Annotated in this window: 57 protein-coding genes, 1 tRNA gene, 1 other RNA gene and 1 pseudogene (1 of these 60 running past the window's edge); 48 read left to right on the top strand and 12 right to left on the bottom strand. The window is 32.6% G+C overall.

All coding sequences use genetic code 11. From position 1 onward, the window contains the following. From HMPREF2663_RS03960 to HMPREF2663_RS03950, 3 genes are all read left to right on the top strand, one after another. Positions 1-320, top strand: partial view of an EMYY motif lipoprotein gene (locus HMPREF2663_RS03960; RefSeq protein WP_070845835.1) — the 3' portion only. 571 nt of this gene lie to the left of the window's left edge; only the last 320 of its 891 coding nucleotides appear in the window; its start codon lies beyond the left edge, outside the window; it ends in the stop codon at positions 318-320. A 148-nt stretch (positions 321-468) separates the two neighbouring features. Continuing rightward, positions 469-789, top strand: a complete 321-nt coding sequence (gene ytxJ, locus HMPREF2663_RS03955) for a bacillithiol system redox-active protein YtxJ (RefSeq protein ID WP_001829675.1) — start codon at positions 469-471, stop codon at positions 787-789. A gap of 270 nt (positions 790-1059) precedes the next feature. After that, positions 1060-2190: a glycerate kinase gene (locus HMPREF2663_RS03950; protein ID WP_070592656.1), complete on the top strand. Its 1131-nt coding sequence runs from the start codon at positions 1060-1062 to the stop codon at positions 2188-2190. A 91-nt stretch (positions 2191-2281) separates the two neighbouring features. Here the strand turns inward: HMPREF2663_RS03950 and pepT are convergent, their stop codons facing one another. The 4 genes from pepT to HMPREF2663_RS03930 all read right to left on the bottom strand — a co-directional run bounded on the left by pepT (position 2282) and on the right by HMPREF2663_RS03930 (position 6078). After that, positions 2282-3520 (bottom strand): peptidase T, encoded by a 1239-nt coding sequence (pepT, locus tag HMPREF2663_RS03945; protein ID WP_002499906.1) that lies wholly within the window; start codon positions 3518-3520, stop codon positions 2282-2284. Between the two features lie 20 nt (positions 3521-3540). Beyond that, a complete protein-coding gene (locus HMPREF2663_RS03940) occupies positions 3541-4035 on the bottom strand; it encodes a threonine/serine exporter family protein (protein ID WP_002499907.1) in 495 nt (164 codons plus the stop codon). A 15-nt stretch (positions 4036-4050) separates the two neighbouring features. Next, the gene (locus tag HMPREF2663_RS03935) at positions 4051-4812 is read right to left on the bottom strand and encodes a threonine/serine exporter family protein (protein WP_002445935.1); all 762 of its coding nucleotides are present in this window, start codon (positions 4810-4812) and stop codon (positions 4051-4053) included. Positions 4813-5007: 195 nt separating this feature from the next. Continuing rightward, positions 5008-6078 carry a GGDEF domain-containing protein GdpS gene (locus tag HMPREF2663_RS03930; protein WP_002457594.1) on the bottom strand — a complete coding sequence of 357 codons (1071 nt, stop codon included), beginning with the start codon at positions 6076-6078 and terminating at the stop codon, positions 5008-5010. A 341-nt stretch (positions 6079-6419) separates the two neighbouring features. Here HMPREF2663_RS03930 and HMPREF2663_RS03925 point away from each other — a divergent pair, with 341 nt between their 5' ends. Beyond that, on the top strand, positions 6420-7499 hold the full coding sequence (locus HMPREF2663_RS03925; RefSeq protein ID WP_002457593.1) for a glycosyltransferase family 4 protein: 1080 nt from the start codon (positions 6420-6422) through the stop codon (positions 7497-7499). A 59-nt stretch (positions 7500-7558) separates the two neighbouring features. On the opposite strand, the gene HMPREF2663_RS03920 is transcribed toward HMPREF2663_RS03925, so the two are convergent. Next, positions 7559-8200, bottom strand: coding sequence for a YigZ family protein (locus HMPREF2663_RS03920; RefSeq protein ID WP_002445938.1), 642 nt, complete (start codon positions 8198-8200; stop codon positions 7559-7561). 144 nt (positions 8201-8344) lie between these two features. On the opposite strand from HMPREF2663_RS03920, the gene fakB1 reads away from it, so the two are divergent. From fakB1 to whiA, 19 genes are all read left to right on the top strand, one after another. Further along, complete coding sequence (gene fakB1, locus HMPREF2663_RS03915) at positions 8345-9211, top strand: fatty acid kinase binding subunit FakB1 (protein WP_002445939.1); 867 nt, start codon at positions 8345-8347, stop codon at positions 9209-9211. A 324-nt stretch (positions 9212-9535) separates the two neighbouring features. Beyond that, positions 9536-10618: a DEAD/DEAH box helicase family protein gene (locus HMPREF2663_RS03910; protein ID WP_070845833.1), complete on the top strand. Its 1083-nt coding sequence runs from the start codon at positions 9536-9538 to the stop codon at positions 10616-10618. Next, positions 10611-11285, top strand: coding sequence for a ComF family protein (locus HMPREF2663_RS03905; RefSeq protein ID WP_002486656.1), 675 nt, complete (start codon positions 10611-10613; stop codon positions 11283-11285). The genes HMPREF2663_RS03910 and HMPREF2663_RS03905 overlap by 8 nt, the downstream gene beginning before the upstream one ends. Positions 11286-11345: 60 nt before the next feature. Then, positions 11346-11915: a ribosome hibernation-promoting factor, HPF/YfiA family gene (gene hpf, locus HMPREF2663_RS03900; protein WP_002445942.1), complete on the top strand. Its 570-nt coding sequence runs from the start codon at positions 11346-11348 to the stop codon at positions 11913-11915. A gap of 667 nt (positions 11916-12582) precedes the next feature. Then, positions 12583-15117, top strand: a complete 2535-nt coding sequence (gene secA, locus HMPREF2663_RS03895) for a preprotein translocase subunit SecA (RefSeq protein WP_002476191.1) — start codon at positions 12583-12585, stop codon at positions 15115-15117. 195 nt (positions 15118-15312) lie between these two features. Next, positions 15313-16429, top strand: a protein-coding gene (gene prfB, locus HMPREF2663_RS03890) for a peptide chain release factor 2 (RefSeq protein ID WP_099606446.1) whose coding sequence is annotated in 2 segments (ribosomal slippage) — positions 15313-15384 and positions 15386-16429 — 1116 coding nt in all. Because the reading frame shifts where the segments join, the coding sequence is not laid out codon by codon here. A 346-nt stretch (positions 16430-16775) separates the two neighbouring features. After that, positions 16776-17576, top strand: a complete 801-nt coding sequence (locus HMPREF2663_RS03885) for a COG3942 and LysM peptidoglycan-binding domain-containing protein (protein WP_002445945.1) — start codon at positions 16776-16778, stop codon at positions 17574-17576. A 308-nt stretch (positions 17577-17884) separates the two neighbouring features. Then, positions 17885-18526, top strand: coding sequence for a YfbR-like 5'-deoxynucleotidase (locus tag HMPREF2663_RS03880; RefSeq protein WP_070592648.1), 642 nt, complete (start codon positions 17885-17887; stop codon positions 18524-18526). Between the two features lie 5 nt (positions 18527-18531). Beyond that, positions 18532-18765 carry a CsbA family protein gene (locus HMPREF2663_RS03875; RefSeq protein ID WP_002445947.1) on the top strand — a complete coding sequence of 78 codons (234 nt, stop codon included), beginning with the start codon at positions 18532-18534 and terminating at the stop codon, positions 18763-18765. A gap of 555 nt (positions 18766-19320) precedes the next feature. Next, the gene (gene uvrB, locus HMPREF2663_RS03870; protein WP_002445948.1) at positions 19321-21306 is read left to right on the top strand and encodes an excinuclease ABC subunit UvrB; all 1986 of its coding nucleotides are present in this window, start codon (positions 19321-19323) and stop codon (positions 21304-21306) included. 7 nt (positions 21307-21313) lie between these two features. Then, complete coding sequence (gene uvrA, locus HMPREF2663_RS03865) at positions 21314-24148, top strand: excinuclease ABC subunit UvrA (protein WP_070845831.1); 2835 nt, start codon at positions 21314-21316, stop codon at positions 24146-24148. 352 nt (positions 24149-24500) lie between these two features. Then, positions 24501-25433, top strand: a complete 933-nt coding sequence (hprK, locus tag HMPREF2663_RS03860; protein ID WP_002445950.1) for an HPr(Ser) kinase/phosphatase — start codon at positions 24501-24503, stop codon at positions 25431-25433. Between the two features lie 5 nt (positions 25434-25438). Further along, entirely contained in the window at positions 25439-26278 is an 840-nt protein-coding gene (gene lgt, locus HMPREF2663_RS03855) for a prolipoprotein diacylglyceryl transferase (protein WP_002445951.1), read from the top strand. Continuing rightward, on the top strand, positions 26275-26811 hold the full coding sequence (locus tag HMPREF2663_RS03850) for an acyltransferase (protein ID WP_002445952.1): 537 nt from the start codon (positions 26275-26277) through the stop codon (positions 26809-26811). Before lgt ends, HMPREF2663_RS03850 begins: the two co-directional genes overlap by 4 nt. Then, the gene (locus HMPREF2663_RS03845) at positions 26778-28217 is read left to right on the top strand and encodes a tetratricopeptide repeat protein (RefSeq protein WP_002476217.1); all 1440 of its coding nucleotides are present in this window, start codon (positions 26778-26780) and stop codon (positions 28215-28217) included. Before HMPREF2663_RS03850 ends, HMPREF2663_RS03845 begins: the two co-directional genes overlap by 34 nt. Before the next feature lie 64 nt (positions 28218-28281). Continuing rightward, a complete protein-coding gene (trxB, locus tag HMPREF2663_RS03840) occupies positions 28282-29214 on the top strand; it encodes a thioredoxin-disulfide reductase (RefSeq protein ID WP_070845829.1) in 933 nt (310 codons plus the stop codon). 175 nt (positions 29215-29389) lie between these two features. Further along, entirely contained in the window at positions 29390-30298 is a 909-nt protein-coding gene (rapZ, locus tag HMPREF2663_RS03835; RefSeq protein WP_070845827.1) for an RNase adapter RapZ, read from the top strand. Further along, positions 30298-31293 (top strand): gluconeogenesis factor YvcK family protein, encoded by a 996-nt coding sequence (gene yvcK / locus HMPREF2663_RS03830; RefSeq protein WP_002445956.1) that lies wholly within the window; start codon positions 30298-30300, stop codon positions 31291-31293. The genes rapZ and yvcK overlap by 1 nt, the downstream gene beginning before the upstream one ends. Positions 31294-31423: 130 nt before the next feature. Next, positions 31424-32368 carry a DNA-binding protein WhiA gene (gene whiA, locus HMPREF2663_RS03825; protein ID WP_002445957.1) on the top strand — a complete coding sequence of 315 codons (945 nt, stop codon included), beginning with the start codon at positions 31424-31426 and terminating at the stop codon, positions 32366-32368. A 67-nt stretch (positions 32369-32435) separates the two neighbouring features. Here whiA and HMPREF2663_RS03820 read toward each other — a convergent pair. Continuing rightward, a tRNA-Arg gene (locus HMPREF2663_RS03820) sits at positions 32436-32507 on the bottom strand. A gap of 188 nt (positions 32508-32695) precedes the next feature. On the opposite strand from HMPREF2663_RS03820, the gene clpP reads away from it, so the two are divergent. Beyond that, positions 32696-33280, top strand: coding sequence for an ATP-dependent Clp endopeptidase proteolytic subunit ClpP (clpP, locus tag HMPREF2663_RS03815; protein ID WP_001829659.1), 585 nt, complete (start codon positions 32696-32698; stop codon positions 33278-33280). A 152-nt stretch (positions 33281-33432) separates the two neighbouring features. On the opposite strand, the gene HMPREF2663_RS03810 is transcribed toward clpP, so the two are convergent. Together HMPREF2663_RS03810 and HMPREF2663_RS03805 are read right to left on the bottom strand one after the other, a co-directional pair. Continuing rightward, a complete protein-coding gene (locus tag HMPREF2663_RS03810; RefSeq protein ID WP_002476206.1) occupies positions 33433-33624 on the bottom strand; it encodes a hypothetical protein in 192 nt (63 codons plus the stop codon). Positions 33625-33654: 30 nt separating this feature from the next. After that, positions 33655-34554, bottom strand: a complete 900-nt coding sequence (locus HMPREF2663_RS03805; RefSeq protein ID WP_070845825.1) for a TIGR01777 family oxidoreductase — start codon at positions 34552-34554, stop codon at positions 33655-33657. Between the two features lie 865 nt (positions 34555-35419). On the opposite strand from HMPREF2663_RS03805, the gene HMPREF2663_RS03800 reads away from it, so the two are divergent. After that, the gene (locus HMPREF2663_RS03800; protein ID WP_002491243.1) at positions 35420-36031 is read left to right on the top strand and encodes a DUF4887 domain-containing protein; all 612 of its coding nucleotides are present in this window, start codon (positions 35420-35422) and stop codon (positions 36029-36031) included. Between the two features lie 172 nt (positions 36032-36203). Here the strand turns inward: HMPREF2663_RS03800 and HMPREF2663_RS03795 are convergent, their stop codons facing one another. Continuing rightward, positions 36204-36440, bottom strand: a complete 237-nt coding sequence (locus tag HMPREF2663_RS03795; protein WP_002476210.1) for a hypothetical protein — start codon at positions 36438-36440, stop codon at positions 36204-36206. A gap of 353 nt (positions 36441-36793) precedes the next feature. Between HMPREF2663_RS03795 and HMPREF2663_RS03790 the strand changes: the two genes are divergently transcribed. From HMPREF2663_RS03790 to ssrA, 12 genes are all read left to right on the top strand, one after another. After that, positions 36794-37807 (top strand): sugar-binding transcriptional regulator, encoded by a 1014-nt coding sequence (locus HMPREF2663_RS03790; protein WP_002476209.1) that lies wholly within the window; start codon positions 36794-36796, stop codon positions 37805-37807. A 51-nt stretch (positions 37808-37858) separates the two neighbouring features. Continuing rightward, a complete protein-coding gene (gene gap / locus HMPREF2663_RS03785) occupies positions 37859-38869 on the top strand; it encodes a type I glyceraldehyde-3-phosphate dehydrogenase (protein ID WP_001829667.1) in 1011 nt (336 codons plus the stop codon). 193 nt (positions 38870-39062) lie between these two features. Then, positions 39063-40253, top strand: a complete 1191-nt coding sequence (pgk, locus tag HMPREF2663_RS03780) for a phosphoglycerate kinase (protein ID WP_002445963.1) — start codon at positions 39063-39065, stop codon at positions 40251-40253. Positions 40254-40383: 130 nt separating this feature from the next. Then, positions 40384-41145 (top strand): triose-phosphate isomerase, encoded by a 762-nt coding sequence (tpiA, locus tag HMPREF2663_RS03775; RefSeq protein WP_002476189.1) that lies wholly within the window; start codon positions 40384-40386, stop codon positions 41143-41145. Positions 41146-41147: 2 nt separating this feature from the next. Continuing rightward, positions 41148-42665 carry a 2,3-bisphosphoglycerate-independent phosphoglycerate mutase gene (gene gpmI, locus HMPREF2663_RS03770; protein ID WP_070845823.1) on the top strand — a complete coding sequence of 506 codons (1518 nt, stop codon included), beginning with the start codon at positions 41148-41150 and terminating at the stop codon, positions 42663-42665. Positions 42666-42803: 138 nt separating this feature from the next. Further along, on the top strand, positions 42804-44108 hold the full coding sequence (gene eno / locus HMPREF2663_RS03765; RefSeq protein WP_001829595.1) for a surface-displayed alpha-enolase: 1305 nt from the start codon (positions 42804-42806) through the stop codon (positions 44106-44108). A 165-nt stretch (positions 44109-44273) separates the two neighbouring features. Beyond that, a complete protein-coding gene (locus HMPREF2663_RS03760) occupies positions 44274-44732 on the top strand; it encodes a hypothetical protein (RefSeq protein ID WP_002445967.1) in 459 nt (152 codons plus the stop codon). A 68-nt stretch (positions 44733-44800) separates the two neighbouring features. Beyond that, positions 44801-45034 (top strand): preprotein translocase subunit SecG, encoded by a 234-nt coding sequence (gene secG / locus HMPREF2663_RS03755; protein WP_001829669.1) that lies wholly within the window; start codon positions 44801-44803, stop codon positions 45032-45034. A gap of 299 nt (positions 45035-45333) precedes the next feature. Beyond that, positions 45334-46074 (top strand): alpha/beta hydrolase, encoded by a 741-nt coding sequence (locus HMPREF2663_RS03750; protein ID WP_002457574.1) that lies wholly within the window; start codon positions 45334-45336, stop codon positions 46072-46074. 34 nt (positions 46075-46108) lie between these two features. After that, positions 46109-48487 carry a ribonuclease R gene (rnr, locus tag HMPREF2663_RS03745; RefSeq protein WP_070845821.1) on the top strand — a complete coding sequence of 793 codons (2379 nt, stop codon included), beginning with the start codon at positions 46109-46111 and terminating at the stop codon, positions 48485-48487. Between the two features lie 24 nt (positions 48488-48511). Next, on the top strand, positions 48512-48982 hold the full coding sequence (gene smpB / locus HMPREF2663_RS03740) for an SsrA-binding protein SmpB (protein ID WP_001829588.1): 471 nt from the start codon (positions 48512-48514) through the stop codon (positions 48980-48982). 105 nt (positions 48983-49087) lie between these two features. After that, positions 49088-49449, top strand: a transfer-messenger RNA (tmRNA) gene (gene ssrA / locus HMPREF2663_RS03735). 95 nt (positions 49450-49544) lie between these two features. Here the strand turns inward: ssrA and HMPREF2663_RS03730 are convergent. From HMPREF2663_RS03730 to HMPREF2663_RS03720, 3 genes are read right to left on the bottom strand one after another with little or no spacing between them, the layout of a single operon-like run. Continuing rightward, a complete protein-coding gene (locus tag HMPREF2663_RS03730; RefSeq protein ID WP_070845819.1) occupies positions 49545-49775 on the bottom strand; it encodes a hypothetical protein in 231 nt (76 codons plus the stop codon). 11 nt (positions 49776-49786) lie between these two features. Continuing rightward, positions 49787-50893 carry a site-specific integrase gene (locus HMPREF2663_RS03725; protein WP_070845853.1) on the bottom strand — a complete coding sequence of 369 codons (1107 nt, stop codon included), beginning with the start codon at positions 50891-50893 and terminating at the stop codon, positions 49787-49789. Positions 50894-50913: 20 nt separating this feature from the next. Then, positions 50914-51798 (bottom strand): helix-turn-helix domain-containing protein, encoded by an 885-nt coding sequence (locus HMPREF2663_RS03720; RefSeq protein ID WP_070845817.1) that lies wholly within the window; start codon positions 51796-51798, stop codon positions 50914-50916. Between the two features lie 104 nt (positions 51799-51902). Between HMPREF2663_RS03720 and HMPREF2663_RS03715 the strand changes: the two genes are divergently transcribed. From HMPREF2663_RS03715 to HMPREF2663_RS13190, 11 genes and pseudogenes are all read left to right on the top strand, one after another. After that, a complete protein-coding gene (locus tag HMPREF2663_RS03715) occupies positions 51903-52106 on the top strand; it encodes a helix-turn-helix transcriptional regulator (protein ID WP_070845815.1) in 204 nt (67 codons plus the stop codon). A gap of 39 nt (positions 52107-52145) precedes the next feature. Further along, positions 52146-52367, top strand: a complete 222-nt coding sequence (locus HMPREF2663_RS03710) for a helix-turn-helix transcriptional regulator (RefSeq protein ID WP_070845813.1) — start codon at positions 52146-52148, stop codon at positions 52365-52367. Positions 52368-52382: 15 nt separating this feature from the next. Further along, complete coding sequence (locus tag HMPREF2663_RS12855) at positions 52383-52538, top strand: hypothetical protein (protein ID WP_176746328.1); 156 nt, start codon at positions 52383-52385, stop codon at positions 52536-52538. 4 nt (positions 52539-52542) lie between these two features. Continuing rightward, positions 52543-52752: a TscA family type II toxin-antitoxin system antitoxin gene (locus HMPREF2663_RS03705; protein WP_070845811.1), complete on the top strand. Its 210-nt coding sequence runs from the start codon at positions 52543-52545 to the stop codon at positions 52750-52752. Positions 52753-52756: 4 nt separating this feature from the next. Next, positions 52757-53098, top strand: coding sequence for a hypothetical protein (locus HMPREF2663_RS03700; protein ID WP_070845805.1), 342 nt, complete (start codon positions 52757-52759; stop codon positions 53096-53098). Between the two features lie 86 nt (positions 53099-53184). Then, a complete protein-coding gene (locus tag HMPREF2663_RS03695; RefSeq protein WP_070845803.1) occupies positions 53185-54066 on the top strand; it encodes a primase alpha helix C-terminal domain-containing protein in 882 nt (293 codons plus the stop codon). A gap of 4 nt (positions 54067-54070) precedes the next feature. Further along, positions 54071-55570, top strand: coding sequence for a DNA primase family protein (locus tag HMPREF2663_RS03690; RefSeq protein ID WP_070845802.1), 1500 nt, complete (start codon positions 54071-54073; stop codon positions 55568-55570). A gap of 324 nt (positions 55571-55894) precedes the next feature. Next, the gene (locus HMPREF2663_RS03685; RefSeq protein ID WP_083319970.1) at positions 55895-56212 is read left to right on the top strand and encodes a hypothetical protein; all 318 of its coding nucleotides are present in this window, start codon (positions 55895-55897) and stop codon (positions 56210-56212) included. Positions 56213-56216: 4 nt separating this feature from the next. Continuing rightward, positions 56217-56573, top strand: coding sequence for a hypothetical protein (locus HMPREF2663_RS03680; protein WP_070845800.1), 357 nt, complete (start codon positions 56217-56219; stop codon positions 56571-56573). Then, positions 56574-57215, top strand: coding sequence for a pathogenicity island protein (locus HMPREF2663_RS03675; RefSeq protein ID WP_070845798.1), 642 nt, complete (start codon positions 56574-56576; stop codon positions 57213-57215). Positions 57216-57547: 332 nt separating this feature from the next. Next, positions 57548-57671 (top strand): annotated as a pseudogene (locus HMPREF2663_RS13190) (pathogenicity island protein); the annotation flags it as partial.

Raw genomic sequence — 57671 nt, 5'->3', positions numbered from 1 at the left:
ATTTAAATTCTTCAAATAATGATTCTGACTCAGCGAAAGAAGCAATCAAAGATCATATTTCACCACTTATTGACAAACAAATTACGGATATTAATAAAACAAATATTTCTGATAATCATGTTGATAATGCTAGAAAAAATGCAATTGAGATGTATTATAGTTTGCAAAATTATTATGATACGAGAGTAGATACGATTAAAACTAGCGAAAAATTAGCTCAAATTGATGTTGATCGATTGCCAAAAGAGGGAAAAGATATATCAGAAATGGATAAATCGTTCAAAAGAGAATTTAAAAAAATAAAAGAAAGTATAAATTAAATGCTATCTGAATTTAAAAAATTGAAAATTTATGGTTAACATTACATAGCAGAGTGTGTATAATTGTACCCATTGATAAGATTTTAGGGATAAAAATTTCACGCATATGCTTAGTATGAAGTGATAAATATTTTTAGAGGTGAATAGAATGGCTATTAAGCTGAGTTCAATTGACCAGTTTGAACAAGTATTAGAAGAAAATAAATATGTTTTTGTATTAAAACACAGTGAAACTTGTCCAATTTCTGCAAATGCGTATGATCAATTTAATAAGTTTTTATATGAAAGAGACATAGATGGTTATTATCTAATCGTTCAACAAGAGCGTAAACTATCTGATTATATCGCAGAGAAAACAAACGTAAAACACGAATCACCACAAGCTTTTTATTTTGTAGATGGTGAAATGAAGTGGAATGCAGATCACGATGATATTAACGTTTCTCAACTTGCTCAAGCTGAGGAATAATTAGAAAAGAATGAAATGATGAAGCAGCTTGCCTTAAATGTCAATGTTAGACAGATACAGGCAAGCTATTCTTATGTTATGAAAATTTTAAAATAGTTATGTATAATGTGATAATAAGTATAATTAATGGACATAATAAAGAACATGCAGAAGATATGTTATTTCTTTAATGTCAAATCATTGTTACTTAGATTTATAGATTATTCTCATACATCCTTTAGTATGTTTAAAATAATTTTTGGAAAAGAGAAAAATAAGGTGGTTAAGACAATGAAAGTTTTAGTAGCCATGGACGAATTTAATGAAATTATTTCTAGTTACCAAGCTAATAGATATGTTGAAGAAGCGGTAGCAAGTCAAATTGAAGATGCAGATATCGTTCAAGTTCCACTATTTAACGGTCGTCACGAATTATTAGATTCAGTCTTTCTTTGGCAATCAGGAAATAAATATCGTGTGAGTGCGCATGATGCTGACATGAAAGAAACCGAAGCAATATATGGACAAACGGATAGTGGTATGACTATTATCGAAGGGCACTTATTTTTAAATGGCAAAAAACCTATTCAACATCGATCAAGTTACGGTTTGGGAGAGGTTATAAAAGCAGCATTGGACAATCATACAGAACATCTTGTTATCTCTTTAGGTGGAATAGGAAGTTTTGATGGCGGTGCAGGCATGTTGCAAGCATTGGGTGCAAGATTTTATGATGATGAAGCACAAATTGTCGATATGAGGAAAGGTGCAGATTTAATAAAATATATTAGACGTATTGATTTATCAGGTGTTCATCCACAATTAGCGAAGGTAAACATTCAATTAATGTCAGATTTCTCAAGTCGGTTGTATGGGAAAAAAAGTGAAATCATGCAAACATACGATTCATTAGATCTGTCTCAAAATGAAGCAGCCGAGATAGATAATTTAATTTGGTATTTTAGTGAATTATTTAAGAATGAATTGAAAATAGCAATGGGACCAATCGAGCGCGGTGGTGCTGGAGGTGGTATAGCAGCTGTATTAAATAGTCTCTATCAAGCTGAGATTTTAACAAGCCATGAATTAGTGAATCAAATCACACATTTAGAAAACTTAATTCAACAGGCAGATCTTATTATTTTCGGAGAAGGTTTGAAAGAAGAAGATCAAATTCTAGAGACTACAACAATACGTATAGCAGAACTTACCCAACAATACAACAAGCCAGCTATTGCAATTTGTGCTACAAATGATAAATTTGATTTGTTTGAATCGTTGAATGTTATAGCAATGTTTAATACATTTATTGATATGCCTGATTCATATACAGATTTTAAGATGGGTATTCAAATCAGACATTACACAGTACAAGCACTAAAATTATTGAAAACGCAAATAAACTTACCGCTTTCATCCTAATATTAAAAAAAGTTTTTATACACATTCAATTTAAAAGCCATTGACAGTAAGAGTAGCTTTTAGAGCTACATACTGACAATGGCTTTTTATGTTATTTATAAGATTGATGGCTGTTTGCTACTTCTTGAGCAATACCAACGACAACATGAACAGCTTTTTCCATTACATCGATAGAAGCGTATTCAAAAGGACCGTGGAAATTGCCACACCCCGTAAAAATATTAGGTGTAGGTAACCCCATAAAAGATAATTGTGATCCATCTGTACCGCCTCGAATAGGTTCAGTGTTAGGTACGATGTCTAAAGCGTCAAAGACACGTTTAGGTATATCTATGATGTGTTTCAAAGGTTTAATTTTTTCGGCCATGTTAAAATATTGGTCATGTACATCTACTTTAATTGGAAAATGATTATAATGAACATTAATATCATCACGAATTTCCATCATGCGTTTTTTACGTAGCTCAAACTGCTCTTTATCATGGTCGCGAATAATATATTGTAGAGTTGCTTTTTCAACATTACCTGTAAAATTCATTAAATGATAGAACCCTTCGTATCCTTCAGTTCTTTCAGGTACTTCATGTGAAGGAAGTAAACTATTAAACTGTTGACCTAAACTAATTGCATTAACCATGGCATTTTTAGCTGAACCTGGATGAACGTTAACACCGTGACAAGTGACAGTTACTTCTGCTGCATTGAAACTTTCGAATTGTAGTTCTCCTAATTGACTGCCATCCATTGTATATGCAAAATCTGCATTAAATCGACTAACATCAAATTGATGCGGGCCTCGTCCAATTTCTTCATCAGGTGTAAAGCCTACTCGAATTGTACCGTGTTTAATTTCAGGATGATCAATTAAATACTTTATCCCTTCCATTATTTCCACAACACCTGCTTTATCATCGGCGCCTAGTAGAGATGTACCATCTGTCACCATTAGTGTATGCCCCACAACTTTATTTAATTCAGGAAAAACATCAGGATCTAAGATACGCTGAGATTCACCAAGTTTGATAGGTTGCCCATTATAGGCTTCAATGATATGCGGATTTACATGAGAAGCATTGAAATCTGGTGAAGTGTCTACATGTGCTAAAAAACCGACAGTAGGTACATTATAATTAATATTGCTTTCGAGTGTAGCAAATAAGTAACCATGTTCATCCATGTCTGTTTTAAGCCCTAATGATTGAAGCTCTTCTTCCAATAGATTTAATAAATCCCACTGTTTATTCGTAGATGGTGTGGTCTTGGAATCAGGATTAGATTGTGTATCAATTTTTACATATCTCGTTAATCTTTCGATAATTTGTTTCTTCATACGAGTTCATCCCCTTAGATTTATACTCTATTATTCATATTATAGGATTTTTTATAAGTTTTACCCTTGATTTTACCATAAGATTGCTTGATGCGTGAATAAATGTAATAGACGATTTCAGATACAAGTATACCGAATGCAATTGCACCAGAAATGAGTGTTACCTCTAAAAAAGTATTAACTGCATTCGTATAATCATTTGATACTAAAAATCTTGTAGCTTCATATGCTGCGCCACCTGGAACGAGAGGTATAATGCCGGGGACGATAAATATAATAACAGGTTGCTTGTACCGTCTACTCATTGTATGACTCATTAATCCTAATATTAGACTTCCTAAAAATGAAGCGCCAACTTTACCTAAATCCATACCTACTGTCATCTGATATATTGTCCAAGCAACAGCTCCAACAAATCCACAAGCTAACAGTAATTTTTTAGGTGCATTAAATATAATTGAAAAAAGGACTGTGGCAATGAAACTAATGATAAAGTGAAACAGATAAATTAACATAACTAACAGCCTTTCTTATAATAATAGTAATACAATAGCTACTCCTGCACCAATAGCAAATGCAGTTAAAGCAGCTTCAACACCACGTGACATACCAGCAAGTAACTCTCCGGCAAGTAAGTCACGTATAGCGTTAGTAATCAAAATACCAGGAACGAGAGGCATGACACTTGCAATAGTAATAATGTCTTGATTTTTAGCTATACCTAGTTTAGTGAATATTGCTGCAATGCTAATAACAACAGCAGATGCCACAAACTCTGAAAAGAATTTAATTTGTATATACTTTTGCACGAAACTAAACGTTAAAAAAGCTATGCCACCCGCTAGACATGCAATCCAAGCGTCGGAAGCTACGCCACCAAACATGAATAAGAAAAAACCACAAGCTACAAAGGCAGCAATGAGATTTGTTAAGAAAGAAAACTGAAGAGACGCACGTTTAAGTTGCAGTAACTCATTTTTTGCTTCGTCAATTGTAAGTTGCTTACTCGAAATTTTACGAGATAGGCTATTGGTTAAAGCAATTTTCTCAAGGTCGGTTGTACGCTCGCGAATACGAATCAATCTCGTACTAGTACGATCATTTAATGAGAAAATAATTGCAGTTGATGTCACAAAACTGTATGTATCATGTAAACCATAACTATGGGCAATACGATTCATTGTATCCTCAATTCGATATGTTTCAGCGCCTGCTTCAAGTAAGATTCGCCCAGCAATTAAGACTACATCAATCACTTTATTTTCATCAATGATAGTGATTGAATCTGACATATCTCATCACCTCCGAAGCTATTTAATATTTTTATGAACAATTGAAGTTTACATCTTGAAGACTTAAGTTTCAATAGAGAGCTTGATTTTAATAACATTTTCAATACTAATTAAAAATAGTAAAAAAATGCTATGCATAACTGTATACGCTTTAATGATTTTTTTACGTAGCAGTTAACATAGCATTTAGATTGATTATAATTTGACAATAGGATTAAACATGACTTTATTTCTTCCTTCACTTTTAGCCACATGTACCATATCATCAGCATCTTTAAATACTTTACGTTGAGATTTACGATCATCTTGAGTTAAGTATCCAACACCAATTGAAACTGATAGCTTGATTACTTCTTTGTTTGGTAGGTGGAAAGAAGATTTTTCAACACCGCTTCGAATATTTTCTGCTAATTTCACGCTTTGATCTAGTGTGTAATCTCTGATTACAACAGAAAATTCTTCGCCACCGTTTCTAAAGATTTTGAACTGGTTTGGAACATAGTTTTTTAATAGTTGAGACATTTGTTTGAGAACAGCATCTCCTGATTGATGTGAATAATGATCGTTTACATCTTTAAAGCCATCGATATCAATGAGAAGTAAGGCTAAACTTTGTTTCTTTTCTTCAGCTTTACTTGAGACCTCATTTAAGTGTCTATCAAATTCTTTTACATTACCTAGACCTGTAAGATAATCGTATTTATCTTCATTTTCATAACGATTGACTAAAGAGAAAAAGTGCCATATATCAACGAATGTTATTGCTGAAGCAATTGTAATAATAAATGAAATAGGGATAAGCACTAAAATCTCTACGAGTTCATAAATAGGACTTAATAATGCTAAAAATAACAAAATGACAATGCTAATCAAATTTAAAATAAGTAAAGAAATGATATCGTTTTGCTTTAAAAATGGTCCAACTGCACTGACAATACCTGCAATAACGATTAATGTAATACCATAAATAATTGAGTTTCCAAAGATAAATACATCGACTAAAGATACGATAAAAGCAGCCGTGAGTGTATATATCATGTTGGTATAACGTCCTAAAAACAAAAGAGGTACAAATGTTAAATGAACGAGGTATTCGTTCTGAAACGGGATAGGGTATGCCGCTAAAAGTAAAGAAACGAATGTCATTAGTACAGTTACATATTCTTTAGAAAAAATCATTCTTTTATTTTCAGAATATTGTAACCTATGAAATAAATATATTCCTGCCACCATGACAGATATGTTATATATGATAGCTTCAAACATTTCCATACCGACTCCTTTTTTAACCATTAGCTATTGTAAGTGAAAACTTACAATTTGTCATCATCTAGCAACAGAAATTACACACAAACAATGGTATTTAATGTTAAAATAAGCACTTAAATGGTATGATTAAAAAAATGTATAGACAATACAAAGATAATGTAAAGGTTAATCTTTGTAATTTAGACAATAGCTATGTAACATGGATATTTATGATTTTAGTTCAATGAAAACGACATTTATGGTTGATAAATATTTGCGCATATAAATATTGCATTAAAAATGATAGATAACAAATTTTACATAGCGTGAGGTACAACTTATTCAATGAAGGTGAACTGATGTATACACTATTACTTATAGCTTTTACTATGATAGTCAGTTTAATAATTACACCCATTATTATTGTAATATCAAAAAAATTAGATTTAGTAGATCGTCCTAATTTCAGAAAAGTACATACGAAACCTATCTCAGTGATGGGAGGAACGGTCATTTTATTTTCTTTCTTAATAGGGATTTGGCTCGGACACCCTATTGAACGTGAGGTTAAACCGCTTATATTAGGTGCAATTACAATGTATATGGTTGGATTGATTGATGATATTTACGATCTAAGACCTTATTTAAAGTTAGCAGGTCAAATTGTTGCAGCTTTAATTGTTACGTTTTATGGAATTACAATAGACTTTATTTCATTGCCAATTGGACCAACGATTCATTTTGGCATATTTAGTATTCCTATTACAGTAATATGGATTGTAGCAATTACCAATGCTATTAATCTTATCGACGGACTTGATGGACTTGCCTCAGGCGTCTCAGCATTGGCATTAATGACTATTGGATTCATCGCTATTTTACAAGCGAACATATTTATTATCATGATTTGTTGTGTACTTTTAGGGTCTTTACTTGGTTTCTTGTTTTATAACTTTCACCCAGCGAAAATTTTCCTAGGTGATAGTGGCGCATTAATGATAGGATTTATTATCGGTTTCTTATCATTACTCGGCTTTAAAAACATCACATTTATTGCTTTATTCTTTCCTATTGTTATATTAGCAGTGCCATTTATTGATACATTGTTTGCAATGATTCGTCGAATGAAAAAAGGACAACATATAATGCAAGCAGACAAGTCACATTTACATCATAAATTACTTGCTTTAGGATATACCCATAGACAAACCGTTTTACTTATTTATTCAATAGCGATTATGTTTAGTTTATCTAGTGTTATCCTCTATTTGTCCCAACCTTTGGGTGCACTTATGATGTTCATTCTCATTGTCTTTACGATTGAGTTGATCGTTGAATTTACTGGATTAATAGATGATAATTATCGACCAATATTAAATTTAATTACAAAAAAAGGGAATGGCAAGCCACATCATTATGATGAACATCATCGTTCATAATAAAAAACACTATGTAGGTAATAAGCACGCGTTGCTTTAACTTACATAGTGTTTTTTATTTAATTGGTTTCAATATCAAAAGGTAATAGTTTAATGTCTTCTTGTTTCAAATCATAATTTCCGGAAGTAATTCGATTTAAAAAGTCTATAAAAGTATCATATTCATTTTTTACTACGTCAATTTGATAACTTACTTTATCGGTATAAAATTGTTCTCTTAATAAGAATGTGGTAGAGGCAAGTTCATATTCAAATTTTCCTGTCTGATCATAATCTAACGTAACGGTTACTGGAATAGCTTCTCTTAATTCGACTCTACCCATATCATATATCACGTCACGCACGGCGCCACTATATGCCCTAATAAGACCGCCTGCACCTAATTTGATACCACCGAAGTAGCGTGTCACGACGACGCAAACATTGTGTATCTCTAATTTTTTCAGTATCTCAAGCATTGGGATGCCGGCTGTTCCACTTGGTTCGCCATCGTCGTTTGCTTTTTGAATATTCATCTCCGGTCCGACAGTATAGGCTGAGCAATTATGAGTTGCATCTTTATGCTTTATTTTAATTTCATCTATAAAAGCTTTTGCTTCGTTTTCAGTCGAAACAGGCTTAATATATGCTATAAAGCGTGATTTACTTATCACATTTTCAATTGAATGTGCTTGTTTAATAGTAATTATGGATTTATCCATCTTATTTTTGCCACCTACAATTCAGTTTTCTAACAATATTATACACGTAACAAGATAGGTTCTAAATTATTACGATGATATTTTCTTTTTTAAAAAATTATTGTATCATAACTATGAGTATAATTGAGGAGGATAAGTATTAAGATGAAGATTGCAGTTATGACCGATTCTACAAGTTATTTACCACAACATATAATAGATCAATATAACATACCAGTCGCTTCACTAAGTGTAACTTTCGATGATGGAGTGAATTTCACTGAGAGTGATGATTTTTCTGTAGATGATTTTTATAAAAAAATGGCTTCATCTAAAACTATACCAACAACAAGCCAACCTGCTATTGGCGATTGGATTGAGAATTTTGAAAGATTAAGAGAACAAGGATACACTGATGTCATTGTGATTAACTTATCAAGTGGTATAAGCGGAAGCTATCCTTCAGCAACACAAGCTGGTGAAATGGTTGAAGATATTCAAGTACATACGTTTGATAGCCGTCTTGCTGCGATGATTGAAGGTAGCTTTGCAATTTACGCTGCTCAATTGGTACAAAAGGGATATAAACCTGATGATATTATTAATGAACTAACTGAAATAAGACAACATATTGGTGCATACTTAATTGTTGATGATTTAAAAAATTTACAAAAAAGTGGTCGTATCACTGGAGCTCAAGCTTGGGTAGGTACATTGTTGAAAATGAAACCTGTCTTGCATTTTGAAGAAGATGGTAAAATACATCCACACGAAAAAGTACGTACAAAAAAACGTGCGCTAAAATCTTTAGAAACAAACATTTTTAAAGAAATAGAAGGCTTGGAAGATGTGACTGTATTTGTAATAAACGGTGATAAAACAGAAGATGGAAAGTCATTTCTTCAGCAATTAAAGGAAGATCATCCTAATGTTCATATTCAGTATTGTGAATTTGGACCAGTGATAGCATCACATTTAGGATCAGGCGGTTTAGGATTGGGTTACTTCCCAAGAAGAATAGACATTAATTAATATATAATCAAAAGTCTGAAAGCTTGATAGGAAAGAACACAGTGGTAATATCATTAGATATCACTTGTGTTCGCTTATTTGAGTATTTCAGACTTTTTTTGAAAGTAGTGAAATAAAATTAAATATTACGGCAGACTTATTTCTCCAACGCATCAACTTGAAGATGAATTAGTATCTCAAGTTTCAAAAGGTGTTATAAAAGACAGTGAGCGTTGGTATTGTATTCAATGTGGAAACACTTCTTTGCAATATTTTGTGACTTACAATTCAACGATATTGGATAAAACAATCACATACTGTAGGCGATGCATTCAACTAGGCAGAATGGATAGTATTACAGATATATGTATCGTAAAAAGTTTTCAAAAAGCAACAAAAGCGAATTATCAGTTACCCTTTGAATTATCAAAGCAACAGCAATACGCTTCAGAAGCTATCATTCAAGCTATAAAAAATAATAATGATCTCTTGTTATATGCCGTCACAGGAGCAGGGAAAACTGAAATGATGTTTGAGGGTATAAGGATAGCTCGTCAAATGGGACATAATATTGCCATCGTATCACCTCGTGTAGACGTTATTATTGAGATAAGTCATCGAATTAAAGATGCTTTTATCGATGAACGTATAGATGTGCTACATCAATCCAGTAGACAGCAATATAATGGTCATTTTGTTATTGCTACTATCCATCAATTATTGAGATTTAAACAGCATTTTGATACTGTATTTGTCGATGAGGTAGATGCTTTTCCGTTGTCTATGGATCCACAATTATCAAACGCAATACAACTTGCTTCAAAATTGAATCATTCACATATTTTCATGACGGCCACACCACCGCGTCATTTTTTAAAACAATTCCCCCCAGAAAAAATAATTAAGTTACCAGCCCGTTTTCACCGACACCCTCTACCTATTCCTAAGTTCAAATATTTCAAATTAAAATCAACACGAAAACAAAATTTATTACTTAATTTATTTAGAAATCAAATTAACCAACAACGTTTTACTTTGGTCTTTTTTAATAATATAGAGATAATGAATAAAACGTATCAACAGTATAAAATGGACATCGCTGATTTGATTTGCGTTCACAGTGAAGATGATTTACGATTTGAAAAAATTGAAGATTTAAGACGAGGACAACACAAAATTGTATTCACTACAACTATTTTAGAAAGAGGATTCACCATGACACACTTAGATGTCGTTGTAGTTGATGCAGGAAGTTTTCAACAAGAGGCTTTAATTCAAATTGCTGGTCGCGTAGGACGTAAACAGCAGTCTCCAAGTGGCTTAGTTTTATTTCTTCATGAAGGTGTTACATTATCAATGGTTTTAGCTAAAAGAAACATTATTTCAATGAATCGGTTGGCAATTAAAAGGGGATGGGTTGATGCGTAAATGTATTCAGTGCAATCAAACTATTCAAGAGACCATTCATATTTATAACTTATTTAAACCACCTCAGATATTTTGTGAAAGATGTGAAACATTATGGCTTAACTCCAAAATTCATAAAGATGGTAGGTGTCCTAAGTGTCTTAATAACAAAATCTCTACTGATGGCGAATGTCATGACTGTCAATTTTTAAGTAAAACATTTTATTTAATGGAACAATTGTTTTGTGATTATAGTTATGATGGTGTGATGAAAGAAATCATACACCAATATAAGATTATGCGAGACTTCTATTTAGCAGAAGTATTGGCAAGAAGATTAGTTTTACCTCAAACGCAATATGATTATATAGTTCCAATTCCTTCTCCAATTGAACGCGACATTGAACGTACATTTAATCCGGTGACCACCGTCTTAGATAAAATGGGCATCTCATATCAAGATGTATTAGGTACACATATACGTCCTAAGCAGTCAAAGTTAGGAAAGGTTGAACGTTCAAAAGCCTCTAATCCATTTTATATAAAAGATGAAGAGATAAATATCGAAGGGAAAGTAATACTACTCATAGATGATATTTATACAACAGGGTTAACGATTCATCACGCGGGGTGTAAATTATATGATAAAAAAGTCAGAAAATTCAAAGTGTTTGCGTTTGCACGATAACATAAACATGGTAAAATGTAGGTAAGAAGTATCAATATAGAGGTTTAAGGAGAGATTACTATGATTAGATTTGAAATTCATGGAGATAACCTCACTATCACAGATGCAATTCGCAACTATATTGAGGAGAAAGTAGGTAAATTAGAAAGATATTTTAACAATGTGCCAAATGCTGTAGCACATGTTAGAGTTAAAACTTATTCTAATTCTACAACTAAAATTGAAGTTACAATTCCTTTAAAAGATGTCACTCTTAGGGCTGAAGAAAGACATGATGATTTATATGCAGGTATTGATTTAATTACTAACAAATTGGAAAGACAAGTACGTAAATACAAAACTCGTGTAAATCGTAAACATAGAGATCGTGGAGATCAAGATATCTTTGTTGCTGAAGTACAAGAGTCTACAGCAAACAATCAAGCAGATGATATAGAAAGTGAAAATGATATTGAAATTATTCGTTCTAAACAATTCAGCTTAAAACCAATGGATTCTGAGGAAGCAGTATTGCAAATGAATTTATTGGGACATGATTTCTTTATTTTTACCGATAGAGAAACTGATGGTACGAGCATTGTTTATAGACGAAAAGATGGCAAATACGGTCTGATTGAAACAACTGAATAAATTGACTTGTATATTATAGACTATAATATTGCCAAAGTTGAATTAAGAATTCTTATCAGTTTATTGAATAAGGTAATAATGATTAATAGAATCAGGGTTACCAATACACATATGTATTCTTAGTTTGCTTGACTACAAATATAGAAGTTAATAAACATAGGCTGGGGCATTGTTTTGATATGTTCACTTCAAAGTAGATATGACATTAATCAAGCTTTGGAGTTCGTATTCTTAATAAGTGTCTCAGCTTATTTTGTTTGCTTAAATTTTGAATTAATAACCTAAATGAGTAATTAATAGACAGTATGCTTACAAATATGCTAGTGTGATTTGACGATTTATATTTAAACTTTGATTTTAAATTCCTATATTAGTTAAAGGTATTGCGTTACATTATTTTTTAAAAACGTGTTTGATTGCGAGAAAAAAATGATTGCAACGTGTTAAAATAAAATTGTTGTTAATTGAAGTGTCTATAGACATTTTACAATATAAATGAGTGTCTATAGAAATAAGGCTGTTGCTAGTTGAATCAAAGTGAAGTGTTGTGAAATATTGAGTTAACACGCATTACTTCATGAGTATATAAGTATAAATTTAGCGATATAAATGATAAGATAAATTGTTGTAAGCCAAACAGTTTTTAGTTAAAGGAGCGACGCGTGCAATGGGATTTTTATCGAAAATTGTTGACGGCAATAAAAAAGAAATTAAAAGATTAGGTAAGTTAGCAGATAAAGTACTTGCTTTAGAGGAAGATACTGCGATATTAACCGATGAAGAAATACGTGAAAAAACAAAATCTTTTCAAAAAGAGTTAGCAGAAATTGAAGATGTAAAAAAACAAAATGATTATTTAGATAAAATTTTACCTGAAGCTTATGCACTTGTACGTGAGGGGTCAAAGAGAGTATTTAATATGATTCCTTATAAAGTACAAGTAATGGGTGGTATTGCTATACATAAAGGTGATATTGCGGAAATGAGAACAGGTGAAGGGAAAACATTGACTGCAACCATGCCGACGTATTTGAATGCTTTAGCCGGTAGAGGTGTACATGTTATTACAGTCAATGAATATTTATCAAGTTCACAAAGTGAAGAAATGGCTGAACTATATAACTATCTTGGCTTAACTGTAGGTTTGAACTTAAATAGTAAGTCAACTGAAGAAAAACGTGAGGCTTACGCACAAGATATCACTTATAGTACGAATAATGAACTTGGGTTTGATTATCTTAGAGATAATATGGTGAACTATGCTGAAGAGAGAGTAATGCGTCCTCTACATTTTGCAATTATTGATGAGGTCGATTCCATATTGATCGACGAAGCAAGAACACCTTTAATTATTTCTGGTGAAGCGGAAAAATCTACTTCTTTATATACTCAAGCAAATGTTTTTGCAAAAATGCTTAAAGCTGAAGATGATTATAACTATGACGAAAAAACCAAAGCTGTACATCTTACAGAACAAGGTGCAGATAAAGCTGAACGTATGTTCAAGGTAGATAATCTTTATGATGTTCAAAATGTGGAAGTGATTAGTCATATTAATACAGCTTTAAGAGCTCATGTTACATTACAACGCGACGTTGATTACATGGTCGTTGACGGTGAAGTATTAATAGTTGACCAATTTACTGGACGTACAATGCCTGGACGTCGTTTTTCTGAAGGTTTACACCAAGCAATTGAAGCTAAAGAAGGCGTAGCAATTCAAAATGAGTCTAAAACGATGGCATCCATTACTTTCCAAAACTATTTCAGAATGTATAATAAGTTAGCGGGGATGACTGGTACAGCGAAAACCGAAGAGGAAGAATTTCGTAATATCTATAATATGACAGTTACTCAAATTCCAACTAACAAACCTGTTCAACGTAAAGATAATTCAGATTTAATTTATATTAGTCAAAAAGGTAAGTTTGATGCGGTAGTTGAAGATGTTGTAGAAAAACATAAAAAAGGGCAACCCGTCTTACTAGGTACTGTTGCTGTTGAGACTTCTGAATATATTTCAAATTTACTAAAAAAACGTGGTGTCAGACATGACGTATTAAACGCTAAAAATCATGAACGAGAAGCTGAAATCGTTTCAAATGCTGGGCAAAAAGGTGCAGTTACAATTGCCACAAATATGGCTGGACGTGGAACAGATATTAAACTTGGTGATGGTGTTGAAGAGTTAGGTGGACTTGCTGTTATTGGTACTGAGCGTCATGAATCAAGACGTATTGATGATCAATTACGTGGACGTTCAGGACGCCAAGGTGATAGAGGAGATAGTCGTTTTTACCTATCTTTACAAGATGAATTAATGGTACGTTTTGGTTCAGAACGCTTACAGAAAATGATGAACCGTTTAGGAATGGATGATTCGACGCCAATCGAGTCGAAAATGGTATCTCGTGCTGTAGAATCAGCTCAAAAACGAGTAGAAGGTAATAACTTTGATGCGCGTAAACGTATTCTAGAATATGATGAAGTTTTACGTAAGCAACGTGAAATTATTTATAATGAGCGTAATGAAATCATTGATAGTGAAGACAGTTCTCAAGTCGTTAACGCGATGTTACGTTCTACATTGCAACGTGCGATTAATCATTTTATTAATGAAGAAGACGATAATCCGGACTATACGCCATTTATTAATTACGTTAATGATGTGTTCTTGCAAGAAGGAGATCTTCAAGATACAGAAATTAAAGGTAAAGATTCAGAAGATATTTTTGAAATTGTGTGGTCTAAAATTGAAAAAGCGTATGCACAGCAACAAGAAACATTAGGAGACCAAATGAGTGAATTTGAGCGGATGATTTTATTACGTTCAATTGATACACATTGGACTGATCATATTGATACGATGGATCAATTGCGTCAAGGTATTCATTTACGTTCATATGCACAACAAAACCCACTTCGTGATTATCAAAATGAAGGTCATGAATTATTTGATATCATGATGCAAAATATCGAGGAAGATACATGTAAGTATATCTTGAAATCAGTGGTTCAGTTTGAAGATGATGTAGAACGTGAAAAATCTAAAAGCTTTGGTGAAGCAAAACATGTAACTGCTGAAGATGGCAAAGAAAAAGCAAAGCCACAACCGATTGTAAAAGGTGATCAGGTAGGTAGAAATGATCCATGCCCATGTGGTAGTGGTAAAAAATATAAAAATTGTCATGGAAAAGCGTAATCAATAAAATAGTTTAAATTTAAAGGCTGAGACATATCTAATTATGAATGACTCAGTCTTTATTTACATCGCTTGTAAGTTAAATGCTTAGTAATATGATATAGAGATGAAATGGCCGTTTATTTTTAAAAAATAGGCATATACTGTATGATATAAATATTATGACATAGTATGATTAAATAGGAGAGAAGATGAATGGAATTATCTGAGATTAAACGAAATTTAGAAGAATATCAAAATCACTTAAATCAAATTAGGGGGTCTCTTTGACTTAGAAAATAAAGAGACCAACATACAAGAGTATGAAGAAATGATGACTGATCCTGATTTTTGGAATGATCAAACTAAAGCACAAGATATCATTGATAAGAACAATGCACTAAAGTCTATAGTAAATGGGTATTATCAACTGACAAATGCTGTCGACGATATGAGTGCGACGAGAGAGTTATTACAAGAAGAATATGATGAGGATATGAAGAAAGAATTAGAAGAGGAAGTTCAGCAATTTGAAGAACAAATCGATCAATATGAGTTACAATTACTCCTCGACGGACCACATGATGCAAATAATGCTATATTAGAGCTTCATCCCGGTGCTGGCGGTACAGAATCACAAGATTGGGCAAGTATGCTTCTTAGGATGTATCAACGTTACTGTGAACAAAATGGCTTTAAAGTTGAAACAGTTGATTATCTTCCAGGAGATGAAGCAGGCGTTAAAAGTGTTACATTACTTATAAAAGGGCATAATGCTTATGGATATTTAAAGGCAGAAAAGGGTGTTCATCGTTTAGTTAGAATTTCACCTTTCGATTCATCTGGTAGACGACATACTTCTTTTGCATCATGTGATGTTATTCCTGATTTTAATAATGATGAAATTGAAATTGAGATTAACCCAGATGATATTACAGTGGATACTTTTAGAGCTTCAGGCGCTGGTGGACAACATATTAACAAAACTGAGTCTGCAATTAGAATTACACATCACCCTACAGGTATTGTAGTCAACAACCAAAATGAACGATCTCAAATAAAAAATAGAGAAGCTGCAATGAAAATGTTGAAGTCCAAACTTTATCAATTAAAGTTAGAAGAGCAAGAGCAAGAAATGGCTGAAATTCGTGGCGAACAAAAAGACATTGGATGGGGAAGTCAGATTCGTTCTTACGTCTTTCATCCATATTCAATGGTTAAAGATCATCGTACGAATGAAGAAACTGGTAAAGTAGACGCTGTTATGGATGGAGAAATAGGCCCATTCATAGAAGCTTATTTAAGAAAAGAAATGGATCGACAAGACATATAATTGATACACGCATAATCATTATTTGATTTATCGATGATTATGCGTATTTTTCATTAAACAGAAAACAGATAAAATAGGGAGTTTATTTTTTAAGCTATATGTACTTTATATGTAGTCTGCATTTTCTAATGTTACCGAAGTAAATTTAGTCTCAGATGAGAATGACTTAAATTTGACCTGTACATCATAAGGTTAGGAACTAGTAGAGTAGATAATTATTTCCGGGTGTAAAAACACTCTTTTTAACTATTATATTACATCAATATAACAATACCCTTAGCCTCATTTGATTGTGCTATATTAAATTTGTGAATTAATAATCAACTAGCAAAGGAATGACAACTAGATGAAAAAAACGCTAACTGTAACGTTAAGTTCGATTGCAGCTTTTATTGCAATTAACACTGCAGCTAACGCACAAGAATCTGAGACGTCGCAACTAGACTCATATGCAACGAGTGATGTAATTACAAATCAATCAAACTTAGGTATTTACACTGTAAAACCTGGAGATAGTTTATATAAAATTGCTTTAGAACATCATCTTACTTTAGAAGAACTTTATGCTTTAAATCCTGGTATAGAACCTCTTATTTTTCCAGGAGATGAAATTGTAGTATCTGAAACTGCATTTGAACAATTTAATAACACAAACACATTCGTAAATTATGAAACTAACTATATTCCAGTAGGATATAATAATGTATCAACTGATACATCCAACACTACTTATGATAATTATAACAGTGAATCAACTGATACATACTCTGTGCCAAACGCCTACAATGGTCTAAGAAGTGTATCTAACTCAGGTAATTTATACACTACTGGTCAATGTACTTATTATGCATTCGATCGTCGCGCTGAGCTAGGGAAACCAATTGGAAGTCTATGGGGCAACGCTAGTAACTGGGCATATTCAGCTAATCAGGCTGGCTTTAATGTAGATCACACACCTGAGGTTGGTGCTGTATTCCAAAGTGGTTCGGGTCAAAATGGGGCTGGCGCTTATGGACATGTTGGCGTTGTTGAATCAATCAATTCTAATGGTTCTGTAACTGTTTCGGAAATGAACTGGAATGGTGGCGTTAACGTAAAATCTTACAGAACTATTAGCAATCCTAATTCATATAATTACATTCACTAAATGACTATTTATATTCAAGGTGTGAATGAATTTCGCGTATAACTGTCTCTTATGTTATATAAACGTTCTAGACAATTAAATTGAACATCATGTTGGTAGAACAACTTCTTCATATATATCAACATGTTTTATCCATAAGTTACGTATTAGAGTAGAATAGTGAGTTCAAAATGAATTCATTATTCTACTTTTTCTTTTATAATAAAATAGAAATGATTTACATGATAATTTACTTTCAATAATAATATTGATTGATATAATAACAATAAGAATATAGACTAATTTTAATATTAAGGAGGTGTCTTATTATGGGAATGCATCAATATTTTAAAAGACTATCAGATTTAGAAAAATTAATAAGATTACCAGGTAAATTTAAATATTTTGAACATAATGTTGCTGCTCATTCTTTTAAAGTAACTAAAATTGCGCAATATTTAGCTACTGTCGAAGAATATCATGGAAATAAAATCGATTGGAAGAGTCTCTATGAAAAGTCACTCAACCACGACTTTGCTGAAGTGTTTACAGGTGATATCAAAACACCGGTAAAATACGCAAGTAAGGAATTAAAACATTTATTCTCCCAAGTTGAAGAAGAAATGGTAGATACGTTTATCAAAGAGGAGATACCAACACAATATCAGCACGTGTATCGTGAACGTTTACAAGAAGGTAAAGATGATTCTCTAGAAGGACAAATTCTATCTGTTGCTGATAAAATTGATTTATTGTATGAAACATTTGGAGAAATACAAAAACGTAATCCTGAGCCACTATTTTTTGAAATATATGAAATGAGTTTAGAAACTATTATACAATTTGATCACTTAGAATCTGTAAAAGATTTTATTGAAAATGTAATACCTGAAATGCTCACAGAAAACTTTATTCCTCGAACTGAATTACGTGAAACAACAATGTCAATTCTAAGCAGAAGAAATGGGTGACGATAATGATTTGGTATGTTTGTGCGGCCTTCTTTCCTTGTATATTAGTTGTGCTGTTTAGTGTGGTGACTAGAAGTAAATGGATTGGTACATTAGTCACATTGATAATAATAGGTGCATCAGTTTATAAAGGATTCTTTCACAACGAATGGATTATTTTTATAGATGTGACAAGTTTATTAGCTGGTTATTTAATAATTGATCAACTTGAATTTCATAAGAACCAAAATGATTCTTAAGATGTGTTTATGCAAACAAAAATTTTGAAGTATTTGTTTTTTTGATTTATTATTATTTTAAACTGTAATTATAGTGATTCTGATTTAATTTAAAAATTGTTGGATTATTATTTATTGTTCATTTTTTACTTTAAATTAATGTTTATATTATTTTGAATATTAAGTAATCCATGGTGTAAACATTAATAACTAAATATTAAATAGTAAATATTTTAATGGCAATAACATAATAATTGATACATTGTGAATATAAAAGCGAAAGATTTTAAAGTACAGTGTGTATATAATATGTATTTGATCGTACTTTAAAAAAAACATCGCACAGCATACATTACTGATAAATAAAGCTCTAAGACAATTTCTTGCATTAGAAATCATCTTAGAGCTCTTGTTTTAGAATAAGCATTAAAAATGTTAAATTTCACAAGCGAACAAATGTTTGTATTGTTCTTTTAGAATTTGTTAAAATAGAAAATGATATTCATGAAAAAGTAATTGATACGAGATGTGTAAAATCTTTATAAATGATAACAATAATAGGAGGCGTATTTTGGAATGGTAGAACATGTTCCATTTAAGTTAAAGTCTGAATTTGAGCCACAAGGTGATCAGCCACAAGCGATACAAAAAATTGTGGATGGCGTAAATGAAGGGAAACGTCATCAAACCTTATTAGGTGCAACTGGGACAGGTAAAACTTTTACTATGAGTAACGTAATTAAAGAGGTTGGTAAACCTACACTTATTATTGCACATAACAAGACATTAGCAGGTCAACTATATAGTGAATTTAAAGAATTTTTCCCAGAAAATAGAGTTGAATATTTCGTTAGTTATTACGACTACTATCAACCTGAAGCATATGTGCCTTCAACAGATACCTTTATTGAAAAAGACGCCTCCATTAACGATGAAATTGACCAACTACGACATTCTGCTACAAGTTCTTTATTTGAACGTGATGATGTCATTATTATTGCAAGTGTTAGTTGTATCTATGGTTTAGGTAATCCTGAAGAATATAAAAATTTGGTTGTTAGTGTACGTGTTGGTATGGAGATGGAACGAAGCGAATTGTTGAGAAAGTTAGTTGATGTACAATACTCACGTAATGACATAGATTTTCAACGTGGTACATTTAGAGTGCGTGGGGATGTTGTTGAAATATTCCCGGCTTCTAGAGAAGAAATGTGTATTCGCGTAGAATTTTTTGGTGATGAAATTGATCGTATCAGAGAGGTTAACTATTTAACTGGGGAAGTAATTCGAGAACGTGAGCATTTTACAATTTTCCCAGCTTCGCACTTCGTTACTCGTGAAGAGAAAATGAAAGTAGCTATTCAACGAATCGAAAAAGAATTAGAAGAGAGACTAAAAGAATTACGTGATGAGAATAAATTATTAGAAGCACAAAGGTTAGAACAACGTACTAACTATGATTTAGAAATGATGAGAGAAATGGGCTTTTGTTCAGGTATTGAAAACTATTCTGTTCACTTAACTTTAAGACCATTGGGTTCAACACCATATACATTACTTGATTATTTTGGAGACGATTGGCTTGTCATGATTGATGAGTCACACGTTACGTTACCTCAAATTCGTGGTATGTACAATGGGGATAGAGCTCGTAAACAAGTATTAATAGACCATGGATTTCGTTTGCCAAGTGCGTTGGATAACCGACCATTAAAATTTGAAGAATTTGAAGAAAAAACAAAACAACTTGTTTATGTTTCAGCTACACCAGGCCCATATGAGTTAGAACATACAGATGAAATGGTTGAACAAATTATACGACCTACTGGTTTACTTGATCCTAAAATTGATGTGCGTCCAACTGAGAATCAAATCGATGATCTTTTAAGTGAAATCCAAGATCGCGTTGACAAAGATGAGCGTGTACTTGTGACAACACTTACTAAAAAAATGAGTGAAGATTTAACTACATATATGAAAGAAGCCGGGATTAAAGTTAATTATTTACACTCAGAAATTAAAACATTAGAACGAATAGAAATTATTCGAGATTTACGTATGGGTACTTACGACGCAATAGTTGGGATCAATCTGCTGAGAGAGGGGATAGATATACCTGAAGTATCTTTGGTTGTAATTTTAGATGCGGATAAGGAAGGCTTCTTACGTTCTGATAGATCTCTTATTCAAACTATTGGGCGTGCAGCACGTAATGACAAAGGAGAAGTCATTATGTATGCGGATAAAATTACAGATTCCATGCAATATGCGATTGATGAAACACAAAGACGTAGAGAAATACAAATTGCCCATAACAAAGAACATGGCATCACGCCGAAAACAATTAATAAAAAGATTCACGACGTCATTAGTGCTACTGTGGAGAGCGATGAAACAAATCAACAACAACAAACTGAATTACCTAAGAAAATGACAAAGAAAGAACGTCAAAAAACAATAGAAAATATAGAAAAAGAAATGAAAAAAGCAGCCAAAGATTTAGATTTCGAAAAAGCTACAGAGTTAAGAGATATGTTATTTGAATTAAAAGCAGAAGGGTGACGATTAAATGAAAGGACCGTCAATTGTAGTAAAAGGTGCGCGAGCACATAATTTAAAAGGAGTAGATATTGAATTACCTAAAAACAAGTTGATTGTCATGACTGGACTTTCAGGCTCAGGTAAGTCTTCGTTAGCGTTTGATACTATTTATGCTGAAGGTCAACGACGTTATGTGGAATCGTTAAGTGCATATGCACGACAATTTTTAGGACAAATGGACAAACCTGATGTAGATACCATTGAAGGTTTGTCACCGGCAATATCTATTGATCAGAAGACGACAAGTAAAAACCCACGTTCTACCGTTGCCACTGTGACTGAAATCTATGATTATATTCGATTATTATATGCGCGTGTCGGTAAACCGTACTGTCCTTATCACGGTATAGAAATTGAATCACAAACTGTTCAACAAATGGTTGATCGTATTTTAGAATTGGAAGAACGTACAAAAATTCAATTACTTGCACCAGTCATTTCACATAGAAAAGGAAGTCATGAAAAGTTAATTGAAGATATAGGGAAGAAAGGATATGTGCGTTTACGTGTTGATGATGAAATCGTCGATGTAAATGAAGTGCCTCAATTGGATAAAAATAAAAATCACACAATTGAAGTTGTTGTTGATAGACTTGTAGTTAAAGACGGCATTGAGACGCGTCTAGCGGACTCTATTGAGACAGCACTTGAACTTGCTGAAGGTAATTTAACAGTTGACGTTATTGATGGAGAGGAACTTAAATTCTCTGAGAACCACGCATGTCCAATTTGTGGTTTCTCTATTGGTGAATTAGAACCTAGAATGTTTAGTTTCAATAGTCCGTTTGGTGCGTGTCCAACTTGTGATGGTTTAGGTCAAAAACTAAAAGTAGACCTAGATTTAGTCATTCCAGATAAAAATAAAACTTTAAATGAAGGCGCAATTGAACCATGGGAACCAACAAGTTCCGATTTTTATCCAACTTTATTAAAACGTGTATGTGAAGTCTACAAAATTAATATGGATAAGCCATATAAAAAATTGACTGATAGACAAAAAAACATACTTATGAATGGTTCTGGAGAAAAAGAAATTGAATTTACATTTACGCAACGAAATGGTGGTACTCGTAAACGTAAAATGGTTTTTGAAGGTGTGGTACCTAATATTGACCGTCGATACCATGAATCTCCCTCTGAATATACACGCGAAATGATGAGTAAATACATGACAGAGTTACCGTGTGAAACTTGTCATGGCAAACGTTTAAGCAAAGAAGCGTTATCTGTATATGTAGGCGACTATAATATAGGTGAAGTCGTTGAATATTCAATTAAAAATGCACTTTATTATTTCGAAAACTTAAAATTAAGCGATCAAGATAAATCGATTGCAGATCAAATTTTAAAAGAGATTATTTCAAGATTATCATTTTTAAATAATGTTGGTTTGGAATATTTGACCTTAGATCGTTCATCCGGAACTTTATCTGGAGGGGAAGCACAACGTATTCGTTTAGCAACACAAATTGGTTCACGATTAACCGGAGTACTGTATGTTTTAGATGAACCTTCAATTGGATTACATCAAAGAGATAATGATAGATTAATTAATACTTTAAAAGAAATGCGTGATTTAGGTAATACACTCATTGTCGTTGAACATGATGATGATACAATGAGAGCAGCTGATTATTTAGTTGATGTGGGTCCGGGAGCCGGTAACCACGGTGGAGAGGTTGTCTCAAGTGGCACCCCTAATAAAGTAATGAAAGATAAAAAGTCCTTAACGGGTCAATATTTAAGTGGAAAAAAACGAATAGAAGTCCCTGAATACAGACGCGAAATCACCGATAGAAAGATTCAAATTAAAGGTGCTAAAAGTAATAATTTAAAAAATGTAAATGTAGACTTCCCACTATCCGTCTTAACTGTAGTTACAGGTGTGTCAGGTTCTGGTAAAAGTTCACTCGTCAATGAAATTTTATATAAAGCATTAGCTCAAAAAATTAATAAATCTAAAGTGAAACCTGGGAATTTTGATGAAATCAAAGGAATCGATCAATTAGATAAAATCATTGATATTGATCAATCGCCAATAGGTAGAACACCACGTTCTAACCCAGCCACATACACGGGTGTCTTTGATGACATAAGAGATGTCTTTTCACAAACGAATGAAGCCAAAATACGAGGTTATCAAAAAGGTAGATTTAGTTTTAATGTCAAAGGTGGACGATGTGAAGCTTGTAAAGGTGATGGAATTATAAAAATTGAAATGCATTTTTTACCAGATGTCTATGTACCTTGTGAAGTGTGTGATGGTAAACGCTATAATCGTGAGACTCTAGAGGTAACATACAAAGGAAAAAATATTGCGGATGTGTTAGAAATGACTGTTGAAGAAGCTACGCATTTCTTTGAAAATATCCCTAAGATTAAGCGTAAATTACAAACACTTGTAGATGTTGGGTTGGGGTACATTACTTTAGGTCAACAAGCTACTACATTATCTGGTGGTGAAGCGCAACGTGTAAAACTCGCATCAGAATTGCACAAGCGTTCAACGGGGCGTTCTATTTATATTCTTGATGAACCAACTACAGGATTACATGTTGATGATATAAGTCGTTTATTAAAGGTATTGAATCGTATAGTGGAAAATGGTGATACGGTCGTTATTATCGAACACAATCTTGATGTTATTAAAACGGCAGATCATATTATTGATTTAGGTCCAGAAGGTGGTGAAGGTGGAGGAACAATCATCGCAACTGGTACACCTGAAGAAATCGCTCAAAATAAAGAATCTTACACTGGTCAATACTTAAAACCAGTATTAGAGAGAGACAGAGTTGAATAGTAAGATGTATGACTAGTAATAAAATGATAGATTAACTTAAAAAGCTCTAAGATGACTTTTACACAAAGAATCTTAGAGCTTTATATATCAAATTAATTTCATTAATTTGAGCATAAATCATCAAATAGTTATTTGAATTTCGATTTAGATTGTTATTTAAGGTATATTTTTTAACTCAATCAATCAACTACTCAATTGTATAATGGAAAAAATCTAGTTTGTCTCAAAACAGTAATGATTTAAGAAACTTTTAAAATTTTAAATCATCATTTTAATATAAAACATGAGTTGATTTTTGATATGATAATAGAAAAGGAAGATACGAATGGCTTATGAAATTTGAGGTGAATGCATGTTAACAACAGATAGATTAGTTAATACGTTAAATTTAGAATTACTTACTGGTGAAGAAGGTTTAGATAGACCAATTAAAAACACAGATATTTCACGTCCAGGTTTAGAAATGGCTGGATATTTTTCACATTATGCTTCAGACCGTATTCAATTATTAGGGACAACGGAGTTATCATTTTATAATTTACTTCCAGATGAAGAGAAAAAAGGAAGAATGAGAAAGTTATGCCGACCTGAAACTCCAGCGATTATTGTTACACGTGGGTTAGAACCACCAGAAGAACTCATACGTGCATCTCAAGAAACGCATACACCAATTATTGTTGCGAAAGATGCCACAACGAGCTTAATGAGTAGGTTAACGACATTTCTCGAACATGAACTCGCGAAAACCACTTCTTTGCACGGTGTACTTGTTGATGTTTACGGAGTAGGTGTACTAATTACAGGAGATTCTGGCATTGGAAAAAGTGAAACTGCATTAGAATTAGTCAAACGTGGTCATAGATTAGTGGCTGATGATAATGTAGAAATCAAAGAAATTACTAAGGATGAACTTGTAGGCAAACCTCCTAAACTTATCGAACATTTGCTAGAGATTCGTGGTCTCGGTATCATTAATGTTATGACTTTGTTTGGAGCAGGATCAATATTAACTGAAAAACAAATTCGATTAAACATTAATTTAGAAAATTGGAATAAGAATAAGTTATACGATCGTGTAGGTCTTAATGAAGAAACATTGAAAATTCTTGATACGGAAATCACTAAAAAAACGATACCAGTTAGACCAGGGCGCAATGTAGCAGTAATTATTGAAGTAGCGGCTATGAATTATCGTCTTAATATCATGGGTATTAATACAGCAGTTGAATTTAATGAGAGACTTAATGAAGAAATCGTTCGAAATAGTCATAAAAGTGAGGAGTAACACACATGAATATTACATTAGGATATATCGATCCTGTTGCCTTTAGCTTGGGACCAATCCAAGTTCGATGGTATGGAATTATTATTGCTTGTGGTATCTTACTTGGATACTTCATTGCACAAGCAGCATTGAAACAGGTTGGATTACATAAAGACACTTTAATCGATATTATATTTTATAGCGCGATTGTTGGATTCATAGTTGCGAGAATATATTTTGTTACATTTCAATGGCCATATTACATGAATCACTTGAGTGAGATACCAAAAATTTGGCATGGTGGTATAGCCATACATGGCGGCTTAATTGGTGGACTTATCACGGGGATTATTGTTTGTAAAATCAAAAATCTACATCCATTTCAAATAGGAGATATTGTGGCACCAAGTATTATTTTAGCTCAAGGGATAGGACGCTGGGGAAACTTTATGAATCATGAAGCGCATGGAGGACCAGTATCTAGAGCTTTTCTAGAACATTTACATTTGCCAGACTTTATTATTAGAAATATGTATATTGAAGGTCAATATTATCACCCGACATTTCTATATGAGTCAATTTGGGACGTGATAGGTTTTGTCATTTTAATTACTTTAAGGAAACGTCTAAAACTTGGAGAGACATTCTTTGGTTATCTTATTTGGTATTCTGTAGGACGCTTCTTCGTTGAGGCTATGAGAACCGATAGTTTGATGCTTACGAGTCATATACGTGTAGCGCAACTTGTTTCTGTCGTGCTTATTATGATTAGTGTGATATTCGTAATTTATAGAAGAGTTAAATATCAACCAATAAAATATAAAAATTCAGGACCATTAACATGGCCGATTAAAAAGGCTAAGTGATTATTTTGAGAAGATTAAGTAAAGAAAAATATCATCAAGTGAATCCTTTATGGCATATATATAGAAAAATTAAATTCATAAAAGTGCTAAAGCAAACGTTGATTATAGAAATTGCAAGATTTATTCCTAGTATGAAACTTAAAAATAAAATATATAAAAAGCTTTTAAAAATGGATGTCGGGAATCATACTTCATTTGCATATAAAGTGTTGCCTGATTTGTTTTATCCAGAATACATTTCGGTTGGCAAGAATACAGTCATTGGTTATAATACAACAATATTAACTCACGAAGTACTTGTTGATGAGTGGAGAGTGGGGAAAGTCATTATAGGCGATTACACTTTAATAGGTGCAAATACGACAATATTGCCAGGAATAACTATAGGAAAGCATGTTAAAATTGGTGCGGGTACGGTTGTGTCTAAAGATGTTCCCGATTACAGTTTTGCATTTGGTAACCCTATGCAAATACAATTAGATTCAGGAGGTGACAACGAATGGCACAAAAAGAAAATAACATCATTCCAATGATTTTTGATGAGGCTTTTTACCGAAAAATGGCTACCCAAAAGTGGCAACAACAGAACTACAAGAAAGCGGCAGAATATTATGAAAAAGTGCTTGAGTTGTCACCAGAGGATTTTGATATTCAACAACACTATGCGCAATGTTTAGTTAAATTAAATATCGGCAAAAAAGCAGAACATCTTTTTTATGAGAATATTGTTAAAGACTTTCATGTAGAAGAAAGCTTCTATGAACTAAGTCAATTAAATATAGAATTAAACGAGCCAAACAAGGCATTCTTGTTTGGTATTAATTATGTAATATTGTCAGATGATAAAGATTTTAGAGAAATGCTTGAAAAAACATTCGAAGTCACGTATACAAGTGAACAAAAAATTGAATTAGAAGCACAATTGTTTTCAACACAACTTTTATTTCAATTTCTCTTTTCACAAGGTAGGTTAGAAGAAGCCCGAGCATTTATTTTGAATCAATCTTACGAGATTCAACAGCATAGGGTGATTAGGAATTTACTTGCAATGTGTTATTTGTATCTAGGTGAGTATGATAGTGCCAAAGCAATGTTTGAAGAACTTTTAAAGGAAGATAATTCAGATGTGCATGCACTTTGTCACTACACATTATTACTTTATAATAAAAAGGAAACAGAAAAATATCAAAAATATCTTAAAATACTTAATAAAGTAGTACCACTAAATGACGATGAAACCTTTAAATTAGGAATTGTATTGAGTTATTTAAAACAGTATCGTGCTTCTCAGAATTTACTTTATCCACTTTATAAAAAAGGTAAATTTGTCTCTATTCAACTGTATAATGCATTGAGCTTCAATTTTTATTACCTAGGAAATAAAGACGAAAGTATTGAGATGTGGAACAAGCTCACTCAAATTTCTAAAGTTGATGTAGGTTATGCACCTTGGGTAATTGAGGAAAGTAAAACGGTATTTGAATCACGAGTGTTACCATTATTACTAGATGATAATAATCATTATCGACTTTACGGTATTTTTTTACTTCATCAATTAAATGGAAAAGAAATACTAATGACTGAAGATATTTGGTCAATTCTTGAATCAATGAATGACTATGAGAAACTTTATCTCACATATTTGGTACAAGGCCTCACACTCAATAAATTAGATTTTATACACAGAGGTATGCAAAGGTTGTATAATTTTAAGCAATTCAAATATAACACGTCTTTATTTACAGATTGGATTAATCAAGCAGAAATGATTATAGCTGAAAATGTAGATTTAGTAGATGTCGATAGATATGTCGCTGCATTTGTTTACCTATCATATCGTCGTTCTAGCCAACCATTCACTAAGAGACAATTGATGGACGATTTTGATGTTTCTAGATACAAACTGAATAAAACAATTGAATTTATATTGAGCATATAAATTTATGAAATGAAAAGTATGATATATAATGCGCATAATGATTAATAAGTAGGAGGCATTTAAAATGACTGAAGTAGATTTTGACGTAGCAATAATCGGTGCAGGTCCTGCCGGCATGACAGCAGCAGTATATTCATCACGTGCCAATTTAAAAACTGTCATGATTGAACGCGGTATGCCAGGCGGTCAAATGGCAAACACTGAAGAAGTAGAGAATTTTCCAGGATTTGAGATGATCACAGGCCCTGATTTATCTACGAAAATGTTTGAACATGCAAAAAAATTTGGTGCGGAATACCAATATGGCGATATTAAATCTGTTGAAGATAAAGGTGACTATAAAGTTATCAATTTAGGGAATAAAGAAGTAACAGCTCATGCAGTTATTATCTCAACTGGAGCAGAGTATAAAAAGATTGGCGTTCCTGGTGAACAAGAATTAGGAGGACGTGGAGTAAGTTATTGTGCGGTTTGTGATGGAGCATTCTTTAAAAATAAACGTCTTTTCGTAATTGGCGGTGGAGATTCAGCGGTAGAAGAAGGAACTTTCTTAACTAAATTTGCAGATAAAGTAACGATTGTTCATCGTAGAGATGAATTACGTGCACAAAACATCTTGCAAGAACGTGCCTTCAAAAATGATAAGGTTGACTTTATTTGGAGTCATACACTTAAAACAATTAATGAAAAAGATGGTAAAGTTGGTTCAGTTACACTTGAATCAACTAAAGATGGTGCTGAACAGACTTATGATGCCGATGGTGTATTCATTTATATTGGAATGAAACCACTCACAGCGCCATTTAAAAATCTTGGTATTACAAATGACGCAGGATACATTGTCACACAAGATGACATGAGTACTAAAGTACGAGGTATTTTTGCTGCAGGTGATGTTCGTGATAAAGGATTACGTCAAATTGTTACTGCTACAGGAGACGGTAGTATTGCGGCGCAAAGTGCAGCTGACTATATTACAGAATTAAAAGATAATTAAAATTTAACTCATTTTACACATAGCTAGAACATTGTTTGCGTCAAAGTATCGTCATCAATGATTCTAGCTTTTTTAATTACAATATAAGTATGTTACTTTGCATATTTGAGTGTGATAAGATGAATTTAATATAATGATATTGATTGAAGATTATAATTGGTGGTGACTTAAGAAAATGGCAAGCAACGAAAAAGAAATGGGTAAAAGTGAATTGTTAGTTGTTACAGGTATGTCTGGAGCGGGTAAATCATTGGTGATTCAAAGTCTCGAAGATATGGGTTTTTTCTGTGTAGATAATTTACCACCTGTACTGTTACCTAAATTTGTAGAATTGATGGCTCAAGGAAATTCTTCATTGCAAAAAGTAGCAATTGCAATAGATTTAAGAGGTAAGGAATTATTTAAATCTCTAGTTAAAGAAATTGATATTATTAAAAGTCGCAATGACGTGATTTTAGATGTTATGTTTTTGGAAGCTAAAACTGAAAAAATTATTTCGCGTTATAAAGAATCAAGAAGAGCGCACCCACTAAATGAAAAAGGACAAAGATCATTAATAGATGCAATAAATGAGGAACGTGAACACCTATCAGAAATCCGAAGTATCGCTAATTACGTGATTGATACAACAAAATTAAAACCTAAAGAATTAAAGCAACGCATTTCAAAGTTTTATTTAGATGAAAACTTTGAAACATTTACTATCAACGTGACAAGTTTTGGTTTCAAGCATGGTATACAAATGGATGCTGATTTAGTTTTTGATGTCAGATTTCTACCTAATCCATACTATGTAGAGGAATTGCGTCCATTTACTGGTTTAGATGAGCCAGTGTACAATTACGTTATGAAGTGGAAAGAAACCCAAATATTTTTTGATAAATTAACGGATTTACTAAAATATATGATTCCTGGATACAAAAAAGAAGGTAAATCGCAATTGGTTATTGCTATAGGTTGTACGGGTGGACAACATCGATCAGTCGCATTAGCTAAACGTTTAGCTGAATATCTTAACGAGATTTTTGAATATAATGTTTATGTGCATCATAGAGATGCGCATATTGAAAGTGGAGAGAGATAATGAAACAAATGAACGTAGTACTTATTGGTGGTGGCACTGGACTTTCTGTCCTTGCTAGAGGCCTTAGAGAATTTCCAATAGACATTACTGCCATTGTTACTGTAGCGGACAATGGTGGGAGCACGGGGAAAATTAGAGATGTCATGGATATTCCAGCGCCTGGTGATATTCGTAATGTCATTGCTGCTTTAAGTGACTCGGAATCGATATTAACTCAATTGTTCCAGTACCGTTTTGGTGAAAATCAAGTAGATGGACATTCATTAGGTAATTTAGTTATTGCTGGAATGACTAACATTACCAATGACTTTGGGCACGCTATTAAAGAATTAAGTAAAGTTTTAAATATTAAAGGCCAAGTCATCCCTTCAACAAACACAAGTGTGCAACTCAACGCGGTGATGGAAGACGGTGAAATTGTACATGGAGAAACCAATATACCTAAAACACATAAAAAAATAAATCGTGTGTTTTTAGAGCCAAGTGATGTTGAACCAATGAATGAAGCGGTAGAAGCTTTAGAACAAGCAGATTTAATCGTCTTAGGACCAGGTTCATTATATACAAGTGTTATATCAAATTTATGTGTCAAAGGCATTTCAGAAGCATTATTACGTACCTCTGCCCCAAAACTTTATGTATCTAATGTTATGACACAACCAGGCGAGACAGATAATTATGATGTTAAAGAGCATATTGATGCACTTTCTCGACAAGTTGGTGAACCATTTATTGATTTTGTCATATGTAGCTCTGAATCCTATAGTAAAGATGTTTTACAACGATATGAAGAAAAGAATTCAAAACCAGTAGCAGTACATAAAGAACAATTAAAAGATAGTGGAATTAGAGTTTTAACGGCGTCTAATTTAGTTGAAATATCTAATGAACACTATGTCAGACATAACACAAAAGTATTATCAAAAATGATTTATGAACTTGCCTTAGATTTAACAAGTACAATTCGCTTTACTCCTAGTGATAAAAAGAAATAATTATAAGCGAAATCGTAGTTTATGATATGATAACTTAAGTGTGTGTTTAGAATTAGAAAATAACTTTACACCTCATTGGCGATACTATAAACAAGAATAGAAAAAAAGGATTAGGAAGGATGAGTGTTCAATGAGCTTTGCATCAGATATGAAAAATGAACTAACACGCATAGAAGTTGACGAATCGAATGCTAAAGCAGAGCTCAGTGCATTAATTCGCATGAATGGCGCACTTAGTCTATCAAATCAACAGTTTGTAATTAATGTACAGACAGAAAATGCAACAACAGCTCGTCGAATATATTCTCTTATCAAACGTATATTTAATGTTGAAGTTGAAATTTTAGTTAGAAAAAAGATGAAATTGAAAAAAAACAATATTTATATATGTCGAACAAAGATGTTAGCGAAAGAAATACTAAATGATTTAGGTATTTTAAAAGAGGGAGTTTTTACTCACGATATTGATCCGGATATGATCAAAGATGATGAAATGAAAAGAAGTTATTTAAGAGGGGCTTTCTTAGCAGGTGGTTCTGTAAATAACCCTGAAACGTCTTCATATCATCTCGAAATTTTTTCACAATATGAAGATCATTCCGAAGGTCTTACTAAATTGATGAATAGTTATGAACTCAATGCGAAACATTTAGAACGTAAAAAAGGGAGTATTGCGTATCTTAAAGAAGCTGAAAAAATTTCCGACTTTCTTAGTTTGATAGGTGGCTATCAAGCATTACTAAAGTTTGAAGATGTAAGAATTGTCCGTGATATGCGTAATTCGGTTAACCGTCTCGTAAATTGTGAAACAGCAAATCTTAATAAAACTGTTAGCGCAGCAATGAAACAGGTAGAAAGTATACAATTAATTGATGAAGAGATTGGGCTTGAAAATTTACCTGATCGTTTGAGAGAAGTAGCGAAGCTCAGAGTAGAACATCAAGAAATATCTTTAAAAGAATTGGGTGAGATGGTTTCTACAGGGCCTATATCTAAATCAGGTATGAATCACCGTTTAAGAAAGTTGAATGAATTAGCGGATAAAATAAGAAATGGTGAACAAATTGAATTATAAAAAATGAGATTTTAAGACTGAGATTACAAATAATCTCAGACATTAAAATCTCAACATTATTAAGCAACCCCCTCGAGAGGAATCGAACCTCTATTTTAAGAACCGGAATCTTATGTGTTATCCATTACACTACGAGGGGTAAATAGTGAAATAATCACATTTCTGTACGTCGTTCAATAAGGACGGTACAATAAAAACGATAATTCTAGTTTACAAATGAAAAGGTTAAGCGTCAAATTGAATTTTTGATTAATAAGCTTAATCTTTGACCATTTTTGACTTTTAAGGTAAAATAATTTTAACAGTTATTATAAGGAGGAAAAATAAATGAATTTAATTCCTACAGTTATTGAAACAACTAACCGCGGTGAACGTGCGTATGATATATATTCACGTTTATTGAAAGACCGTATTATCATGCTAGGTTCTCAAATTGATGATAACGTAGCTAACTCTATTGTGTCACAATTATTATTCTTGCAAGCGCAAGATTCTGAAAAGGATATTTATTTATATATTAATTCACCAGGTGGCAGTGTAACTGCTGGATTTGCTATTTATGATACTATCCAGCATATCAAACCAGACGTACAAACAATCTGTATTGGTATGGCAGCGTCTATGGGTTCATTCTTGTTAGCAGCAGGTGCAAAAGGTAAACGATTTGCACTACCTAATGCTGAAGTTATGATTCACCAACCTTTAGGTGGTGCACAAGGACAAGCAACTGAAATTGAGATTGCAGCAAATCATATTTTAAAAACACGTGAAAAATTAAATCGTATTTTATCAGAACGTACAGGTCAATCTATTGAAAAAATTCAACAAGATACTGATCGCGACAACTTCTTAACAGCTGCAGAAGCTAAAGAATATGGATTAATTGATGAAGTAATGGAGCCAGAAAAATAATAAAATAAACGTTTCATTATTATTGATTAATACACAAAACCCTAGTAGACGAAAATGTATATTTTATCATTTGTCTACTAGGGTTTTTATTTTAAATAATATATGAATGTAAATTTAGAATGAAATGATTATTTTCTTTAAACCGATGAAATTTAACGTTTAGAGTGTTTTGATGATTGATACATGGTATTCAATGTTGTTGATAATAAAATGATTCCAACTAATATAAATAATATTGACATTAATATCATTGATAACGTACGTTCAAATGCAAATATACCATTTGCAATTAATAAAACACTCGCAATGATTAATAATATATATGTTAATTGAGTATCTTTCATTTTATACCCCTTCTTCTTACGATGTAATTCTTAAGCTTTAATTAAATCATCTAAAGCATTTCTTAAATTATTATACTTAAACTCAAAACCTAGTGCATGTAATTTATTTGGAAGTACTTTTTGTGTATCTAATATGACAGTAGACATCTGACCTAACACTGTACGGAGTATCAATTTAGGTGTCCACGTTTCATGTGGTTTATGCATCGCACGTGCTAAAGTATAACCAAATAAATTTTGTCTTTCAGGAATAGGTGCAGTTAAATTAAATGGACCTTCAGCGTTATCATGATTGATAGTAAATAAAATACCTCTAATTAAGTCATCGATATGAATCCACGAGTACCATTGTCTTCCAGAGCCGAGTTTTCCCCCAACATATAAATGATACGGAAGTTCCATCATTTCAAGAGCGCCACCATCGTCTGATAGAATAAGGCCGAATCGACCTAAAACGACACGTGTACCGAATTGCTTAAATTTATTCGCAAAACGTTCCCATTGGTATACAATTTCTGATAAGAAATCAAATGGAAGTGTTTGATATAACTCGGTATAACTTGTAAATAAATCTGGAGGGTAGTAGCCCATTGCACTTGCGTTAAATAAAACTTCTGGTTTGTGTTCACGTGTTTCAAAAAGTTCAAATAGTGTTTGCGTTGATTGAATACGACTAAGCATCATCGCTTGTTTGTGGGAAGGTGTCCAACGTTTATTCAACGTTGCACCAGCTAAATTAATAACAATATCTATGTCTGGTACTTGATGTTGCCATCCCTCTTTTGACCAGTTGATATACGTGATTTTGGGATGATTAGAAGTTTTATCCTGTCTGGTTAAAATTGTAATATGTGCATCGGTTTGTTTAATTTCATTGACTAAGTGTGAACCGACCATGCCAGTTCCACCAGTGATTAAATAGCGTTTCATAGTTTCACCTCGTCTGAAAATAAAAAGCTGTCATCTTATTGATAGTTATTATTATTATTCATATTTTATACATTTTTTAGCCAATAAGATGTCAAAGACTTTTTTTAATATGCATTTAAAATAAAAACAGATTAGTTATAATAAAATTGTACCTTCGATAATTAATTAAACATCTCTTAATTAGTATGAGTATACCCCATAATAAACTAACGAAGGTAAATTTTGACTCCCTTTAGTAGTGGATCCGTGCGAGCAACGTATGGATCCTTTTTTCTATTCTAAAATACATATACCCCTTTTAATAGTAAATACTTTATAAAAGATTAATTTTTAACATTGTTTATTCCGTAAAATAAAAGGTTAAATTGGTAATAAAATAAAGTATCTATGTTCTAACTATAAAAGTTTTTTTAAATAATTATAAACCAGTAAAAAAGAAGTTAAAACTAATTCTACTTTTTATACTTGTGAAATAGTTTCATTTTATATCATTATTTATTTTAAACTTTTTTAAAAGATGTTGTGAATCATTTTGCACAGGTAAATGTAATAGGTAAATCTAAGAACTCTCGTGTTAAGATTTGATTAAGTTATTTAAAAATGATGTTAATCAATCAGTATGATGTTATCATGTATGAGATAATTAAATATAAAGTTGTATTGATTGATTAAACTCAAATATCACTGTTATATAATCTCATTGAACTTTGTTATTTAATTATTCCCAAAGGATCTGTTAAAAATAATTTTAGGGAAATACTACTTTTAATTATTGAAAATAGTTGAGATTTGATTTTTTACAATGATTCAATAGTATTGTTTTTAAGATAAATTCGTGTTTAAGAATGAAAGAGAGGTAAACAAGATGAGCGGTATCTCCAAATTTATTAGTGCGATTGTAGTTTTGCTATTATTAATAGGTTTAGCATTTGGTATTTACTCATTTGTCGATAGTTCAAAAAAAGGCAACGAACGACTCAATGATAAAACAACACAGCAAGAAAAGAAAAAAGACGATAAAGATAAAAAGGAAAAAAAAGACAAAAAATCGGAGGAAGAAAAAAAGAATAATACACAACAAACGCAACAAGTTCCTCAAACTCAACAAACGCAGCAAACTGTTCAAACGCCACAAAGACCTACGACTCAAACTCCGGTGAAACAAAATCCACAAACAGGAGAAAAGAGAGCAAAAGAGCCAAAAACTGACGAAAGAAAAAAATCTAGACAAGACAGTTCAAATTCTAAAGAAAGCCCAAGTCAAAAAGATCAATCGCCAACACAACAAAAGCCACAACAAAATAAATCTAACCAGTCATCAGCAAATCGTCAAAGCACCCAAAATAAATCAAATCAAACACAGTCAACCAGACCACAAAACAATGGAAATAGTGGCAATCAAAATGCTAGTTCAGGACAAAATACACAAAAACAAAATAATAACAATCAAAATTCTCAAAGCTCAAAAAAGGATTAATAAGAAAGAACATAAAAATTTCTGTAAAGTTCATCTTGTGACTATTCCTAAAAACAGGTTTAAGGTCACTTCAGTAAGTCATGATTTGTTCATTTTAATCTTTATTAACTCGAGTTAACCCAGTGGGTGGGACTTCGAATTCAAAATGAATTCAGTCCCACCCTTTTTATATTTATATAATCCAAAAAATTAGTAATGAAAGTAAGAATGAAATAAGTGAAATAGTTAAACAGCCTAACATACAGCCGCATCCTGAATGAGTGCAACTATAAGAATAAGTTTGATTAAAAGTTTTTAAATTTTGATTATTTTGAGATGAATTTTTATTAAAATAATCATCTCTTTTATATCTATCATCACTCGGATCTATAACTTCGATTTTTTCGTCAGAATGATTATAATTCGACATTGTTTTACCTCACTCTAGTTTTATTCATATTTAAATTATAGTTAATCATAACAACTAAATAAAACAAATGTATGAATAAAATTTAATTTGGGTAGAGTAATTTAAACAGCGAAGATTAATTAAATTACTATACAAGAATGAGGCCTATACTTTGTTTGTAATCGTTTTCCTGCAAACTTTTATAATTTAACTTAGAAAATGAGTGAATTCACTTGCAATTTATAATACGTAATAGTAGTATTGCAAGTGTAAAGAGGTTAGATTTTGTCCCAGGCGGGACTTAAAAAGTCAAAGCTTAGTTATGATTGCCTCTCAGGTACCTTTGTTACAAAGATATAAGGAGGAAGGTAGTAGTGAAAGACTTAATTAAAGTTCAACAAAAGCTTATACCTGATCTTATTGATAAGATGTATAGACGCTTTTATATTTTATCTACTATCTCTCAAAATCAACCTGTAGGAAGACGAAGTCTAAGTGAACATATGGATATGACTGAGAGAGTATTACGGTCGGAAACAGATATGTTAAAGAAGCAAGAATTAATTCGTGTCAAGCCTACGGGAATGGAAATTACTAATGAAGGTACTGAAGTATTAGCACAACTAGGTGAATACTTTAACGTTTATAGCGATGACCATAAATTGGCTAGAGCTATCAAAGATAAATTTCATATTAAAGATGTACATGTCATTCCAGGAGATTCCGATTCTAACCGAACTGTAAAACGTGAAATGGGTCAACAGGCTGGGCAACTTTTAGAAGGTATACTTTATGAAGATGCTATTGTATCTGTAACTGGTGGTTCAACAATGGCGTGCGTGAGTGAGTCGATACATTTATTACCTTTTAACGTATTCTTTGTTCCAGCTAGAGGTGGACTTGGAGAAAATGTCGTTTATCAAGCGAATACAATCGCTTCGAGTATGGCCCAACAAGCTGGTGGTTATTACACAACACTCTATGTCCCAGACAACGTGAGTGAGTCCACATACGATACGTTAATGTTGGAACCTTCTGTCATGCATACACTGGATAAAATCAAGCAAGCTAATATTACAATACACGGCATTGGTGATGCGCTGAAGATGGCGCATCGACGTCAATCATCTCAAGATGTGATTGATAACCTTCAACATCATCAAGCCGTTGGAGAAGCTTTTGGATATTATTTTGACGCTCAGGGTCAAATAGTTCATAAGGTCAAAACGATTGGCCTTCAACTAGAGAATCTTGAGAACAAAGAGTTTATTTTTGCGGTTGCTGGTGGACAATCAAAAGGAGAAGCTATTAAAGCTTATCTTTCAATTGCACCGGAAAACACTGTATTGATTACAGATGAAGCCGCAGCAAAAGTCATTTTACAATAGTAATAAAAAGTTTAATACTTTTTAAATATCATTTTAAAGGAGGCCATTATAATGGCAATTAAAGTAGCAATTAATGGTTTTGGTAGAATTGGTCGTTTAGCATTCAGAAGAATTCAAGATGTAGAAGGTCTTGAAGTAGTTGCAGTTAACGACTTAACAGATGACGATATGTTAGCTCATTTATTAAAATACGATACTATGCAAGGTCGTTTCACTGGAGAAGTTGAAGTTATCGAAGGTGGATTCCGTGTGAACGGTAAAGAAATTAAATCATTCGATGAACCAGATGCTGGTAAATTACCATGGGGCGATTTAGATATCGACGTAGTATTAGAATGTACTGGTTTCTATACTGATAAAGAAAAAGCACAAGCTCACATCGATGCAGGTGCTAAAAAAGTATTAATCTCAGCTCCAGCTAAAGGTGATGTAAAAACAATCGTATTCAACACTAACCATGACACATTAGACGGTTCAGAAACAGTTGTTTCAGGTGCTTCTTGTACTACTAACTCATTAGCACCAGTTGCAAAAGTTTTAAGTGATGAATTCGGTTTAGTTGAAGGTTTCATGACTACAATTCACGCTTACACTGGTGACCAAAATACACAAGACGCACCTCACAGAAAAGGTGACAAACGTCGTGCACGTGCAGCAGCAGAAAATATTATCCCTAACTCAACAGGTGCTGCTAAAGCTATCGGTAAAGTTATTCCAGAAATCGATGGTAAATTAGACGGTGGAGCACAACGTGTTCCAGTTGCTACTGGTTCTTTAACTGAATTAACTGTAGTATTAGACAAACAAGATGTAACTGTTGACCAAGTTAACAGTGCTATGAAACAAGCTTCAGACGAATCATTCGGTTACACTGAAGACGAAATCGTATCTTCTGATATCGTTGGTATGACTTACGGTTCATTATTCGATGCGACTCAAACTCGTGTTATGACTGTTGGAGATCGTCAATTAGTTAAAGTTGCAGCTTGGTACGACAATGAAATGTCTTACACTGCTCAATTAGTACGTACATTAGCTCACTTAGCTGAACTTTCTAAATAATTGAAGCTTAACGGATAAGCACGTTATTTAAAGTTATAGCGTGAAGAGTGTAAAGCTCTTCTATACGTTCATAATTTGACTAGTGCTCTGTACTGTTTAATTAGATATATAAGCTTATGAGTAAGCGGGGAGCACATACGCTTCTCCGCTTATTTTTATATAAAGTTTTCCTATACGAAGGAGGAAATAGATAATGGCTAAAAAAATCGTTTCAGACTTAGATTTAAAAGGTAAAGTTGTTCTTGAGCGCGCTGATTTTAACGTTCCAATTAAAGATGGTGAAATCACTAATGACAACAGAATTGTTCAAGCATTACCAACAATCAAATACATTATTGAACAAGGTGGTAAATTAGTTTTATTCTCTCACTTAGGTAAAGTTAAAGAAGAAAGTGATAAAGAAGGACTTTCACTTAAGCCTGTTGCTGAAAACTTATCTAAGCAATTAGGTAAAGAAGTTATATTCGTTCCTGAAACACGTGGCGAAAAACTTGAAACAGCAATTGAAAACTTAAATGAAGGCGATGTTTTATTAGTTGAAAATACACGTTTCGAAGATTTAGATGGTAAAAAAGAGTCTAAAAATGATCCTGAATTAGGTAAATATTGGGCGTCATTAGGTGATGTATTTGTTAATGATGCATTCGGTACAGCGCATCGTGAACATGCGTCAAATGTAGGTATTTCTACTCATTTAGAAACAGCAGCCGGTTATTTAATGGAAAAAGAAATTAAATTTATTGGTGGCGTAGTGAATGATCCACAAAAACCGGTAGTTGCTATTTTAGGTGGCGCTAAAGTTTCAGATAAAATTAATGTTATCAAAAATTTAGTTAATATCGCAGATAAAATCTTAATCGGTGGCGGTATGGCTTATACGTTTATTAAAGCGCAAGGTAAGGAAATAGGTCTTTCATTATTGGAAGAAGATAAAATTGATTTTGCTAAAGACTTGTTAGAGAATAATGGCGATCAAATAGTATTACCTGTAGATTGTAAAATCGCTAAAGAATTTTCTAATGATGCAAAAATCACTGAAGTATCTATCAATGAAATCCCCTCAGATCAAGAAGCAATGGATATTGGGCCTAAAACAGTAGAATTATTTAATAAAGAATTACAAGGTGCACATACTGTAGTATGGAATGGACCTATGGGTGTATTTGAATTTAGTAATTTTGCTAAAGGTACAATCGGTGTATGTGAGTCTATTGCTAAATTGGAAGACGCTACTACTATTATTGGTGGTGGTGACTCTGCTGCAGCAGCAATTTCATTAGGTTTCGAAGATGACTTCACACATATCTCTACTGGTGGAGGAGCATCATTAGAATACTTAGAAGGTAAAGAATTACCTGGTATAAAAGCTATTAATGATAAATAAGTTTTTAAATACTTTGATGTGGGAATAAAACAAGAGAAAGTTATTTTTGCTTTCAATGTTTATTTCGAAATAAGCAAGTATTTGGATAAAAGCTTACAAATTTAACACTAAAAATTAAGGAGTGTAATGAATGAGAACACCAATTATAGCCGGAAACTGGAAAATGAATAAAACAGTTCAAGAAGCTAAAGACTTTGTAAACGAATTACCAACATTACCTGATCCTAAAGAAGTAGAATCAGTTATTTGTGCACCAACAATCCAATTAGACGCTTTAGTAACAGCTGTTAAAGATGGTAAAGCAAAAGGGTTAAAAATTGGGGCACAAAACGCTTACTTTGAAGAAAGTGGTGCTTATACTGGAGAAACTTCACCAGTAGCATTATCTGAATTAGGTGTTAAATATGTAGTGATTGGTCACTCAGAGCGTCGTGACTATTTCCACGAAACTGACGAAGAAGTAAACAAAAAAGCGCATGCTATCTTCAATCACGGTATGACACCTATTATTTGTGTAGGTGAATCTGATGAAGAACGTGAAGCTGGTAAAGCAAATGAAATCGTAGGTAATCAAGTGAAAAAAGCTGTCGAAGGTTTATCAGATGATCAACTTAAAGAAGTTGTTATTGCATATGAACCAATTTGGGCTATCGGTACTGGTAAGTCATCTACATCTGAAGATGCAAATGAAATGTGTGCTCACGTACGTCAAACATTAGCTGACTTATCTAGTCAAGAGGTTGCTGACGCTACACGTATTCAATATGGTGGTAGTGTTAAACCTAATAACATTAAAGAATATATGGCTCAATCAGATATCGATGGTGCTCTAGTAGGTGGCGCATCATTAAAAGTTGAAGATTTCGTACAATTGTTAGAAGGTGCAAAATAATTATGGCAAAACAACCAACTGCCTTAATCATCTTAGATGGTTTTGCAAATCGTGAAAGTGAACATGGCAATGCAGTTAAGCAAGCACACAAACCTAATTTTGATCGATATTATGAAAAATATCCTACAACACAAATAGAAGCAAGTGGCTTAGATGTAGGTCTTCCTGAAGGTCAAATGGGTAACTCTGAAGTAGGACATATGAATATTGGTGCAGGACGCATCGTATATCAAAGTTTAACTCGTATTAATAAATCGATTGAAGACGGAGAATTCTTCGATAATACTGTATTAAATAACGCTGTTAAACATGTTAAAGACAATGACTCTGCGCTTCATGTATTCGGATTGCTTTCTGATGGTGGTGTACACAGTCATTATAAGCATCTATTTGCTATTTTAGAATTAGCTAAAAAGCAAGGAATAGATAAAGTATATGTCCACGCATTTTTAGATGGTCGTGATGTTGATCAAAAATCTGCTTTGAAATATATAGAGGAAACTGAAGATAAATTTAAGGAATTAGGTGTAGGTCAATTCGCTTCGGTTTCAGGACGTTATTATGCTATGGATCGTGACAAGCGTTGGGATCGTGAGGAACGTGCATATAATGCTATTCGTAACTTTGAAGGTCCTACATTTACTTCAGCTAAAGCAGGCGTTGAAGCTAATTACAAAAATGATGTGACTGATGAATTCGTCGAACCGTTTATAGTTGAGGGCCAAAATGATGGTGTGAACGACGGTGACGCAGTAATCTTCTATAATTTCCGTCCAGATAGAGCAGCTCAACTTTCAGAAATCTTTACTAATAAAGCGTTTGATGGATTTAAAGTTGAACAAGTGGACAACTTATTCTACGCTACATTCACGAAATATAATGACAATGTAGATGCTGAAATTGTATTTGAAAAAGTTGACTTAAATAATACAATCGGTGAAGTTGCTCAAGATAATGGCTTGAAACAATTACGTATCGCTGAAACTGAAAAGTATCCACATGTGACATACTTTATGAGTGGTGGACGAAACGAAGAATTTGAAGGAGAACGTCGTAGACTCATCGATTCTCCTAAAGTAGCGACTTACGATTTGAAACCTGAGATGAGTGCATATGAAGTTAAAGATGCATTATTAGAAGAGTTAGATAAAGGTGACTTAGATTTAATTCTATTGAACTTTGCTAACCCAGATATGGTTGGACATAGTGGTATGCTAGAACCAACAATTAAAGCAATCGAAGCAGTAGATGAGTGTCTTGGTGAAGTCGTTGACAAAATTATTGATATGGGTGGTCGTGCCATCATCACTGCAGATCACGGTAACTCAGATCAAGTGTTAACTGATGACGACCAACCTATGACGACACACACAACTAATCCTGTTCCAGTTATTGTAACTAAAGACGGTGTTACATTAAGAGAAACTGGACGCTTAGGAGATTTAGCGCCGACATTATTAGATTTATTAAACGTTAAGCAACCATCTGAAATGACAGGTGAATCATTGATTAAACATTAGTATAGATGCATTAAGGTTAAGAATTTACAGCAACGTATAGATGTTCAAATTTTCTTGATTTTATATGTATTATCATTTTATAAAAGTTTAGAAAAAGGCTATAATAGTCATATAATATAATTAAAGGAGATATTAAACATGCCAATTATTACAGATGTTTACGCTCGCGAAGTCTTAGACTCACGTGGTAACCCAACAGTTGAAGTTGAAGTATTAACTGAAAGCGGTGCTTTCGGACGTGCATTAGTACCTTCTGGTGCTTCTACTGGTGAACATGAAGCAGTTGAATTACGTGATGGAGATAAATCACGTTATTTAGGTAAAGGTGTGACTAAAGCGGTAGAAAATGTTAACGAAATGATTGCACCAGAAATCGTTGAAGGTGAATTTTCAGTTTTAGATCAAGTATCTATTGACAAAATGATGATTCAATTAGACGGTACACACAACAAAGGTAAATTAGGTGCAAATGCAATTTTAGGTGTTTCTATTGCCGTAGCTCGTGCAGCTGCTGATTTATTAGGTCAACCATTATATAAATATTTAGGTGGATTCAATGGTAAACAATTACCAGTGCCTATGATGAATATTGTTAATGGTGGTTCTCACTCAGATGCACCAATTGCTTTCCAAGAGTTCATGATTTTACCTGTAGGTGCAGAATCATTCAAAGAATCATTACGTTGGGGTGCGGAAATCTTCCATAACCTTAAATCAATCTTAAGTGAACGCGGTTTAGAAACTGCAGTAGGTGATGAAGGTGGTTTCGCTCCTAGATTTGAAGGTACTGAAGACGCTGTTGAAACTATTATTAAAGCTATCGAAAAAGCAGGATACAAACCAGGTGAAGATGTATTCTTAGGATTTGACTGTGCTTCTTCTGAATTCTATGAAAATGGTGTTTATGATTACACTAAATTCGAAGGTGAACACGGTGCTAAACGCAGTGCAGCAGAGCAAGTTGACTACTTAGAAGAACTAATTGGTAAATATCCAATCATCACTATTGAAGATGGTATGGATGAAAACGATTGGGAAGGTTGGAAACAATTAACTGATCGTATCGGTGATAAAGTTCAATTAGTTGGTGATGATTTATTCGTAACTAACACTGAAATTTTATCTAAAGGTATCGAACAAGGTATTGGTAACTCAATCTTAATCAAAGTAAACCAAATCGGTACATTAACTGAAACATTCGATGCTATTGAAATGGCTCAAAAAGCTGGATATACTGCGGTTGTATCTCACCGTTCTGGTGAAACTGAAGATACTACAATTGCTGATATCGCAGTTGCTACAAATGCAGGTCAAATTAAAACAGGTTCATTATCTAGAACTGACCGTATTGCTAAATACAATCAATTATTACGTATTGAAGATGAATTATACGAAACAGCTAAATTTGAAGGAATTAAATCTTTCTACAATTTAGATAAATAATATCTCTTTAATTTTTATAAGAGTTCACGCTTATGATTTAATATCTTAATTGAATTGTCCGTTGCAGAGTTGAGGCTGCAACGGGCTTTTTTAGTTAAGTACATTTTAAATTATTAATGTAAACTGATATAATAATGTGAGTAATTTTGTAAAAGGAGTACAATTATGACAGACTCAAATGCTAAAGAAATAAGAACGGGACGTTTAATTGCGATAAGTTCATTAGTGTTTTGTATTTTACTTATCCTTCACCACTTTATTGTATTAGATGAATCAACAGCTAAATCAATTTTATCTTTAGCTGGTCAAAAAACATCAGATACAGCAGTAAAAAACATTTTAAATAGTGACCGATACACTGGCATTATGTACATTTTAGCTTATTTGGCAGGTACTGTTGCTTTCTGGAATCGCCATCCATATTTATGGTGGTTTATGTTTGCCGTATATATTTCTAATGCACTATTTACACTCGTAAATCTTTACTTATTTATTCAAGGTATTTTAGATGTAAAAAATGTACTTGCAGTTTTACCAATTTTAATTGTAGTGATTGGATCTATTATTCTAGCAATTTATATGCTAGTTGTTTCTATTAAACGTAAAAGTACTTTCAATAGATAGAAGTTTGATTACATCAATAAAGATGTGTTATAATTTCTTTCGTATATAATGAACGGAGGACAATTTTTATGCATACATTAATCATCGTTTTATTAATAATAGATTGTATTGCATTAGTGACTGTTGTATTACTCCAAGAAGGTAAAAGTAATGGACTTTCAGGTGCTATTAGTGGTGGCGCTGAACAATTGTTTGGTAAACAAAAACAACGTGGCGTCGATTTATTCTTGCATAGATTAACAATAATTTTAGCTATTTTATTCTTTGTACTTATGTTTTGTATTAGTTACTTAGGTATGTAGAGAATATTATATTTGTTTTAATGAAGTAAATGAATCTTAACCAAGACTGATAAATGATAGGGCAAATGAATCACATTTGCTATTAAGTATTATCAGCCTGAGTCCGACGATATACTTGTCGGACTTTTTTATTTTATAATTAAGACAACCATGTTTTTAAATCATATGTTAAAGGGAATAATGATTTATCAAGTCATTTTGATAATAATGAAGAGTTTTTAAATATATCTAATATAATGAAAGACTTAACTTATTTAGGATAGATTGAGTACTTATCATAAGGGAGAGGGATTTTAATCATGCAAATTAAACTACCAAAACCATTCTTTTTTGAAGAAGGTAAACGTGCAGTGTTACTTCTTCACGGCTTCACAGGTAACTCTGCTGATGTAAGACAACTTGGGCGTTACCTTCAAAAAAAGGGCTATACATCTTATGCTCCACAATATGAAGGACATGCAGCGCCTCCAGAAGAAATATTAAAATCTAGCCCTTTTGTTTGGTTTAAAGATGTTTTAGATGGTTATGATTATTTAGTAGACCAAGGTTACGAAGAAATAGCAGTAGCTGGTTTATCATTAGGCGGCGCCTTCGCATTAAAACTAAGTTTAAATCGTGACGTGAAGGGGATTATAACTATGTGTGCACCTATGGAGAATAAAACAGAAGGTTCGATTTATGAAGGATTTCTTGAATATGCACGTAACTTTAAAAAATATGAAGGCAAAGATCAACAAACAATTGATCAAGAAATGGAACAATTTCATCCAACTGAAACACTGAAAGAACTGAGTGACACACTAAATGGAGTTAAAGAACATGTCGATGAAGTAATTGATCCAATACTTGTCGTACAAGCAGAACAAGATACAATGATTGATCCTCAATCAGCAAATTATATATATAATCATGTCGATTCTGATGAGAAAGAAATCAAATGGTATCAACATTCAGGTCATGTGATTACCATTGATAAAGAAAAAGAGAAAGTCTTTGAAGATGTATATCAATTTTTAGAATCATTGGAATGGACAGAGTAAAAAATAAAGATGTAGGAGAGAAAGGAGGGGCATAATGAATTTAAAGCAATCCATCGAAGAAATGATAAAACAACCTGACTATGAACCCATGTCAGTATCTGACTTTCAAGATGCGTTAGGTTTAAACAGTGCCGACTCATTTAGAGATTTAATTAAAATACTCGTTGAATTAGAACAGTCTGGTTTAATTGAACGTACAAGAACAGACAGATATCAACGTAAACAATCCAACAAAACAAATTCAAAACTAATCAAAGGAACGTTAAGTCAAAATAAAAAAGGCTTTGCTTTTTTAAGACCTGAAGATGACGAGATGGACGATATTTTTATTCCACCAACTAAAATCAATAGAGCATTAGATGGAGATACCGTCATCGTGGAAATTCAAAAATCTCGTGGAGAACATAAAGGTAAAATTGAAGGTGAAGTAAAATCTATTGAAAAGCATTCAGTTACACAAGTTGTTGGAACGTATAGCGAAGCAAAGCATTTTGGTTTTGTATTACCGGATGACAAACGTATAATGCAAGATATCTTTATACCTAAAGGACAAAATTTAGGTGCTATAGATGGGCATAAAGTATTAGTACAAATTACGAAGTATGCCGATAGTACAGACAATCCAGAAGGCCACGTTTCAGCAATATTAGGTCATAAAAATGATCCAGGTGTAGATATACTTTCCATCATTTACCAGCATGGAATAGAAATCGAGTTTCCAGATGCTGTATTACAAGAAGCTGAAGAAGTACCGGATGTAATAGAACCCTCTGAAATCGAAGGGCGTCGTGATTTAAGAGATGAATTAACAATCACTATAGATGGTGCAGATGCTAAAGATTTAGATGATGCCATTGCTGTAAAAAAATTAAAAAATGGCAACACCGAGCTTACAGTTAGTATTGCAGATGTAAGTTACTATGTAAAAGAAGGCTCAGCTTTAGATAAAGAAGCATATGATCGTGCGACAAGTGTGTATCTTGTCGATCGAGTAATCCCGATGATTCCACATCGTCTAAGTAATGGAATATGCTCATTAAATCCGGAAGAAGATCGTTTAACATTAAGTTGTCGAATGGAAATAAATGAACGAGGCGAAGTTGTAAAACATGAAATCTTTGATAGTGTAATACATTCAAACTACAGAATGACATATGATGCTGTTAACAAAATTATCACTGATCAAGATTCTGAAATACGTTCACAATATAAAGATTTAACACCTATGTTAGATTTAGCGCAAGATTTATCAAATAGATTAATTCGTATGCGTAAACGTCGTGGAGAAATTGATTTTGATATTAATGAAGCGAAAGTACTTGTGAATGACGAAGGTATTCCAACAGAAGTGCTAATGAGAGAACGCGGCGAAGGAGAACGTTTAATTGAATCGTTCATGTTAGCAGCCAATGAAACAGTAGCTGAACACTTCAATAAATTGGAAGTACCATTTATTTATCGTGTTCATGAACAACCAAAATCCGACCGATTAAGACAGTTCTTCGACTTTATTACCAATTTCGGTATAATGATTAAAGGTACAGGTGAAGATATTCATCCGACAACATTACAAAACATTCAAGAAGAAGTTGAAGGTAGACCGGAACAAATGGTTATTTCAACGATGATGTTACGTTCTATGCAACAAGCACATTATGATGATGTTAATTTAGGGCATTTTGGTTTGTCTGCTGAGTACTATACTCACTTTACGTCTCCAATACGCCGTTATCCTGATTTAACAGTGCATAGATTAATTCGTAAATATTTAATAGAGAATTCCATGGATAAGAAAGAAATACATCATTGGGAAGAGACGTTGCCAGAATTAGCCGAACACACATCACAACGTGAACGTCGTGCCATTGAAGCCGAACGTGATACTGATGAATTGAAAAAAGCTGAGTATATGATTCAACATATTGGTGATGAATTTGAAGGTATCATTAGCTCGGTTGCTAATTTTGGTATGTTTATAGAATTACCTAATACTATTGAGGGTATGGTTCATATCGCCAATATGACAGACGATTATTATCATTTTGATGAACGACAAATGGCACTAATCGGTGAACGTCAAGCAAAAGTCTTTCGCATTGGTGATGAGGTCAAAGTTAAAGTGACACATGTTGATGTGGAAGAACGCATGATAGATTTCCAAATTGTTGGCATGCCATTACCTAAAAAGACATCATCTCAACGACCTGCTCGTGAGAAAACCATTCAAGCTAAAACACGTGGCAAATCTTTAGACTATACTAAAAGTGATCGTAATGGTAAAGGTAAAAAGAAAAAACGTAAGCAACGTAAAGGTAAAAATGCTCGTAAAAAAGATAAACAAGGTAATACGCACCACAAACCTTTTTATAAAGATAAAAGTGTGAAGAAGAAATCACGTCGAAAGAAAAAATAGTCAGCAAAGATGAGGTGAGTAATAGTGGCTAAGAAAAAATCAAAATCACCAGGTACGTTAGCTGAAAACCGTAAAGCAAGACATGACTACAATATTGAAGATACAATTGAAGCGGGTATTGCTTTAAGAGGTACTGAAATTAAATCCATACGTCGTGGTAGTGCCAATTTAAAAGATAGCTTTGCGCAAGTGAGACGAGGCGAAATGTACCTGAATAATATGCATATTGCACCATATGAAGAAGGAAATCGTTTTAATCATGATCCTTTACGTACACGTAAATTACTATTGCACAAAAAAGAAATTCAAAAATTAGGTGAGCGTACACGAGAAATAGGTTACTCTATTATTCCGTTGAAGTTATATTTAAAACATGGTCAATGTAAAGTTTTATTAGGCGTTGCTAGAGGTAAAAAGAAATACGACAAACGTCAAGCACTTAAAGAAAAAGCGGTAAAACGAGATATTGATCGCGCAGTTAAAGCCCGTTATTAAGCAATATCATTGCTTAATCGGGCCATCTTTGATATGATTGATTGCAGTGTCAAATTGTTTTATTAATGATTTAACAAAGTATTTTGTTAGATTGATTTGAATTGAGGGGACGTTCTTGGATTCGACAGGGGTCCCCCGAGCTTATTAAGCGTGTCGGAGGGCTGTCTCCGTTATCAACACATTTCGGTTAAATATAACTGACAAATCAAACAATAATTTCGCAGTAGCTGCGTAATAGCCACTGCATCGCCTAACAGCATCTCCTACGTGCTGTTAACGCGATTCAACCCTAGTAGGATATGCTAAACACTGCCGCTTGAAGTCTGTTTAGATGAAATATAATCAAGCTAGTATCATGTTGGTTGTTTATTGCTTAGCATGATGCGAAAATTATCAATAAACTACACACGTAGAAAGATTTGTATCAGGACCTCTGGACGCGGGTTCGAATCCCGCCGTCTCCATTATTGAGCCTGCAACCCATGTGGTTGTAGGCTTTTTGTTTTTGTTGCCCCAATATTGCCCCAGATATGCCCCAGTACATAAAAAAAGCGCCCTACAATTAGGACGCAATATTATCATAAATCGTGATTGATTTATCCATATTATTTATTTGTGTAATTACTTTATGAACCTTTTCGTCTTCAATATAAATATCTTCTTTAGTATTATACTTAAAATATACGAGTTGTCTATTTGTTGCTTTATCAACAATAATTATATCTTTTGTAAAGTAGTCGCAAGTGATATCGTAACTTGATTCGTTAATAATATTCCAATTAAACATTTTCATATATAATCTCCTTATAAGTATTTAACTATTTCTTTCTGTGTACTGGGGTATAAATGACCGTATCGGTTATATACTTCATTACTATCAGCATGGCCTAAACGCTGTGCTATTACCATGATACTTGCACCATGATTGACTAGCATAGACGCATGGCTATGTCTCAACTCATGAATTACAATTCTAGGGAATGTCTGACCGTCAGGGAGTTGTTCATCTAAAACTTTTAATGCAGTGGTAAACCAACGATCTATAGTTGATTCACTGTATGCTTTGAAGAATGTACCAAACAATACGTAATCATCTTTATATACATTGTTTTCTTTGTACCATTTTAAATATTCTTTTATGTCATTCATCATATGAGCAGGCAAGTATATATCACGTATTGCTGCTTTTGTTTTAGGGGCTGTTACTTCACCGTGATAGTCTGTTTTGTTAATATGTATGAACTCATCATCGTAGTTAATATCACACCATGTGAGGGCTCTAATTTCGCCTTTACGTGCACCAGAGTAAAACAGTAGCTTAAAGAATAACTTTTGCTGTTGTGTAGCTAAAACTTCATAGAATTGATTGAATTGATCTAATGTCCAATAGTTCAAACGCTTATTTGATTCGATTTCAAAGTTACCTACTAGAGAGGCTACATTTTGCTTTAGATCATGAAACTTCATAGCATGGTTAAGTAATGATACTAAGAACACGTGCATTTTCTTTAGGTACTCTCCAGAGTGTCCCTCTTTTAACTTCGTATTCTGAAACTTCATAACATCCTGTGTAGTCATATTAAAGACATCCATAGACTTAAAATAAGGTAGCAAATGGTTGTTTGTATGTGTCTTTAATGCTTTTACACTTGATGACTTGCGACGTGCAGAATACCACTCTATATACTCATCTACGAGCTTATCAAAGGGCAGTTTGTTTATCTGTCCTACACCCTCTAATTCGTCCATAATTTCATTACATTTCTTCAACGCTTCCTTACGTTGTTTGAAGCCACTCTTTTTAATTTCTTTACGTTGATTCTTCTTATCATAGTATTTAATACGAAAGTAATAAGTACCACGTTTAGCGTCTTTATATATATTGTGGGATAGGTTTAAGTTATGTTCTATGGTAATCACCTACAGTTAATTTAATTCAATTTGTCTATTTCATTTTCGATTTTTTTCACTGTGTTAATTTTCTCATCACTAAAATTGGGTATTTTGTTTTCTAATATTTCTACAATGTCTTTATTTACAGAATTAGATGTTTCATAGTCATATTCTTGCTTAAAAATTTGACCTAACTTCAGCGACTTTTCTTTTAACCTAATAATTTGTTTTTTCTTTTCATCATCACCTATAGGTAATTGGTTATATAACTCAAAATATTCTTTAAGAATTGATGATAATGAATCAAAATTATTAGTTCTAATTTCTTGTGGAAACATAAAGTTGTTATTTTTAAAACTTTCTAAGAATGCGAAATCTTTAATACAGTCATTTCTAGTTATATCTTCGCCGTTAAGATATTTATCTATAATTATTGATTGTCTTTTTGTTTCAAGAATGTCTCTGGTTTTTTTAGATAAACTCTCTAGTGCTTTTACAGCAATCCCCTCAAAATGATCAATTATTGAAGGTAAATATTGTTTTGAAAGTTGTAAATACTTATCATATTTCATACTTTCAAAATCTTCTTTATGTTTTATATAGGAATATGCTAACTCTGATAAATTTAATTTAGTTTCATTATCAGGTGAATTTAAATTAAAACTATCATCTTCAAAATCTAAATTATTATATATATAGTGGATTATAGAGCCATATAAAATATAATCTACAGAAACATTACCTATTTCAGCAATTCTTTTAAGGCGCTTTTTATTAGGGGTTTGTATTCCATTTTCCCAATTTGAAACCACTCCGGATTTGATAGGTGAATTTGCATCTATTCTTTCACCAAAGGCTGTCATAGAATCCCCTATATTAGTTCGTATATGATTAATACGTTTCCCGATTTCTACTTTATCCATTAAATCACCTCGTAAATAATTATATAACATAAAGTTATGTTTTGCTATGTTTTATGTTGACTTAAACTTAACACTATGTTTTACTATGTTTAGGAGGTGCTTAAATGAATAAAATAATCGGATATAGAAAAATGCTAGGTATGACCCAAAGTGCAATGGCTATGAAATTTGGAATATCAACACAAGCGTATAGAACTAAAGAACAGGGAAAAGTAAATTTTACTAATAGTGAGATGCGTTTGTTTAGAGATTTACTTAGAAATAATTTGTTTCCAACTATCACAGTTGATGAAATTTTTTTTAGTTAAATCGCTATGTTTTACTATGTATTATCTGGAGGTTAAATGATGCAAAAAATTAAATATTGGAATTTATACATCTGCTATAAAGAAAAAGGTTATACGCAAAAGCAATTAGCTAAGTTACTAAGTATTAGCCCGCAAAGATTTAGTTTAAAGATCATTGGTAAAGATGCAGATTTCACTATGCCAGAGGCTAGAAAGTTAAGTGAATTATTCGATAAACCAATAGACGAGCTTTTTAGTACATCAATTAAAGTGAATTCTTAAAGGAGGTGAAGATTAATGAAACTATATATTTTGATTTCTATATTAGCGATAACAATTGGTTGCTTATATGCATACTCTATTGATTTTATTCATGGGATTGCAATAACTGCACTAATACAAACTTTAACTTTGCCAATTATTGATAAGTACGAATACAAAAAGGAGGATTAATAAAATGAATAAAAAGCAAAGAGAGACACTTGAAGTTATTAAGTATCAACTCAAATTAAGTATCAGCAATAAATTTGATGAATATGAACATATTGAAGAAAGAAATGGTGTTGAAAAAATAACAGAGATAAGTCGAGAAAAACATCTCGAATATATTATGAAGTGGTGTTTGCAGGAACTAGAAAATAATTTTAATTATGAAGAGGAGAAATAGTAAAATGAGTAATTTAAAACAAAATATTAAACAAATGAAAAATGAAGTGATAGAGGCAGAATTAAACACAAAAATAAATACAGTTATAACAATGATTGGCGAACACATGGATAGTAATGAACGATTTAGATCTCATTTAGATGCACAAGGTAAAGTAATGGAATCATATGTGTTAAAAGAATACTATCAGAACTATTATGTATTGATGGCAGTACTTAACTCAATATTGAAAGATGTAAATTTTATGAATGATGAGATTACTACATTTCATGATAGAGCATTAGACGAATTAGACAAAACAAATGCGTCTAGTGAGAACTTTGGCGAGGAATCACTAAACGCATAACTTAATAATTTAACAGAGCAAATTAATTAAATACTCTATTTATATTATATCATTTTTTGCTCTGATAATCACTAGAGGTGTAAAGATTGAATGAAATTAAATTAGAATATGATACCAAAGTTTCTGTGATTTGGTATGAAAGTTTGGATGCGAGATCGTTTAAACAGTTTTCGCAGCCTAAATGGAGTGAATTAGTTAATAGATTATCTATACCACAAAATAATACTAATAAATATGCTCGTGGTGTTGCTGTTTATGGTGATATTAAAGACGATACTGATGAGAATGGTTATGAATATAAAAAATATCGTAAAGACGGAAACGTGATTTATCGTGATGTCCTAGTCCTGGACTACGACGACATTCCTAAGTTGAGACTACTACATGATGCAATTACGGAGACTTTAAAAGGTGTTTCCTGGATGTATCACACTACATTTAATCATCGAACAGAAAGTCCTAGAGTACGTTTATATATTGCTTTGAATGAGCGTATAAGTGCAGATGATTATCGAAAATACACAAAAGTATTAGCGAGTAAGATAGGTCATCCAGTAGATGAGGGGAGTTTTCAACCTAGTAGAGCGATGGCTTTGCCAGTTTATATAAAAGGTGAATATCCGTTCTTACATCAATATAATGATGCTCCCATTTTGAATGTTGAAATGCTTGAAAAATGGTCAAAAGAAACGAATATACAAATAGACCAACCAAGTAAAACTAACTTTAATAAGCGTGATGATACTTATTGGCGTGATATTAGTTTTTCAGTTGCAAAGGGCAATCGTAATAATTCTTTAGCAAGTCTAATAGGACATTTGTTTAGCCGACATGTTAATGAATATATTATATACTCGTATGCTTTGCTATGGGGACAAAATGCGTGTAATCCACCATTAAAAGAACGTGAAATAAACGCTACATTTCAATCTATTTTGAAGAAACATTATAACAACAAGAAAGGTTGATGAGATGAAATTGAACCCAGATAAAGATGTGCTTAAAGAAATTAAAGAAACTACTAACAATTACGAAAATGAAAGTATAGAGCAAAAACTTAATAGATTAGGCATTGAAGAAAGAGAGCGCATGATTAAATCGTGGGAAAGTGACAATAAGAGAGGTAAAAAGCCAGATGTAATTAGTACGAATAGATGTGCGAATATATTAATTGAAAACATGAATTTCTTACTATTCGATGAAGAAGAAAACACGAAACTAGCAATGTATCAAGAAGACAGAGGCGTCTATACTCAAAAGACTTCGCTTATAAAAAGAATTATTTCTTATTTAGAACCAAAACATAATAGCAATAAAGCTGATGACGTTATTTATCACATTAGGAATAGAACAGAAATAAAAGAAAAAACAAACTCACCTTATTTAATACCAGTAAATAATGGCGTTTTTAATAGAAAAACGAAAAAACTTGAAAATTTTTCTCCTAATTATGTTTTTACTTCTAAAATTGATACTAATTATATAGATAATCCGAACAAACCAACATTTGATGATTGGGATATTAATAAGTGGTTTGATGAATTGGCTTGTAATGATAAGCAAGTATCACATTTATTATGGCAAGTAATAAATGATTCATTAAATGGTAATTATACAAGAAAACAATCTATATTCATGGTTGGCGATGGTAACAATGGTAAAGGTACTTTTCAAGAGTTGCTTACAAATTTGATAGGTAAAAAGAATATAGCTACGTTAAAAGTTAATGAATTCGACCATAGATTTAAAATGAGTTTACTTGAGGGCAAAACTGCTGTCATTGGTGACGATGTACCAGTGGGTGTATATATAGACGACGGTTCGAACTTCAAAAGTGTTGTTACTGGAGATTATGTATCTGTAGAGTTTAAAAATCAACAATCGTATACAGCACAATATAGATGTAGCGTTATTCAATCTTCTAACGGAATGCCACGCTTTAAAGATAAAACCAATGCAGTATTTAAAAGATTGGTAATAGTCCCTTTCAACGCCGATTTTAAAGGTGATAAAGAAAAAAGAAAAATCAAAGATGAATATATCAAAAACAAAAAAGTGCTTGAATATATTCTTTACCACGCAATTAGAATGGACTTTGAAAAATTCAGTATACCAGATGTGTCGAAGAAATATTTAGATGTATATAAGCAAGAGAATAACCCAGTTTATGAATTTAAGATTAATGTATTTGATGAATGGAAGTTAAGAAAAGTACCTAAATATATTGTATACGGATTATACAAAGAGTTTTGTAAAGATAATGGTTATAACTTTCTATCAAAAATTAAATTTCATAAAGAATTTAAAACGTATTTAGGTGACGAATGGAAATCAGATACTGTAGATCGTTTTAATTGGCAAGATTTGATAGATGGTATTGGCGATTTAGATGTAAAAAAATCTGAAATAGAATTTCCAGATGAACATAAAACATATAAGGCATATGAGAATTGTAGTTTGAAAGCAGTTTGATTTGTTATCAATGTTACTGGTTGTTACTAGTTTTAAATATTCTAGTAACAACTAAAAACGTTGATACTATAAGGCTTAAAGCTATTTGTTACTAGTGTTACTCGAATTATAAACAAATAGTAAATAAATGATAGAAACAATAAAAAACCTTAAACATAAAAAAATATAAAAATATCAAAAATTCCAGTAACGAGTAACAAAATCTTTAGAACGCCACAGGCTCAAAGGGTTTCGGTGTTACTGGAATTTTGAAAAAAGAGTAACAAAACTAGTAACACTGTAGCAGTTATTAATTTGATTTTATTAATGAAAGGGAAAACTAAATTGATAATTATTAATAAACCAGAACACTTTTATGAATTAGATAAAGCGAAGAAAAACGCTTTAATGGAATTTTGTAATTCGTTAGATAAAATTGAATCTTTTAATATTAGACGTTCCTCATACGGATTAAAACATTTGTTTGAATCAAAATATCGTGAAACTTTGCAAGATACTTTTGAAAGTAGCTATGTAACCAACGGTCAATTTAAAGGTGCAATGATTAAGGCAGGGTTTAATGTAAAAGACAAAAACAAAACAAACTGGCACTTTAATGTCAGTGAAAAAAGTATCAAAAAAATATTGAATAGGAGTAGTTAACTATATGAATAATTTAAAAGATAAAGTATTAGAATTCATTCGAGAGAATGGAAGCACTTATATATACGAGTTAAAACCACTATTTGATGAAACAGGTATACCATTTGAGGGTGATAGATCACTTACATTTGATGGTGACAAGAATAAAGTGTTCTTTTACCACTGCACAACGGAATCAGGTTCAGTTATACAGGAGTTGTATCAAGAAAACAAAATATCAATTATTCATAATCCACGATATGTTATGAGGTATCTATTAGATGGCAAAGTACCACCATTACCATTGTCTATCACCAACGATGTAGATAAACCTTCATGGGTTCCGGTAGTATTACGAATAAAAGAAAAAGGAGCAAACTAAATGAATGTAGAGATAATCGCAAATCAATTTGAAACAAGAGCAGGTACGTTATTAAGGTGCTACACAGGATTGCTAGAGAGTAGTAGAGATAACCACTTCGCTTTTAAAATATATAACGATCCATTTGATATAGTTTATGTGATGATGAACGGAAAGCTATTCGGTCATGTATATATTAAAGATTGCAAAGTAAGAAATTCATTCGAATTAGCGTCTAGTAAGCACACAGAGGGGCTAATAAGAAGTGTTGAGGGATATTATAACGGTTTTGAAATACACGATGATATGCGCCTATCTATTAGTGATATGATGGCAAGTCAATTATTCGAAAACGAATATTTCATGTATGGATTGGAGACATTCGCTGAAAGTAATAACACAGATATGTTCACTTATATTGAAAGTGGCTTAAATGTTGAAGAACTTGAGGGTGTTCAGTCTAGTAATGCTGATGTTGTAGGTAATATCGAAATATTATATCAATTAGCTACTGGGATTAATGAACCTGCACAAGAATTAGTTGAGGGGTTGAAGTTGGTTACTGCATTTGTACAAGATGAGAACGCTACACAAGACGATTACAAAACGTTAGAGCGTAAGTTAAGTGAGTTGAAAAAATCGTACTATAGTGTGAGTGAGTAGGTAATAAGGGGTCGCATGTAGTGTGTGGCTCCTATATAAAAACTAAAAAAAGCTAAGCGCTTAATTTTCGTGAGGGGTTAAAACGCAAATTTAACAGAACGTTTGTTCTTAAATTGTAGTTTGTGAAAGTGTATGAAAAACACTTATAAAAGTTGTTGTTTCAATGTTTATTAGGGTTGTTAAGTATTAAATAAAATGAGTAAAAACAGGAACATAAGTTTGTGTTTTAAGTGTAAATTTAGTATAATATAGTTAGTAAGAATTCTCGTTTCAAAATAAAAAACTACTCCTTTTTACATTTTTATTACGTGTAACGTCCATCGAGAGAAAAAATGGAGGTTATAATCGTGAAAACAATTGAAAATGAAAAAACAAAGGTACCAAACGAATATTTAAGAATTTTTGATACTATTCAGAACTCAAAAGATAAGTATATAACTAAGTCCAAGATACTTA

Origin of the sequence: Staphylococcus sp. HMSC077D08 (assembly GCF_001837945.1) — a bacterium.
In the GTDB taxonomy this organism is placed as follows: domain Bacteria; phylum Bacillota; class Bacilli; order Staphylococcales; family Staphylococcaceae; genus Staphylococcus; species Staphylococcus epidermidis.
Note: the sequence above shows the minus strand (reverse complement) of the source record. Positions and strands in the feature narration are given on the sequence as shown.

What these genes read in the sequence shown, in the direction of transcription:
- ytxJ (WP_001829675.1), top strand. Translation starts at nt 469, where the DNA reads ATGGCTATTAAGCTGAGTTCAATTGACCAGTTTGAACAAGTATTAGAA.
- HMPREF2663_RS03950 (WP_070592656.1), top strand. Translation starts at nt 1,060, where the DNA reads ATGAAAGTTTTAGTAGCCATGGACGAATTTAATGAAATTATTTCTAGT.
- pepT (WP_002499906.1), bottom strand. Translation starts at nt 3,520, where the DNA reads ATGAAGAAACAAATTATCGAAAGATTAACGAGATATGTAAAAATTGAT.
- HMPREF2663_RS03940 (WP_002499907.1), bottom strand. Translation starts at nt 4,035, where the DNA reads ATGTTAATTTATCTGTTTCACTTTATCATTAGTTTCATTGCCACAGTC.
- HMPREF2663_RS03935 (WP_002445935.1), bottom strand. Translation starts at nt 4,812, where the DNA reads ATGTCAGATTCAATCACTATCATTGATGAAAATAAAGTGATTGATGTA.
- HMPREF2663_RS03930 (WP_002457594.1), bottom strand. Translation starts at nt 6,078, where the DNA reads ATGTTTGAAGCTATCATATATAACATATCTGTCATGGTGGCAGGAATA.
- HMPREF2663_RS03925 (WP_002457593.1), top strand. Translation starts at nt 6,420, where the DNA reads ATGTATACACTATTACTTATAGCTTTTACTATGATAGTCAGTTTAATA.
- HMPREF2663_RS03920 (WP_002445938.1), bottom strand. Translation starts at nt 8,200, where the DNA reads ATGGATAAATCCATAATTACTATTAAACAAGCACATTCAATTGAAAAT.
- fakB1 (WP_002445939.1), top strand. Translation starts at nt 8,345, where the DNA reads ATGAAGATTGCAGTTATGACCGATTCTACAAGTTATTTACCACAACAT.
- HMPREF2663_RS03910 (WP_070845833.1), top strand. Translation starts at nt 9,536, where the DNA reads ATGGATAGTATTACAGATATATGTATCGTAAAAAGTTTTCAAAAAGCA.
- HMPREF2663_RS03905 (WP_002486656.1), top strand. Translation starts at nt 10,611, where the DNA reads ATGCGTAAATGTATTCAGTGCAATCAAACTATTCAAGAGACCATTCAT.
- hpf (WP_002445942.1), top strand. Translation starts at nt 11,346, where the DNA reads ATGATTAGATTTGAAATTCATGGAGATAACCTCACTATCACAGATGCA.
- secA (WP_002476191.1), top strand. Translation starts at nt 12,583, where the DNA reads ATGGGATTTTTATCGAAAATTGTTGACGGCAATAAAAAAGAAATTAAA.
- HMPREF2663_RS03885 (WP_002445945.1), top strand. Translation starts at nt 16,776, where the DNA reads ATGAAAAAAACGCTAACTGTAACGTTAAGTTCGATTGCAGCTTTTATT.
- HMPREF2663_RS03880 (WP_070592648.1), top strand. Translation starts at nt 17,885, where the DNA reads ATGGGAATGCATCAATATTTTAAAAGACTATCAGATTTAGAAAAATTA.
- HMPREF2663_RS03875 (WP_002445947.1), top strand. Translation starts at nt 18,532, where the DNA reads ATGATTTGGTATGTTTGTGCGGCCTTCTTTCCTTGTATATTAGTTGTG.
- uvrB (WP_002445948.1), top strand. Translation starts at nt 19,321, where the DNA reads ATGGTAGAACATGTTCCATTTAAGTTAAAGTCTGAATTTGAGCCACAA.
- uvrA (WP_070845831.1), top strand. Translation starts at nt 21,314, where the DNA reads ATGAAAGGACCGTCAATTGTAGTAAAAGGTGCGCGAGCACATAATTTA.
- hprK (WP_002445950.1), top strand. Translation starts at nt 24,501, where the DNA reads ATGTTAACAACAGATAGATTAGTTAATACGTTAAATTTAGAATTACTT.
- lgt (WP_002445951.1), top strand. Translation starts at nt 25,439, where the DNA reads ATGAATATTACATTAGGATATATCGATCCTGTTGCCTTTAGCTTGGGA.
- HMPREF2663_RS03845 (WP_002476217.1), top strand. Translation starts at nt 26,778, where the DNA reads ATGGCACAAAAAGAAAATAACATCATTCCAATGATTTTTGATGAGGCT.
- trxB (WP_070845829.1), top strand. Translation starts at nt 28,282, where the DNA reads ATGACTGAAGTAGATTTTGACGTAGCAATAATCGGTGCAGGTCCTGCC.
- rapZ (WP_070845827.1), top strand. Translation starts at nt 29,390, where the DNA reads ATGGCAAGCAACGAAAAAGAAATGGGTAAAAGTGAATTGTTAGTTGTT.
- yvcK (WP_002445956.1), top strand. Translation starts at nt 30,298, where the DNA reads ATGAAACAAATGAACGTAGTACTTATTGGTGGTGGCACTGGACTTTCT.
- whiA (WP_002445957.1), top strand. Translation starts at nt 31,424, where the DNA reads ATGAGCTTTGCATCAGATATGAAAAATGAACTAACACGCATAGAAGTT.
- clpP (WP_001829659.1), top strand. Translation starts at nt 32,696, where the DNA reads ATGAATTTAATTCCTACAGTTATTGAAACAACTAACCGCGGTGAACGT.
- HMPREF2663_RS03810 (WP_002476206.1), bottom strand. Translation starts at nt 33,624, where the DNA reads ATGAAAGATACTCAATTAACATATATATTATTAATCATTGCGAGTGTT.
- HMPREF2663_RS03805 (WP_070845825.1), bottom strand. Translation starts at nt 34,554, where the DNA reads ATGAAACGCTATTTAATCACTGGTGGAACTGGCATGGTCGGTTCACAC.
- HMPREF2663_RS03800 (WP_002491243.1), top strand. Translation starts at nt 35,420, where the DNA reads ATGAGCGGTATCTCCAAATTTATTAGTGCGATTGTAGTTTTGCTATTA.
- HMPREF2663_RS03795 (WP_002476210.1), bottom strand. Translation starts at nt 36,440, where the DNA reads ATGTCGAATTATAATCATTCTGACGAAAAAATCGAAGTTATAGATCCG.
- gap (WP_001829667.1), top strand. Translation starts at nt 37,859, where the DNA reads ATGGCAATTAAAGTAGCAATTAATGGTTTTGGTAGAATTGGTCGTTTA.
- pgk (WP_002445963.1), top strand. Translation starts at nt 39,063, where the DNA reads ATGGCTAAAAAAATCGTTTCAGACTTAGATTTAAAAGGTAAAGTTGTT.
- tpiA (WP_002476189.1), top strand. Translation starts at nt 40,384, where the DNA reads ATGAGAACACCAATTATAGCCGGAAACTGGAAAATGAATAAAACAGTT.
- gpmI (WP_070845823.1), top strand. Translation starts at nt 41,148, where the DNA reads ATGGCAAAACAACCAACTGCCTTAATCATCTTAGATGGTTTTGCAAAT.
- eno (WP_001829595.1), top strand. Translation starts at nt 42,804, where the DNA reads ATGCCAATTATTACAGATGTTTACGCTCGCGAAGTCTTAGACTCACGT.
- HMPREF2663_RS03760 (WP_002445967.1), top strand. Translation starts at nt 44,274, where the DNA reads ATGACAGACTCAAATGCTAAAGAAATAAGAACGGGACGTTTAATTGCG.
- secG (WP_001829669.1), top strand. Translation starts at nt 44,801, where the DNA reads ATGCATACATTAATCATCGTTTTATTAATAATAGATTGTATTGCATTA.
- HMPREF2663_RS03750 (WP_002457574.1), top strand. Translation starts at nt 45,334, where the DNA reads ATGCAAATTAAACTACCAAAACCATTCTTTTTTGAAGAAGGTAAACGT.
- rnr (WP_070845821.1), top strand. Translation starts at nt 46,109, where the DNA reads ATGAATTTAAAGCAATCCATCGAAGAAATGATAAAACAACCTGACTAT.
- HMPREF2663_RS03730 (WP_070845819.1), bottom strand. Translation starts at nt 49,775, where the DNA reads ATGAAAATGTTTAATTGGAATATTATTAACGAATCAAGTTACGATATC.
- HMPREF2663_RS03720 (WP_070845817.1), bottom strand. Translation starts at nt 51,798, where the DNA reads ATGGATAAAGTAGAAATCGGGAAACGTATTAATCATATACGAACTAAT.
- HMPREF2663_RS03715 (WP_070845815.1), top strand. Translation starts at nt 51,903, where the DNA reads ATGAATAAAATAATCGGATATAGAAAAATGCTAGGTATGACCCAAAGT.
- HMPREF2663_RS03710 (WP_070845813.1), top strand. Translation starts at nt 52,146, where the DNA reads ATGCAAAAAATTAAATATTGGAATTTATACATCTGCTATAAAGAAAAA.
- HMPREF2663_RS12855 (WP_176746328.1), top strand. Translation starts at nt 52,383, where the DNA reads ATGAAACTATATATTTTGATTTCTATATTAGCGATAACAATTGGTTGC.
- HMPREF2663_RS03705 (WP_070845811.1), top strand. Translation starts at nt 52,543, where the DNA reads ATGAATAAAAAGCAAAGAGAGACACTTGAAGTTATTAAGTATCAACTC.
- HMPREF2663_RS03700 (WP_070845805.1), top strand. Translation starts at nt 52,757, where the DNA reads ATGAGTAATTTAAAACAAAATATTAAACAAATGAAAAATGAAGTGATA.
- HMPREF2663_RS03690 (WP_070845802.1), top strand. Translation starts at nt 54,071, where the DNA reads ATGAAATTGAACCCAGATAAAGATGTGCTTAAAGAAATTAAAGAAACT.
- HMPREF2663_RS03680 (WP_070845800.1), top strand. Translation starts at nt 56,217, where the DNA reads ATGAATAATTTAAAAGATAAAGTATTAGAATTCATTCGAGAGAATGGA.
- HMPREF2663_RS03675 (WP_070845798.1), top strand. Translation starts at nt 56,574, where the DNA reads ATGAATGTAGAGATAATCGCAAATCAATTTGAAACAAGAGCAGGTACG.